Genomic DNA, 50,754 nt, shown 5'->3' with positions numbered 1-50,754 from the left:
AATACTATTCAAAGTGCAAAATGTCAACTGTTATTCCAAAAAAAGTTAAAGTTCGAATATTGTTCTAATTATTTTAAAATTTCCGAAAATTTTGACAATACTGTTTTCTGCATTGGTGCTGCTTTTTCCCGCATCTCTCAGGAACACTCGGCTCGTCGTCCTTGCAAAAAAGCACGGCTGACTCACCGAGTTCCGTTAAAGTCAGCCGCACTTGATGCTTTTTATAATTTTCACACGTATCTGCTGTTCAAAATATTTTGCACGTACTATTCCATATTTCCGGGAAATTTTGGTATTCCGTCAAACCCAGCCTGCAGCTCTTCATCTGTCGGAATATAATCTGACATGTCGCCATTATTAAACTTCTCATATGCATACATGTCAAAATATCCTGTTCCAGTAAGACCGAACAGAATTGTTTTCTCCTCTCCCGTCTCCTTACATTTCATCGCCTCATCAATAGCTACCCGAATCGCATGACTGCTCTCCGGCGCCGGCAGGATTCCCTCTACTCTTGCGAACTGCTCTGCAGCTTCGAATACAGAAGTCTGTTCAACAGAACATGCTTCCATGTATCCGTCTGCGTAAAGCTGTGACAGCACAGAACTCATTCCGTGATATCTTAAACCTCCCGCATGATTTGCAGACGGTATGAATCCGCTTCCCAGAGTGTACATTTTTGCCAGCGGGCAAACCATTCCCGTGTCGCAGAAGTCATACGCATAAACTCCTCTTGTCAGGCTCGGGCAGGATGCCGGCTCCACTGCAATAAAGCGATAATCTGCTTCCCCGCGCAGTTTTTCTCCCATGAACGGCGAGATCAGACCGCCGAGGTTCGATCCGCCGCCTGCACAGCCGATAATGATATCCGGTTTGATTCCATATTTGTCCATTGCGATCTTGGTTTCTACACCGATTATAGACTGATGCAGGAGCACCTGATTCAGCACACTTCCGAGCACGTATCTGTATCCTTCCGTATGTGTAGCAACTTCTACGGCTTCAGAAATTGCACATCCGAGACTTCCTGTTGTTCCCGGATGCTCAGCAAGGATCTTCCTGCCAACTTCTGTAGTATCGGACGGGGACGGCGTCACGCTGGCACCATATGTTCTCATCACTTCACGGCGGAACGGCTTCTGCTCATAAGAACATTTTACCATATACACTTTACAGTCAAGATCAAGGTACGCACATGCCATCGATAATGCTGTTCCCCACTGACCTGCCCCTGTCTCTGTCGTAACACCTTTGAGTCCCTGTTCTTTTGCATAATAAGCCTGCGCAATAGCCGAGTTCAATTTATGGCTTCCCGATGTATTGTTACCCTCAAATTTATAATAGATCTTTGCCGGTGTCTGGAGTTTCTCTTCAAGGCAGTATGCCCTTACAAGCGGCGCCGGACGATACATCTTGTAGAAATCACGGATTTTCTGCGGGATCTCGATATAGCGGTTGTCGTTGTCCAGTTCCTGTCTGACCAGTTCCTCGCAGAATACAACGCCAAGTTCTTCTGCCGTCATCGGCTTTAATGTGGCCGGATTCAGAAGCGGCGCCGGCTTATTTTTCATATCAGCACGGACATTGTACCAATCTTTCGGCATCTCGCTCTCTTCAAGATAGATTTTGTACGGAATTTTCTTTTCGCTCATGATTCTTTCTCCTTTCCTTTCGCATGCCATGTTTTCACGGCATCTCGGGCTGTCCCCGATGCACTTCGGGACTTGAAGCCGCTGTAAATTTTATATACAACAAAAAAACTCCCGTCCCACACAATCAAAATATTGCAGGGACAAGAGTTATTATACGTTCAAACTCCTGCGGTGCCACCCGGCTTGATGTAAATACATCCACTCATTGCATACTGACATATGCTCCTTTTGGTAACGAAGTGTATTCTCCGTCTCTCCTACTCGCCTGTATAAAGGTCTGTCTTAGGTCGGTTTTCAGATTGCCCTCGGAAGTCCATTCGCTTCATGTTAGTCTGCTGCGATCCCACCTTCCGCAACTCTCTGTGAGATTTACAATGAAGTTACTTACTCTTCTTCAACGGTTTAAAATACTTTATCACGTTACAGGATAGATGTCAACCTTTTTCGATTAATATCTGTTATGTACTTTTTCTGCAAAGCACATGAAGTCTTTTAGTTCTATAAACCTTCCGTCATCCAGCACGGCGCGCCCGCGCATCTTCCCGAATACCTGATGCTGATCGGATGATACGATAAATGCCGACATACTCGCCGTACGGTCGAGCACCGGCTCAAATTCCATCTCAAACCGTCCATCACTAGATGTAAATTTCCACGGCTTCATGTAATTCTCTTCCGGTATATGAAATATAACATCATCCAGCTTATGTCCTTTTCCGTCATAGAACAGGATATTTTCAGTCGCCGCCGTGGTATCTCCAAACCCGTATCCGATATTAAAGCCGAACGGCCTTCCGCCTACCGTGCCGTTTCCCGAGCCCCAGTACCATGTATTGTCATACGTCCACACCCCTCTTCCCCAGTCAAGGGTGCCATAATCCTTTTCCGGGCTGAACCAGTATGTCACATTGTCAAAAGACATATATCCCTCCGCCGGCATACAATTTATCTTCTGGTTATAATAAAACGCCTTTTTTCCGCTCCACGGTGTTGCAATAACCATCGTGTCCATCTTCGGCTGATCCAGTGCGATCTCACAGTAAAATGGTTTTCCCTGATAAAAATCCTTGAAGTCACAGGAAATCATGCGCCGGTCCGAATCAACCCTATACTCCAGTCTGAGTCTTCTATCCTTATAAATAATATCTCCTTTTGAAGAAGACGCCGGCATCTTCATCTTCCCCATCGGGAACGGTGTCAGTATTGTCTCCGTATGTTCCCATCTCTCTTTGAAATTGAGCAGAGAAACTGACTGCAGTCCGATATATCCGTCATCAGAAAGCGTAAACGCCGCTGCATAATCTTCATTCATCACAAGATAGTAATCCCACTCTTTGATCCGGAAAGCCGGTGACTGTATCTTTTCCCTGTCGTACTGCCACACCTGCTGTCGTGCCCATCCAGGTTCCGCGATTTTACCCGCTCCGTCGAGAAGCGGCTGTTCTTTCGTAACTTCATGATTTCTCATAATTGTTACACCCCGTTTCCGGTGAAAGGCTGCTTTCACCTCTGTTTATATTTCCCCCGCTGCACAGAAATCCTTTATCGCCCGACAAATTTCCGCGCATAAAATCAAGTAAAGCCCGAATCCCAACCGGGACCGGGCTTCTGTACTTATTTTACTACGCTACTTTCTCTTTTGCAAGTGCTGCAAGTGTTGCAAATCCTTCTTTGTCATTTACTGCAAGCTCTGCCAGCATCTTTCTGTTCATGTCAACGTTTGCCAGCTTCAGGCCATGCATAAATTTGCTGTAGGACAGACCGTTCATTCTTGCCGCAGCATTGATACGTGCGATCCAGAGCTGTCTCATCTGACGTTTGCGCTGCTTTCTTCCTGCATATGCAGATGTAAGAGCTCTCATGACAGACTGCTTAGCCACTCTGTACTGTTTGGAACGTGCTCCTCTGTATCCTTTTGCCAGTTTCAGTGTTCTGTTATGTTTCTTCTTAGCGTTCATTCCGCCTTTGATTCTTGCCATTTCTTAATCCTCCTATATCAAATAACCAATTGATCCGTAACTTGTCACACGTACTATCACCGTACGGCTTACAGGTACGGCAGAACTTTCTTCATGTTCTTTACATTTGTTGCATCTGTGATAGTAGACTGTCTGAGATTTCTTTTTCTCTTTGTAGACTTCTTTGTTAAGATATGGCTCTTGTAAGCTTTATTCCTTTTCAGTTTTCCTGTACCTGTCATTTTGAAGCGCTTTGCTGCTGCTCTGTTTGTTTTGATTTTTGGCATGATAATTTCCTCCTTTATTGTGCTGCCTGCCGGATCTTCATCCCGGACATATCCATTTTAACGTTTTTCAGTTAAAACCATGCTCATTGCTCTTCCTTCCATCTTGGCCGGTTTCTCCACGACCGCAACGTCTGCAAGAGTCTCTGCAAAATCATCAAGAATATGTTTGCTCTGCTGAACATGCGCCATCTCTCTACCGCGGAAACGCAGTGTGACCTTCACCTTATTCCCTTTAGAGATAAACTTCTTTGCATTGTTTATCTTTGTATTCAGGTCATTGGTGTCAATATTCGGTGACAGACGGACCTCTTTGATCTCGACCGTCTTCTGCTTCTTTCTCGCCTCTTTTTCTTTCCTTGTCTGCTCATACTTGTACTTGCCGTAGTCAATAATCTTGCAGACCGGCGGTTTCGCTGTCGGCGCGATCTTCACCAGATCGAGTTCTGCTTCCTGTGCGATTTTAAAAGCCTCGCGGGCTGACATGATACCTAACTGCTCTCCATTCTCGCTGATCAGGCGTACTTCTCTGTCTCTGATCTGCTCGTTAATCATTAAATCGCTAATTGTCGTATACCTCCGTCACATGAATTCCTTCAGGTTTCCTATGCGAAAACACAAAAAAACGAGTGAATATCATATCCACCCGACAATCAATAAAACGTCCCCAAATCCGGAACCGCTGCATCAATATCAGACCAATAGTCACCCGATTGTGCTATGGTGAGAGTGGATACTCTACTTTGTTTTTTGCTTCACGCAGAGTTTAATTTATCACATTCACTCTGCTTTGTCAACTATCTTTCATATTTTTTCTTCTTTGATTTTGCAACCATTCTATTCTTTTTTCCGCACACTCTGTCCGAACGTGTTATAATACTGCTGTTCCATCTGTCCGACAGTTTTTCGTTTTCTGTCGAGTACGCGGAATAAAATAATGAAAGAGAGAAATATCTATGAGTTCCAGAAACATAATATCAGAAGATAAATTTAATAACAAGTGGGGATTCATCATCTCCTGTATCGGAAGCTCTGTCGGCATGGCCAATATATGGATGTTCCCTTACCGCATCGGCGAATTCGGCGGCGCAGCATTTTTGATCCCGTATATTATCTTTGTCCTGCTCATCGGGTTTACCGGCGTGATCGGTGAGATGGCATTCGGCCGCGCCATGCACTCCGGACCACTGGGAGCCTTCAAAAAAGCATTTGATATGAAAAATCCACGGCATGACTCAAAACTCGGCACTGTCATCGGTCTGATCCCGGTCATTGGTTCCCTCGGAATTGCCATCGGCTATAGTGTGATCATCGGCTGGATCTTGAAGTTCCTTGCTGATTCCATCACCGGCATCATCATCAACGACGACGATCCTGTACAGGTATTTACTGCACTTTCCCGGAATTTCGGCAGCATCCCGTGGCATCTGCTGGGTCTTGTACTCACCCTTATCTGTATGTCCTTTGGGATTGCACGCGGCATTGAAAAAGTAAACAAGATCATGATGCCCGCATTTTTCGTCCTCTTCCTATTTCTCGCTGTAAGAGTATCATTCCTTGATGGCGCTGCCGAAGGATATTCCTATCTGTTCAAACCGGACTGGTCAGCTATGGCGGATCCTCAGACCTGGGTATATGCAATGGGGCAGGCCTTCTTCTCCCTCTCTGTTGCCGGCAGCGGGACAGTTGTATACGGAAGTTATTTAAAATCAGACGTAGATATCGTCAGCAGTGCAAAGTACGTGTCCTTTTTTGACACACTTGCCGCACTCCTATCTGGACTTGTCATCATCCCGGCAGTCTTTGCATACGGCATGGAACCGAACTCAGGTCCGGGGCTTCTCTTCATCACAATACCGGCAGTAATCCGGAGCATCCCGTTCGGCCAACTGTTTGCCATTATATTTTTCCTGGCAGTACTCTTCGCCGGAGTAACTTCACTTGTAAACCTGCTGGAAAGCCCGGTAGAGGCACTGCAGTCCAGATTCGGATGGTCCAGGCGCTCTGCCCTGCTCCTCATCGGAGGCATCACTGCAGCAGCCGGACTATTTGTAGAAGGTGACCTCTTAAGTCCGTGGATGGATACCATCTCCATTTATGTCATTCCGCTTGGAGCGCTGCTCGCAGGCATCACTATGTTCTGGATCTGCGGAAAGACGTTCGCCCGTAATGCCGTACAGCTCGGCCGCAAACGCACACTCGGCCGCTGGTTCGAACCAATGACAAGATACGTGTTCTGCGGAGTTGCACTGATCGTGTATGTACTGGGGATTTTCTTCGGGGGCATAGGGTAAATTCCGGATTTATCTGACTGAGAAAGAGTCCGCCGGGAGGTATGCATTGTTAGCGCACACGTTTTCACTCGGTCGCGGCGTAACGGTACATAAGAGCGCAGAAGACGCGCTCTAAGTGCCGACGCCGCTCCAACGGTGCGTACACAATACATATCTCCCGGCTGCTTTCTTTCCCATCCCGAAAATCGAATTTCTTACGGAAGGAACAAAGCCGAAGCTTTTTCGACTACGATTCCTTTTCTACTGATTTTATAGCTTTCAATTTGTCGGAATGACCGGCTGGTATGGATAAAGCAGAAAACGGACGGAGATGAGGCATAGAAAGACACAAAAAAGATGACCGACGTGTGAGGAAGGCGACTTCGGAGTAATTCGATGAAAAAGTTAAGGCTCCGGAAGATGATGTTAAGCCTGAAAATGGAGTGTCTGAGTCGCAGACGAGTTTTCCATTTTCAGGCTTTGTTTTTAATCAGCTTTCGGAGTCTTTAATTTTTCCCGAATTACGAAGCGGAGCCTGAAGCACATGCCGGTCATCTTAAAAAAGTATTTCAGTGCCTCATCTCCATCTGTTTTCGGCCGTTATACTTATCAGCGTTCAATCCGATAAATCCGGAATTTTACACTTTCTTCATACATGTCACAGCCATTGCCCCTGGTCCTATATGACACGCAACGCTTAAGGACAGCGGCCCTTCCAGAATCTCATATCCCGGGAACCGGTCCATGATCTCCTGTTTCCATTCCTGAGCATCTTCTTTCGAACAGGTATATGCCATTCCCAGGACCATCTGATCCTTCACATCGGCAAACCGTCCATTCAGATCTTTCTCTATGGCATTTAACATTGTTTTCTTCGCAGCTTTCCATCCGCGCACTTTCGCAAATGCATCCAGTTTCTCCCCCTGAATCTGGAGAACCGGTTTTAAGTTCAACACAGTTCCGATTGCAGCAGCAGCCGGTGTGATCCTGCCGCCTTTCTTAAGATATTTCAGAGTATCCACCGTGATATAAATGCTGGACTGAAACTTTTCGCGCTCCAGCACTTCTTTTATCTCTGATGCCGATCTTCCGAGATTACGAAGGTGAATCGCATCGTACACAGACTGTTCCTGTGTAACCGAGATTCTCTGGTTATTAACAACCTGTACCCTGCCGTTATACTCCGCAGCAATCGAGGTTGCTGTGGCGCAGGTACTGCTCAGCCCGCTCGACATAGGAATACAGACGATTTCATCGTATTCTTTAAGAATTTTCTCCCACAGTTCCATTACATTTCCCGGAGAGGGCTGCGAAGTAGAAATATCCGAATCAGCTCCCAGCTTTTCATAGAACTGCTCCTGTGTCAGTGTAATGTCTTCATAATAAATCTTTTCATCGATAAAAAACGGCATGGGAAGCACATAGATTCCCAGTTCTTTTCCTCTGTCCTGTGTGATTCCGCTGTTACTGTCAGTAACGATAGCAACTTTACTCATTTCTTCTCTCCTGATTCTGAATGCTCTTTCTGAATACTGTTTTTCAATCTGTTCTGTAAAACTAATTCTTAAAGCTGTGGATCGGAGCCGGTATACGTCCTTTCCTGTTGATAAAGGTATCGCATCCGAACTCGTTGACCGGCATGATCGGTGCATAGCCGAGAAGACCGCCGAACTGCGCCGTATCGCCCACATCTTTTCCGATCACCGGGATCAGACGTACTGCTGTCGTCTTCTGATTGACCATGCCGATCGCCATCTCATCTGCTATGATTCCTGAAATCGTGCTCGCAGAAGTCTTCCCCGGAATTGCGATCATATCAAGGCCTACCGAGCAGACACAGGTCATAGCCTCCAGTTTCTCCAGTGTCAGGGATCCGGCATGGACCGCATCGATCATCCCCTGATCTTCGCTGACCGGGATAAATGCACCGCTTAAGCCGCCCACATAGGAGGACGCCATCACACCGCCCTTTTTCACCTGATCATTGAGAAGAGCCAGAGCCGCTGTTGTTCCGGGCGCACCCACCCGCTCAAGTCCGATCTCTTCAAGGATCTCAGCCACGCTGTCGCCCACATCCGGCGTAGGTGCAAGAGAGAGATCCACGATTCCGAACGGAACGCCCAGACGCTCCGATGCCTCACCGGCCACAAGCTGACCTACGCGGGTCACTTTAAAAGCCGTCTTCTTAATCGTCTCGCAGAGTTCCTCAAATCCTTTGCCGCGCACTTTCTCCAGAGCTTTCTTCACTACTCCGGGACCGCTGACACCTACATTGATCACAGCGTCCGCCTCTGTAACGCCGAGGAACGCTCCCGCCATAAACGGGTTGTCGTCCGGGGCGTTGCAGAAAATAACCAGTTTGGCGCATCCCAGAGAATCCTTTTCTTTCGTAGCCTCTGCCGTAGCCTTTACGATTTCGCCGCTCAGACGCACGGCATCCATATTGATGCCGGTCTTCGTAGATCCCACATTGACCGAACTGCAGATGCGTTCAGTCACTGAAAGCGCCTGCGGAATCGACCGTATCAGATTCTCGTCACTCTTTGTCATTGCTTTCGAAACAAGTGCAGAATACCCGCCAATAAAATTAACGCCTACCACTTCTGCCGCCCGGTCCAGTGTCTTTGCAATCTCAACAAAATCTTCCGGCGTTTTGCACGCCGCCCCGCCTACCAGAGCGATCGGAGTGACAGAAATCCTCTTGTTTACGATCGGGATTCCAAATTCCTTTTCGATATCCTGACCGACGGAGACAAGATCCTTTGCAGTCGTCGTGATCTTTTCATATATCTTTCGGTTCAGTTCATTCAAGTCAGAGTCAATGCAGTCCAGAAGGCTGATTCCGAGAGTGATCGTCCTCACGTCCAGATTCTCGCTCTCGATCATCTTATTGGTCTCTGACACTTCATACATATTAATCATACAGCATTATCCTCGCCTTCTACAGTCTGTGCATTTTTTCAAATATCTCTTCTCTCTGGCAGTGGATTCTCACGCCGATCTCTTCACCGAGCTTTACCATCTCATCACAGATCACTGTAAAATCCTTGTCGAGCTCTGTCACATCAGCAATCACCATCATATTAAAATATCCCTGGATGATCGTCTGTGAAATATCCAAGATATTGATCCTGTTCTCTGCAAGATAAGTACACACCTTTGCAACAATTCCGACTGTGTCTTTCCCGAGCACTGTCACTATACATTTCTTCATTTTAAGCTCTCCTCCCTGATTATACCATTATGATATCCGAAACAGTATCACGGCTGGCGACAAACATATCCAAATCCTCTCCCCGGTAATCGTTGTCAGCAAGCGTGACTTCCAGTTTCACCGTCTCATATGCCAGTTTTGCATAATTGTTCTCTTTGCTCAGATGTCCAAGGACGATATGTTTCAGATTATCATGTAGTATATCACAAAGCAGACGCCCTGACAATTCATTTGAGAGATGACCTTTATCCCCTAAAATGCGCTGTTTTAAGTAGTACGGATAGCCCCCGACCTCCAGCATATGTATATCATGGTTTGCTTCCAGGAGCACCGCATCCAGATTCTTCAGATGCTCTACCGTATACGCATCATATTTTCCCAGATCTGTTGCTACTGCCACAGATTTTCCGCCGCATTCCAGACGGTATCCTGCCGGCTCCTTAGCATCATGGGATATAGCAAAAGGATTGACCGTGACATCCCCGAGCGCGAACGGCTCGTCTGTGTGAATCGGACGGAGCAGCCCCTCAGGCATACGCCCCAGCCCCGAATAGCTTAAAATCCCCTCTATGGTTCCCGGTGTTGCATAGACCGGGATCTCATATTTTCTGCTGAACACACCCAGGCCTTGTATATGGTCTGAATGTTCATGAGTGATAAGGATACCGTCAAGCTCGTCCCCTCTGATCTCCAGTTTCTTTAGTCCTTCCTCTATTCTCTTCTTGCTGATCCCTGTATCGACGAGAAGATGTGTGTCATCACTTCCCACATAGATACAGTTGCCGCTGCTTCCGCTGGCAATGCTGCACATTCTCATAGCTGCAAATTATCTCCTATCTGTTTCTTTGTATCTTCAAAATCTCCGCTGTTGTCAATCACTACGCTGCAGACCGAACGGAACCGTTCCTCCTCCGGCTGTGAGGCAATCATCTGAGATATCTTATTGTCCGTATATCCCCGCGCCGCTTTCAGCCGGTCTCTGCGAACATTTTCATCGGCATAAATATACCATATCTCGTCGCACAACTCTTTTCCAACATCCGGCAGGAGCGCCGCCTCCACTACATACAGACGCACTCCCTCAGCAGCCTTTTTGCGAATATCAAAATCCACCTCCCGGATTACTTCCGGATGAACGATCCCGTTCAGCTGTCTTAACTTTTCTGCACTGGCGAATACAATGCTCCCCAGAGCCGCACGGTCCAGTTCCCCCCGGCTGTCAAGTATTTCCGGGCCGAACACCTCCACGATCCGTTCGAAGCACCGGGTTCCTTTTCTCTGCAGATTTCTCGCCGTTTCGTCCATCTGGCAGACAAATGCACCGTACGCTTCTTCCAGATACTCAAGCACCATGCTCTTGCCGGATCCTACTCCGCCCGTGATACCGAGAACCTCCATTCCTCTCACCCTTTCCGCTTTATACACCCGGTCCGCGGCACTTCTGTCTGTGTCACACTTCCCGATTTTATTTTGCCTCATACCAGTTCTTCCCGGTATGCATATCCGCGATCAACGGAACGGAAAGATCTGCCGCATGTTCCATTTTATCCTTCAGGATCTCTTTTACTTCTTCGACCTCATTTTCATCCGCCTCGATCAGAAGTTCATCGTGCACCTGAAGGATCAGTCTGGACTTCATATTTCTCTTTCTGAGCTCCTCGTCCACGCCGATCATTGCAATCTTGATAATATCTGCCGCTGTCCCCTGGATCGGAGCGTTCATAGCAACTCTCTCTCCAAAGCTGCGCTGCATAAAATTACTGGACTTAAGCTCCGGCACCGGTCTTCTTCTGCCAAAGAGAGTCACGGCATATCCGTTTTCCTTTGCATGGGCTACCGAATCATCCAAAAATTTCTTAATTCCCGGATATGTCTCAAAGTAGTGCTCGATATACTGGGCTGCCTCTTTTCTCGTGATACTTAAGTCCTGGCTCAGTCCGAACGAACTGATTCCGTACACGATCCCGAAATTGACCGCCTTGGCGTTACGCCGCTGCAGATCCGTCACTTCATCAAATGGCGTGTGGAATACCTGGGACGCTGTCATCCTGTGGATATCCCTCGCATCTCTATAAGCCTGAATGAGCTGTTCATCCCCGGAGCAGTGGGCCAGGATCCGCAGTTCGATCTGGGAATAATCTGCATCTACAAACACACAGCCCTCCTTTGGCACAAATACTTTCCGTATCAGGCGGCCGAGCTCCATCCGGACAGGTATATTCTGAAGATTCGGCTCTGTACTGCTAAGCCGCCCTGTAGCTGTGACCGTCTGGTTAAATTTCCCGTGTATACGCCCGTCTGCCCCGATAAAGACCGCCAGACCGTCTGCATATGTTGATTTCAGTTTCGTGAGCTGTCTGTACTCCAGTATCTTCGCTACGATCGGATAATCAGGTGCAAGCTTGTCAAGCACATCTGCCGCTGTCGAATACCCGGTCTTCGTCTTCTTCGCATGGGGCATCCCCAGCTTCTCAAACAGGATAACACCGAGCTGCTTCGGTGAATTGATGTTGAACTCTTCGCCTGCAAGGTCATAAATCTCTTTCTCAAGTTCCACGATCCTTGTTCCGAGCTGATCGCCATATGCTTTCAGCTCCTCTGCCTCCACCTGCACTCCCGCCTGTTCCATATTATATAAGGTAAATACAAGCGGCATCTCAACCTCGCGGAAGAGACGGTCCATTCCTGTTTCCTGAAGTTTTTTCTCAAGGAGAGGCGCCGCTGCATATGCAGTATATGCCTCATAACAGGATTTTGCCGTATCGTCCAGCTTCTCATCGATCAGAAGGCCGAGCTGTTCTCTTGCCACATCCTCATAGTTATAATCACTTTTCAGCGGATTGAGCAGATATGCCGCCACGATCACGTCAAAGCTGCTGCCGCTGTCTGCTTCCGGAAGATATGCCAGAAACTCTTTCAGTCCGCACATGGAAAAGCACTTCACTTTTCCCGCCAGGCACGACAGACGCTCTGTCAGTTTCCCGAAATCCATATCCATATCGCAGGGAATCGACACGATCTTATCCTTGCCCCATGCCAGAGAGATTCTTCCATATCCCGACGGGTGCGCGAAAAGCGGCAGTACATTTCCCGGATCTCTGGAAAATGCAGCTCCCACACACTCCGCCTGCTCTGCTTCAGCAAACACGGCGTCTATTTCCTGTTTATCCGTCACTTCCCTGAATGAGTCTTCCACATCATTAGATACGGTATCTACATCAAAACGGCTGAGCATATTTTTAAACTGGAGCTTCTGGAACATCTCATGGGCAGCGCTTGTATACGGATTCCCGTGGCGCGCCTTCTCCAGATCAAAATCAATGTCCGCATGGATATCGATCGTCGCCAGTACCTTGCTCATCTTCGCCTGTTCCCAGTATTCCTTCAAATTTTTGCTTGCTCGCGGGGGCTTGAGCTCGTCCGCATGCTCGTATGCATTTTCAATTGTTTTATACTGCTGTATAATCTTCGTGGCAGTCTTCTCTCCCACACCCGGTACTCCCGGTATATTATCGGAAGCGTCTCCCATCAGAGCTTTTACATCGATAAACTCTTTTGGTGTAACACCATAGTGCTCCTCCACGTCAGAAGCATTATAATCTTCTACCTCGGTCCTTCCCTGCTTCGTCTTCGGTATCCGGATCTTCACATGTTCCGTCGCAAGCTGAAGCGTATCCCGGTCTCCGGAAATGATGGACACGTCCATCCCTTTCTCCTCGCACAGATGCGAGATCGTACCGAGCAGGTCATCCGCCTCAAGTCCTTCCTTCTCTATGATCTCGATGTCCATCGCTTTGAGCACTTCCTTGATCACAGGAACCTGCTGCCGCAGCTCCTCCGCCATCGGTTTGCGCGTTCCTTTATAATCTGCGTACATCTTATGCCGGAAAGTGGGCGCGTGTACATCAAAAGTCACGGTCAGATACTCCGGCTTCTCTTCATCCAGTATCTTGAACATGATATTTAAAAATCCGTAGACAGCATTCGTGTGGAGCCCCTCGGAATTCGTAAGGTCCGGCACCCCGTAAAATGCCCGGTTCAGTATGCTGTGTCCGTCTATCAGTACGATTTTATCTCTCATCAGATCCGCCTCCGTCTGTGATTCGGCAGGGTATCAGCCTAAGCTTCCCATAGCCATTAATCCAGTATACACTATAAATCTTCTTTTTTAAAGGCTGTTTTTGTGGTATCATGGGAGACACAGTTGTTACTTTGTGAACATTCAATACCCAGCAAAAGGAGAATATAAGAATGGACAGTATCATTTTTGATGTAGACGGCACCATATGGGATTCCACGCAATCTGTAGCCGACTCATGGAATAAAGCAATCCGTGAACATTCCGATCTGGATCTTACTCTCGATCCCGTGTCTCTAAGCAGAGTATTCGGCAAAACAATGACGGAAATTGCCGATGCGCTCTTTCCGGCATTAGACACAGAAGCGAGAATGAAGCTTCTCGACGCATGCTACGCTGAAGAGAACCGTTACCTGGAAGATCACCCCGGTCTCCTCTATGACGGAGTCGCCGGGACAATCCGCAATCTTTCACTGAGGTATCCTCTCTATATCGTCAGCAACTGCCAGTGCGGATACATCGAAGTCATGCTTAAGACAAGCGGGCTGGCTCCTTACATCAAAGATCACCTTTGCTTCGGTGAGACCCTTCGGCCGAAAGGAGAGACGATCCGCATGCTGATGGAGAAAAACGGTCTGAAATCTCCAGTCTATGTTGGCGATACTCAAGGTGATGCGGACGCCTGCAAGACAGCCGGAATCCCATTTATCTTTGCAGAATACGGTTTCGGTGACGTACCCGATGCCGCAACACGCATCCAGAGATTTTCCGATCTTGAAAAGATATGCTTGTAACAATCGTCCGCAATAATATTATGAAAGGACCAGAACCACAATTTTCATGAGGTTCCGGTCCTTTTATGTATCACTTATCTATTTTTCATATAATCCGCCGTCTATCGCGGCGTCAGTCTGTTATCTGTTTCTATCTCACAGCTCTCTTCTTAAAGATCGCTGCCGCTCCCAATACGATCGCCATTCCCATCAGGGCGATCCATATACCCGGTTCTGCCGTATCCCCGGTCTGTGGAGCCTTGTTTTCTATACTTCTGCTTGAGTTGGCATCGTCCAGTGCTATGACATACGGGGAAAATCCTTTTACACTGATCGTGACCTGCCCATTTTCCACTGCTGCCTTATACGTTTCATAACTTCCGTCGTCCGCGTAATGCAGAATGATCACGTTTCTGCCATTATACTCTGTACCGACCCGGAAAGTGAGCTGTGCCTCTCCCTCGAGAGTTCCTGTCAATGTAATATCATATACCCCAAGGACCACTTTGCCCTTCACCGGATCCGCAGTTACATATGTTGCGTATTGATCCGTATTCGGTTCAACAGCCTGTACATTTAATGCAGCGTCTTCTGAAAACCTGCCGCTCACACTGACCCCATGGTCTATGTCTGCCAGTTGTCTGTCTGCCGGTGTATCAGCAGGCTTCTTATCTGCTCCAGAGTTACTGCTCTCATCGGACGGGGTGTCTGTGTCGACCGGTTTATTTGTATCAATCGGCTCATTCGTATCTGCCGGATCGTTCGCGTCTGATGGCTCGTTCGCGTCCGTCGGATCTTCTGCTTCTGATCCATTTTCCTCATCAACACCGCCGTCTGTTTCGGAGTCGTTTTCCTCTTCGGACGGGGTGCCTGTATCTGACGGCTCATTCGTGTCTGTCGGATCGTTCGTATCTGACGGCTCATTCGTGTCTGTCGGATCGTTCGTATCTGATGGCTCATTCGCGTCTGTCGGATCGTTCGTATCTGATGGCTCATTCGCGTCCGTCGGATTTTCTGTCTCTGACCCGTTTCCCGTATCAACACTGCTATCTGCTTCAGAGTCGCTATCCTCTTCGGACGGGTCGTCTGTATCAGAATCGTTGTCCGCAGCGGATGAGTCATTTGCATCATCCGTTCCTCCTGCATCTGATGGCGGCATATTGTCCTCAGACGGTGTATCTGTATTATCTTCTGAGCTCTCGTTGCCGCTGCCGGAGCTTATACCGAGATAATCGTGGCTGCCGCCTGCAGCATCCAGCTCCCATGCAATTGCTGCCGCTTTTTCACCCCAATACGGATCAGATGCATAACTTACGTTGATGCCTTCGCCCTTGTTTCCTAAAAGTTCACCATGATTTCTCCAGTCACTCGAACTCAGGTAACCGTCTGCCATCCACTCAGACATGAATTCACGTATACAATCCTCTACGCTTGCAAAATAATTTGCGCTCTGTCCCGGGGAGGTATCTACCGCATTCAACCCGAACAGATTATTCTTGTCCATGCAGATCGAGCTTGTCCCCCAGGCGCTTTCGTTTACTGCAATCCCCAGAGAGAGAAGAGCATTAACACTGTACTTATTCTGATACTTGACAAATAGAGTACCTGTGCCAAGAAGTTTGGAACTGGAGGAAGAAATTTTTGAACTCAGAATACTGTCCAGCTCATCCCCGCTGTAGTTCGTGGAACTGTTCATATCAAGAAACTGAAAATAGTTATAAAACGCATTTCCACAGTTTACGGCAGAAGCTCCGTTTGACCCGCTCTGATAATCGTTCAGCATGGTCTTATAATCCTCATAAAAATAGTGCCCGTCATAGCTGAAATACTTGACTCCCTCACTCAGATAAGACGGAGCCGGTCCGTTATTGATCGATGAACTCGGACCTTCATTCAGATTGTATGAGATATAATGGATCAGTTGTCCTCCTGAAACCTCATAATAACTGACATTATCTGCCACACTGCTGTAATCAACCACTTCAACTTCAGATTTTTTTACTGTTCCGGTCACGCCCGCCAGCATAAAGCGGATATCCCCGCTGCCGTCAGTTCCAAGATATGCCGCATCGGCGCCGTAATCACCGTTCGTATATCCGCTCCCCCCTGAATAGGTAAAATCTGTCGTAGCATTACTTTTCGTATTGAAGTTCACAACCTTCATACTTACTGCAGCCGAACGTGCAGAAAATAAAGAAATACCGCTTTCCGCGTCTGTTCCCTCTTCACTGCCGTCTTCCGCAGCACTCTCGCCGACCGTTCCGTCGGAATCACCGACTTCATAAATATTGCCGTTTTCATCCATAGCGGTGACAGTCTCAAGACGCTGACCGTTCTCATCCTGAAGATCTGTTTGTGCGGCACTCTCCCCCGTTTCTCCTGCCGCATAGCTTTCCATGCCGGGTAATGCGGTCAGAATCAGCGACATGAAAAGCGCACATATCAGTAATTTACTTTTTCTCATCTTTTATGTATACTTCCCTCCTTGCACCTTACTAATTATTTATGAATATAGATACTGATACAAATTCAGCTTAACACTGTTTTTTATCCGATGCAAGCTAATTTTATCCTTTATCACATACTTGTATACAATATTGGAAATGTATGGAAATTATGATATCTTCAGCCTTTACTGACAAGTTCAGGCCACAACAAAAAGCTCTCCGGACAAACCGAAGAGCTTTTATATGCCGATGGCCGGACTCGAACCGGCACGGATTGCTCCGCTTGATTTTGAGTCAAGTGCGTCTGCCAATTCCGCCACATCGGCTTATGATCCGGCTTCTCGAAGAAGCCAGATATGATTATATCATTTTTAAATATCAATTGCAATATGCAAATTAGACTCCGATGCTATTATTATTTTATCAGCTTTTTTCCTATCTCAAAGCAGTCAAATGTCGCAAAATAATCCGCCGGTGTCTCTGCTCTTCTTATAAGCTGAACGCTGCCGTCCTCTTTCAGAAGAAGCTCTGCTGATTTGAGTTTACCGTTGTAATTGTAACCCATAGAAAATCCGTGGGCGCCGGTATCATGGATCACAAGATAATCACCTCTGTCTATTTCCGGCAGCATCCGGTCAATAGCAAACTTATCATTGTTCTCGCACAGCGAACCTGTCACATCATACATGTGATCACATGGGGCGTCCTCTTTTCCAAGTACTGTGATATGATGATATGCTCCGTACATTGCCGGTCTCATCAGATTGACCGCACATGCGTCCACCCCGATGTATTCCTTATGCGTGTGTTTCTCATGGATTGCTTTCGTTACAAGGCATCCGTATGGTCCCATCATATAACGTCCGAGTTCTGTGTAGATTGCTACATCTCCCATACCTGCAGGAACAAGAACTTCCTCGTAGACTTTACGCACGCCTTCTCCGATGGCACGGATATCATTCGGCTCCTGATCCGGTCTGTACGGAATTCCGATTCCACCTGACAGATTGATAAACTTAATATGCACGCCTGCCTCTTTCGAGAGTCTTACCGCCTGCTCAAACAGAACCTTCGCCAGCATCGGATAATAATCATTTGTCACTGTATTGCTCGCCAGAAACGCGTGAAGCCCGAATTCTTTTGCTCCTTTTGCTTTCAGTATTTTGTATGCCTCGAGAATCTGGTCTGTTGTCATTCCGTATTTTGCATCTCCGGGATTATCCATGATGTCGTTGCTGATCTTAAACAGTCCGCCCGGGTTATAGCGGCAGCTTATTGTCTCCGGAATATGTCCGATCGCCTTTTCCAGGAATTCAATATGAGTAATATCATCCAGATTGATGATCGCGCCCAGCTTATCCGCCAGAACAAAATCTTCCTCCGGAGTGTCATTTGAAGAAAACATGATATCTTCGCCTGTAATATCCAGAGCCTCTGAGAGCATGAGCTCAGTAAAGGAGGAGCAGTCGCAGCCGCAGCCATACTCCTTTAAAATGTCGATCAGGAACGGATTAGGCGTCGCCTTCACCGCAAAATACTCTTTGTATCCCGGATTCCACGAAAACGCTTCCTTCAGCGCCTTTACATTCTCCCTGATTCCTTTTTCATCATAGAGATGGAACGGGGTCGGGTATGTCTTCGTGATTTCCTCTACCTGCTGTTTTGTTACAAATGGTCTCTTAGTCATTCTCTTTTTCTCCTTTTCGTATTTTAATCAGTTCAATCTCATTTGCCAGCGCCGTCTTAAACAGCATGACGAAATTTTTCTGTCCGGAATACAGGCATGTATTCATACTATCCTGTCCGAATTCTCCTGACAGAACATATCTGGAATCCGCGATCAGGCCGATCTGGCTGCCTTTATCCTCTGTCACATATACAAGTGCGCCCTCCATTTGATACGGGCGGTCTGTAATGAGAACAAGTTTTTTTCCGTACTTTACAAGCCTGTCCAGCTCTTCTCTCAGGCTGTCCAGACAGACGGAAGAACAAGAGAGATACACTCTCTCCTCCGCCTTCTCCAGAAGATTCAGAACCCTGTCAAGGATATGTTCCGCCCCCTCGATCGTAATATAGCCCTCTTCCTCTGCTGTCTCGCAGGTGAGATTTTCTACAAGCCACTTCTTCTCCTTCTCCATCCGCCGGATTCTGTTCCCGCAGAATTCTTCCGGACAGACCGGAATATATTTTTTTGCGTTCTCCTCCACAAGATAAGCCGCGCCTTTCTCCACAAGAGCCGCGAGAGACGTATAAGCATTGGAGCGTGAAATTCCTGTGTCTCTGGCTATTTCATAGCCGGTCTGCTTTCCCCGTGCAAGAAGCTGTTCATAGATCAGTGCCTCCTGCCTCGACAGACCGAAATGCAAAAGATATTCGATTAATCTGCTTTCTTCCATATTGCCTATATCTGCCTTATCACTTTCTCAGTCATTATATTAGTAGTATTTTTCAGGAACACTATAGTACAACTCCATTATTCTGTCAACATATTTTGCTTTTTTTCCATAAAAAATCATAACAGTCCAGTCCAGGCCATTCATAAAGCCGCACTGTTATTAAAAAATCCCGCGGGGTGCCGATAAGGCTGCTCCCGCAGGATATATTTCTAAATCTTATTCTACTGTAGCAATGCGCATCATGTTGCTCGTTGTCGTGTGCTCCTGACTGATATTCTGAGACGGAATACCAGCTGTCAGCACGACTACGTCCCCCGGCTCAATATACTGCTTTACAGTTGCAAGCTCAATTGCTCCGTTGCAGATGTCATCTGTTGTTTTAAACTGGATTGTTTTCAACGGGCGGACTCCCCAGTAAATGGACATTCTTCTTAAAGTCCTCTCATTAGGAGTCACACCGAGGATGTCCTGTTTTGGTCTTAAATTCGAGACTACTCTTGTGGTTGCCCCGCTCACAGACGGAGTAATGATACATTTCGCATTCAGATTTGCCGCTGCCAGCACGGAAGAATAACCAATCGCACTGGAAAGACCGCTCTTGAGCTGCTCACCGGTCTTATTGAGCTTTGTCTCATAATCCAGATGCTGCTCCGTATTCTCAATGATATGAACCATCATCTGAAGCGCCTCCAGAGGGTATTTACCCTGTGCGGTCTCTCCTGAGAGCATAACCGCATCTGTTCCGTCGTAAACAGCATTCGCCACATCAGTAACCTCTGCTCGTGTCGGGCGCGGATTACGGATCATAGAGTCAAGCATCTGTGTCGCCGTAATAACCGTCTTAAAGTTGTTGTTGCACTTCTGGATCATCATTTTCTGAAGGTACGGAACTTCTTCCGCAGGAATCTCCACGCCCAGATCGCCTCTTGCTACCATGATACCATCCGCCGCACGGATGATCTCATCGATATTACGGATTCCTTCCGCATTTTCAATCTTCGCGATGATCGGTGTGTACGGAGCATTCAGTTCTTTAAGATACGCCTTGATCTCAAGAACGCACTCCGCATTTCTCACAAAAGATGCCGCAATAAAATCAATCCCCTGCTCTACACCGAAACGGATATCATCTTTATCTTTTTCTGTAATGGCAGGCAGGCGCACAGACACATTCGGAACATTTACGCCTTTCTTTTCGCCCAGCTCTCCGCCGTTTACCACCTCACAGCGAATTTCAGTCTCTGTTTTACCGATGACAGTCAGACCGATCAGGCCGTCATCGATGAGGATCGTGCTGCCTTTGTCGACATCATCCGGCAGTCCTGCATATGAAATTGATACTTTCTGTGCATCGCCGACGATATCTTCTGTAGTCAGGGTAAATACCGCTCCGTTTTCCAATATTACTTTTTTTCCGTCCTTCAGCTTGCCTGTACGGATCTCCGGTCCTTTTGTATCCAGAAGGATCGCCGTATTTGCGTTAAGCTCTTCCCGGAGCTGTTTGAGCATATCCATCCTGCCCTTCTGTTCTTCATGATCGCCATGTGAAAAATTGAAACGGGCCACATCCATACCATTTAAGATCAGATTTCTCATCAGCTCTCTGTCATTTGTATTTGGTCCCATTGTACAAACCACTTTAGTTTTTTTCATAAAATAATACTCTCCTTATCTCGTAATACTTTGCTGTCACTTGACATGTTCATGTGTGAACAGATGATCCTGACAGTACTCGTAGTTTCCATTACATTTAGAACAGAAACGGAACTCCAGACACGGATCATCCAGTTCGGTCCGCCCGCAGACTGCACAGCGGTGTTTTGCCCCGTTTGTGTACTTCATATGCGGGGCTGACTGGCGTTTAAACCTTGCTTTTCTGGCCCGCTCTTTCGGACCGAATCTTCTCATATTCCGGCTCGAAAAAAAGAAAATAATAAAATTAAGAAGCGACGCTCCAATCGCCACACGCGTTCCCACTCCGCCGCGAATAAAATAATATGCAGCCATTACAACATATACAACCGCCATCCATTTCATTTTAATCGGCAGTATGAAATAGAGCAAAACTTCCATATCCGGATAGATTGCAGCAAATGCCAGGAATATAGACATCGTAATATAGTTTGTGCTGATCAGGCTCACGCTCGACAGCATCACTTCCACTCCATGTGCAAAATAGTAATAGACATACATACCGAAGACCGCAAGCACAGTAAATAAAATTCCGGAAAAGATATAGATATTATACCGGAAACTCCCCCAGGTCCTCTCAAGGGCTGTCCCGAGAGAATAGTACAGCAGCACAAGAAATACAAGTGAAATCAGATTTGTTGTCGGAGGAATCAGCACCCATGATATAATTCGCCATATCTGACCTCGCAGAATCAGCGCCGGTTCCAGTGTCAGATAACCGAGCATCTCCGGCATAAGAAACATGATGCCAAATCCGATCACATATCCCACAAGCAGATACACAGTCAGATTCGGAATCGCAAAACGTCCAAACTTTCTCTCTAATTTATCAAGCCAGTTCAAGAATGATTTCTCCTCACTTTCAAAAATGTGTTTTTCTCGCTAATCCTATACAATTGTACCTTCCGCCATACTGTTTGTCAAACGGTTGTTATTCCTTTTCATGAGTTTAACATGATCTTTATATAATTTATCCATAAGCGCAGGAATTATTTTGAAATACCTCATAATAATAACAATTGTCTTTTTAAAAATTCTGTCGTATAATGTATGTTGCTGTAAAATGTGGAAACACATTAAATAGGAAATAATACATATAAATTATACAGAAGATTGGAGAATCTATTAATGAATCCGAAAGAATTACATACTCTTGGAATCGATATCGGTTCCACAACAGTCAAGATTGCGATTCTGGACGAAGAAAATGAGGTACTCTTCTCCGACTATGAAAGGCATTATGCGAACATTCAGGAGACTCTGTCAGACCTTCTGGGGCGTGCCCTCTACAAACTGGGCCCGATCCACGTATCCCCCGTCATAACGGGAAGCGGCGGTCTGACCCTGGCCAAGAATCTTGACGTACCTTTTGTCCAGGAAGTTATTGCTGTTTCCACGGCACTTCAGGACTATGCTCCCCAGACTGATGTTGCTATCGAGCTGGGTGGCGAGGACGCCAAGATCATCTATTTTGAAGGCGGTAATGTAGAGCAGCGTATGAACGGCGTCTGTGCCGGCGGTACAGGCTCTTTTATCGACCAGATGGCATCGCTTCTTCAGACAGACGCTGCCGGCCTGAATGAATATGCAAAAAATTATCAGGCACTCTATTCCATCGCGGCCCGCTGTGGTGTGTTTGCCAAATCCGATATTCAGCCGCTCATCAACGACGGCGCGTCAAGGGAAGATCTGGCTGCGTCTATTTTCCAGGCCGTCGTAAACCAGACAATCAGCGGCCTTGCCTGCGGAAAACCTATCCGCGGACATGTGGCCTTCCTGGGAGGGCCTCTCCACTTCCTCTCTGAGCTTCGTGCCGCCTTTATCCGCACGCTGAAGCTTGATGACGAACATATCATCGCGCCGAATCATTCTCATCTGTTCGCAGCCATCGGTTCTGCACTGAATTCTAAAAAAGATACCGTGGTCGCTCTGCGGGAACTCCAGAACAGACTGGAGCGCAAGGTAAAGATGGAGATCGAGGTTGAGCGTCTTGAACCTTTGTTTGCCACGAATGCGGAATATGAAGAATTCACGGCCCGCCATGCCAAACACCAGGTACCCGTAAAAGATCTGGCTTCCTACAAAGGAAAAGCATTCCTTGGTATCGACGCCGGCTCTACTACGACAAAGGCGGCACTGGTAGGAGAAGACGGAACGCTCCTCTACTCCTTCTACCATAACAACGACGGAGATCCGCTGGGAACAACCATCAGCGCGATCAAGGATATCTACGAACAGCTTCCGGAAGGCGTGGAAATTGTTCATTCCTGCTCCACCGGTTACGGCGAAGCGCTGATCAAAGCTGCCCTCATGCTGGACGAAGGCGAGGTAGAAACTGTCGCCCACTACTACGCAGCTGCGTTTTTTGAGCCTGATGTAGACTGTATTCTGGATATCGGTGGACAGGATATGAAATGCATCAAGATCAAAAACCAGACAGTCGACAGCGTACAGCTCAACGAGGCATGTTCCTCAGGATGCGGTTCATTCATCGAGACTTTTGCAAAGTCTCTGAACTATACCGTCGAAGACTTTGCACACGAAGCTCTCTACGCGCAGAATCCGATCGACCTTGGAACACGCTGTACTGTATTCATGAACTCTAAAGTAAAACAGGCACAGAAAGAAGGGGCGTCCGTCGCAGATATCTCTGCCGGACTGGCTTACTCTGTCATCAAGAACGCGCTCTTTAAGGTTATCAAAGTATCCAGCGCCTCAGAGCTCGGAAACCATATTGTTGTGCAAGGTGGTACATTTTACAACAATGCGGTATTAAGAAGCTTTGAAAAGATTGCAGACTGCGAGGCAATCCGCCCGGATATCGCAGGTATCATGGGTGCGTTTGGAGCTGCCCTCCTCGCCCGCGAAAGGTACACGGACTGCGAAGGCACAACTATGCTCTCCATCGACGACATTAAGTCCATGGAGTATTCCACGACAATGACAAAATGCCGTGGATGTACAAATACCTGCCGTCTGACCATCAACCACTTCAGCGGCGGTCGAAAATTCATCACAGGTAACCGCTGTGAGCGAGGTCTTGGCAAGGAAAAATCAAAGAACACCATGCCGAACCTGTTCGACTATAAACTGCACCGCTATTTTGATTATGAACCCCTCTCCAAAGAGGATGCAAAGCGCGGCGAAATCGGTATTCCGCGCGTGCTGAACATGTACGAAAACTACCCGTTCTGGTTTACATTTTTCACAAAACTCGGCTTCCGTGTAGTGCTCTCTCCGACTTCTACAAGAAAAATCTACGAGCTGGGCATCGAGTCTATCCCGAGTGAATCCGAGTGTTATCCGGCGAAGCTTGCCCACGGGCATGTGCAGTGGCTGATCAATAAAGGTGTAAAACACATCTTCTATCCGTCCGTCCCGTATGAGCGTAACGAATTCGAGGAGGCGAACAACCACTATAACTGTCCGATTGTAACCTCCTACCCGGAAAATATAAAGAACAATATGGATCCGATCGTAAACGGAGACGTGGATTTCATCCATCCGTTCATTTCATTCCAGAGCGAGGAGACACTGTCCTATCGCCTGATCGACGAGCTTGGTGAAAAGTTTGCTTTAAATGAAAGTGAAATCAGATCCGCTGTTCGCGATGCATGGACGGAACTTGCCGCATGCCGCGAGGATATGCGCAAAAAAGGCGAAGAGACGATCAAGTTCTTAAATGAGACAGGGAACCGTGGTATCGTGCTTGCCGGACGCCCGTACCACATTGATCCGGAAGTCAACCACGGCCTGCCGGAGATGATCACCTCCTATAACATCGCCGTATTGACTGAAGATTCTATCTCCCACCTGCATCAGGTGGAACGACCGCTCAATGTTATGGACCAGTGGATGTATCATTCCCGTCTGTACGCTGCAGCCAACTATGTGAAGACAACCGAAAATCTGGATCTGATCCAGCTCAATTCTTTCGGATGCGGTCTTGATGCCGTAACAACAGATCAGGTGGCAGATATCCTGACCGGTTCCGACAAGATTTATACAACACTGAAGATTGACGAGGTTAACAACCTTGGCGCAGCCCGTATCCGCGTACGTTCCTTGCTTGCCGCCATCCGCGTGCGTGAGCAGAAGAACGCCGAGCGTACCATCCGCCCGTCTTCTATTGAGAAAGTACCGTTTACAAAAGAAATGCGTAAGACTCATACAATCCTCTGCCCGCAGATGTCTCCTATCCATTTTGAACTTCTGGAGCCTGCTTTCAAAGCTGCGGGCTACAAGATCGAAGTTCTCCCGAACGACAACCGTCAGGCAGTGGATATGGGGCTTAAATATGTAAATAACGATGCATGCTACCCTTCGCTCATTGTAGTGGGACAGATTATGGATGCCATCCTCTCCGGCAATTACGATACCGACCATCTGGCAGTCATCATCAGCCAGACCGGAGGCGGCTGCCGTGCATCCAACTACATTGGTTTTATTCGTCGTGCGCTGAAAAAAGCCGGATACGGACACATCCCGGTCATCTCCATCAACTTAAGCGGTCTGGAAGCAAACCCGGGATTCAAGATCACACTGCCGCTCGCCGTCCGTATTGCATATGCAGCCGTCTTCGGAGATATCTTCATGAAATGTGTCTACAGGATGCGCCCGTATGAGGCTGTCCCTGGCACAACTAACGCAATCCACCGTAAGTGGGTCAAAGTCGTCCAGAAATTTGTATCTGAAGGATATCCGTCACGAAGGAAGTTTAAAAAACTCTGCCGCGATATTATCAACGATTTCGACAACATTGAGATCCTTGATATTAAAAAACCCCGCGTAGGCGTAGTCGGTGAAATCCTTGTAAAATTCCTGCCGGCTGCCAACAATCACCTGGTAGACCTCTTAGAAGCGGAAGGAGCCGAGGCGGTCGTTCCTGATCTGATCGACTTCATGCAGTACTGCTTCTACAACCAGAACTTCAAAGTATCCCATCTGGGATTCAAGAAGTCCAAAGCACTGATCGGAAATTTGGGAATTGCAGCCGTAGAATGGCTGCGCTCACCCGCAACCAAGGCATTTGCTTCCAGCAGGCACTTTGATCCGCCGGCACACATCGAAGATCTGGCAAAAATGGCATCCGAGATCGTTTCCATCGGAAACCAGACCGGCGAGGGATGGTTCCTGACCGGAGAAATGCTTGAGCTCATCCACAGCGGAGCTGGCAATATCGTATGTACACAGCCATTTGCCTGCCTGCCGAATCATGTAGTGGGTAAGGGAGTTATCAAAGAACTGAGAAGACGCCATCCGGAATCCAATATCGTGGCCATCGACTTCGATCCGGGTGCAAGCGAAGTAAACCAGCTGAACAGGATCAAACTGATGCTGTCCACGGCATTCAAAAATCTTGAGAAAGAAAAATAAATATTTCTTCAAGAGATAAACGTTCGTTCCGCCGGGGAATGCTATAGCACAAAACCGTTCCGCTCTACCTCAAAGATTTGAATGGATGTAACGCCGGAATCAAATGTTCGTCCAACGGGACTCCATTTGACACCGCCTAACATCCAGAACAAATGCTTTTCGGAACGCTCCCACTTAATGTTTTGTTCTATAGCATTCCCCGGCGGAACTGATTTTATCTCTCTCAGACAGTTGAGAATAAAAGGGTACAGTATTCCTTTTATTTGGAAAGAATGGCTGAAGAAGTGCATATAACTTTCCGACAGCCCCTTTTATAATAGATATAGTATTGCGGCTACAGCGAGCATATGCTGACCACGATTTTAAGCAACCATGAATTTCCCAAAATACCAAGAAGGAGAATTGCGGACATTACTAAAATTTTATTCTTTATAAGGCGCTGAAAGATTTGTAAGACAATGACCAATATGATATTTTCAATTATTTTGCAGGCGAGCCGGAGAAAAAGCATCGCTGCCAGTGATATTTCAGCAGTCATGCCGGAATATTCTGGGAGATTATATACAAATACATCTATTGCCGGAAGATCGGAGAGCAGCCCGGCAGCGATAATATCAATCATTTCGTATAGTAAAATACAAACCGAGGTGGCAAGCGAACCGAGAAGGATTTTATTGCGCCGCACGTCAGCATATCCGGACAGACGGTTAATGATAGCATACATACCCGTAGTTTCTTCAAGAAAGAAATAAGGTATCAGCAGGATCAGAAACATAAAAACATATACATAATCTATCTGCCGAGCGGATAAAAGCTTTTCCCAGGCAGTCTCATAGAAAAAGGAATGAGCCTGTTTGCTGGAAACTTCGTACCGGAGCGCGTTATCATGCAAATGCGTCCAAGCGTTGAGGTAAGTGCTGATATACTTATACTCTTCCTGCTGTTCCTGAAAGCTTTCCTTATCGAGCTTACCCTCTGCATATTGTATTTGGATATTGGGGAAATCCGACAGTAATTTTGTGTACTGCTCATATCTCTCTTTTATTTCAGCAATCACAGCCTGTTCAGCGCCACCCTCATAATCGGTTACAACTTCTTTGTACAGCTTATCCTCGTTGGATTCCCTGAATTCAAAATAAGCTGCTGCAATCCTTATAGGAATCAAGAGAATAATGAGGAAAATTGCAAGGTGTGTGAAACATTTCTTACATTCATATTGAAAAAGGATATAACGGCGTTTATTCATATGTCCCCCACTTCCAGACCTTATAAAATAATATAAGCATAAAAATGAATATAGTTCCCCATATGGTAGCGAAGATCAAACGGGTTTGTGAAGCGGCGCCAGCTACTTCTATTATGTCAGACCTTAGAAAATTTTGAAAATGTAAAATGCTCATAGGATTGGCCAACCATTGCGTTCCGGTACTGTCAGAAGAGGAGAGCTGATACAGCCGCCAGTACATTCCGACGGATAACCCGATAGCTCCTATGAGCAAAAGTATATACTGTTTCAGGACTCGTACAAACAGCAGCACAAACAGAATGATCCCTATGCTGAGAAAGGCTTTAAGCAAAATATCAAGAAGGATCAGCGAAAGGATACTCATATTGATCTCACTTAACGCATACGACGGGATATTACATATATCGCTGAGCCAGTGACTCATGTCGAAATGTCCATACCAGTTAAGATAAGCGATGTACAGTCCGTTTAAAATAATTTGCAGGGCGACGCCGTAAACAAATATCGAAGCGAGCTTTGCGGCGTACAGCATTCCGTTCCGCCCGTACCGAGCGGGAAAGAGATAAGCGCCGGTATGATATTCGCGGTCTTTGAGAAATACGAGCAGTCCGGCAGAAACAATGATCAGTATATGTATGACGGAACAAAAATTATTAGGCTGCATACTGGAAATCGTTAAAAAATATATTTGCCATCCGGAAAAATCATATAGCCTGAACTCAGGTTCTTCTTCATATGCCTTTTCGAGGACAGACATTTTCTGCAGATCAAAATTCGTTCCGTTATTAGAGGACAGCGCTTCCTTTTCCGCTTTTACCTCTGTGTAGACCGCGTGTCTTTGCTGTCTGGTATTTTCAATATCCTGTAACTTGTGCGCGATCGTCAATGCGTCGCGCATCGTCATATTTTTCTCAAGATCGGGAACTGATATTTTGGCCGAAAGCTCCTGCTGCGTGAGCCCAAGGTCATATTTAGGGTGCGTTTCGGCTAATTCCAGAAAAAAATCCTTCTGTTCTCCTTCGGGATAGGAAGAAAGAGAATAAAAGATTTCAGGATCGACCGAGGAAGGCGCCTGATATACTAATACGCCCGACAAGACGATCGCCGCGCAAAAAAATACCAGTAAAAATTTCTGCCTGATCAAAAACTTTAATTCATAAAAAATAAGTCCGATCCCTTTATTTAATCCCATGTTTCGTCTCTCCTGATGGAATATTTTCCGCATAATACCGCATATATAGGTTCTCATAATCTGCGCTTTCTTCCAGCGCAGCGTCCCTTGATTTATCCAAGACGACACGCCCTTTTTTCAGAAATATAAGGTGGTCTGCAAGCTCCTGAACGTCCGACATGATATGAGTAGAAACAATAATAATTTTCTGGGAACTATATTTTTTCAAAAGATTTTTAAAATAAATACGCTGCATCGGATCTAATCCGGCAGTCGGTTCGTCCATAATAAGGATTCTGGGATTCCCAATAAGCGCCTGAGCTATACCCAGACGCTGTTTCATACCGCCCGAGTATTTACCAGTCATGGCGTCCGCTTTGTCGGAAAGCTCAAGCATATTTAAAAGCTGCTTTGCCTGCGCCCTTATCTTTTTTATATTGTCTTTGCTTTTGAGCAGTCCGATATAACATAACATTTCGTATCCGGTAAATTCCTTGTAGAACCCGAAAGTCTGTGGGAGATAGCCGATGTACCGTTTATATTTTTCATCCAGTTTAAAAATATCTTTTCCATTCCAGAAAATGTTTCCGGAAGTAGGGCGCAGTTCTCCAGCCAGCAGCCTCATCAGCGTGCTTTTTCCTGCGCCGTTCGGTCCGATCAGACCGTATATACCATTATGGAGTTCCAGATCAATATGATCTAGCGCGGTTAGATTGTGGTATTTTTTTGTGATGCCGACAATTTTTAGTTTCATTGCGTCAACTCCTGTTCGACTTTAAGGGGATGATCATAGTCGATCGTATTTGTTTCGGTATCTAATATGTAGTAAGTATAATAATCTTCGCTTAAATTGACCAGCAGATCGTCATATTCAGGAAAGCTCCAAATTAACAGATCAAGACCTTTGAATAATTGCACCGCCTCATTTTCACCGGAAGATTCATAAAGCGGACGATAATAGAAATCTCTGTCAGGCCACGTAGTATAGTAAAGAGTATCTCCCTTTATATTGTAATAAAATACATTATCTTCTACCACAGTTTTACTATCTTCTCCCTCTGAATAGCGGATCAACTGATTGTCGCCCGTCTGCTGATCTACCTGTATATAATAAATAAAATCTTCGTATACGCTGGCTCGGGTGACGCCGATTTCTTCGACCACGCGCTTCTCTCCGGCTTTGATATCCAGACGTACTAATTCAAGATCCTCTGTTATATACCATAGAGCGCCTTTATAATAAAAATTCCCCTGAGTATAAGGAACGACATCTTCAAAACGCTGTACGATATTTCCGCTCTCTATATTTTCGACGATAATGCTCTCTTCCTCTGGGTAGGCAATATAACCGCCGAACATAATTTTAGAGTTTGAAGTTCCGTAGTGTCCTTTTCCGATTTCTTCCTTTTGATTGCGGCTGATCTTGTAAATCTGATTTCCTAACAGGTAGACTTCATCATTTTCCCGTCTGATGCCGGATATATCCCGCTCTGCATAGGCGGTGCATGAATCGCTGTCGTGACTGCAGACAGGATTGTTGCAATTAATAGTCGCCTCTTTTGTACTCAGATCAAACCGGTAAACCATACCGGTTGGAGAATCGATAAAAAAGATATCCTTTCCGTCAGAGGCAAATCTTGTCGGCAGCATATAGTTTATTTCCTCACGTTCAATAGAGTCCAGACCGTCAAAAGAAATTTCGGAAAGATTTTCTGTTTTTTGAGAAGAACATCCATTCAGAACAATCATAACAATAGCAGTTAAAGCAAAAAATTTTTTATATTGCATAGGCAGCCTCTTTCTTTATTTCATTATAGATTATAAGGAACAGCATGTGTGATAAATTTTAAAGTGTTGCAGTCATTCTCTGAGACGCATTTCCAAAAGCGATGGAATAGGCGTTCATCTGAGAATATCCACCGTGCATAGGTTTATCACCAGACTTTGAGTACGAGCTATTACTGGTGGAGAAATTATATGTTTTATAGTCCGAAAAGGTAATAGTTCCTTTCTGGTAATATGAATCCATCCATTTCCCAGATTCGGGCGTCATGCTCGAAGTCCACGAATACTTAGTGCTGTATGATACCAATACGCAAGTTGCCCGAAATGATATAGTGATGCGCCCATTTGTTCCGCCATCGGTATATACTGTTTTTGCGTTTGTTGCATATGGAACGATTGAAGGCTCGTTTTCTGCCGCCGAGGCTGGCAGGACTAAAGAGAGACTGAGTATTCCGGTTAATAATAGTGATAATAATTTTCTTTTCATGATTATTTCCCTCCGTTAAGTACATGCTGTTCCTTATATCTGCTTATTTTTGAGATTTAATTATGAGATTTAATTATCTGGAAAATAGTTCCTTTTTTGTTGAAAAAATGTTAAACTATAACAGTGTGTATTGGATCAGTCCTTTCTCAAACGAGGTAAATTATGATAGGAAACAATTTAAAAAAAATACGCGAATCAAAAAATATGTCGCAGGAATATGTCGCAAAAGCGCTGAATATTTCCAGACAGTCTATTTCTAAGTGGGAAAATGACCGCGTGTGTCCGGATATCAATAATCTGAAATCTTTGTCCATGCTCTATAAGGTTTCCATAGATGAACTGGTCGGAAACTCGATAGAGGAAGAGCGGCAACCTGACCATACCGAGAAAGTATCTAAAGAACTGGTAGAAATGCTTCTGGCGGTGGCAGTCATGCTGGCGTCTACCCTAATACCTCCTATAGGAATTGCGGCAGCAGCAGTCATTTTTGTTAAAACCAGAAAAAATTCCTACCCTAAAATTTTTTATATACTTTGTCTGATATGCTTTTTGGTTAATATATATAATTGCTATATTATAATGGATAGCTTATTCTTTAAGTTTGGGATTGTTACTATCCAGTAGTCCTTATAATCTGCTGACCTTTAATTTATTGTCTGCAATGTTAGTACGGACTCCGCCGCGGGTGCTTATGCCGAGAACCGTATGAGTAAAACGTAACGTAGCCTGTTTTGAGGAATCCTTTTTTAAAGCAGCAGAAGAAATCTTTCCGGTATAACATTTGTAGTGCGGCGAATTTACAGAAGAAATAAGGTTATTTCGGATTACGACGTTGTATCCTGCAGTCCATGAAAGGGGAGCAGTTAAGGAGATGCTATAACTCTTATTCTCTAAAGCGCGTGTTTGAAGAGAATTTTCTAAAATAGTTATATATATTTCTTTTCCCTTTGAATCTTCAAGAACAAAATTTTGAGTACCGCCTATATTCATATCGTATACTGCCTCAGAATCATACTCAGCGGCTAGTACAGAAGTGCTGCTGGAAAGAATAATACTGAATAGAACAAAAAGCATAGAAACAAATTTTGATAAAGTCTTCATTTCAATTTCCCCCTCTTATAATGATTATTTTTGTTGTAATATTAAACAAAAAGACGAGGTTCCACAAGTGCTTTTTCGTTTACATGCTGTAAATAGTGGGTTACAGACAGCATATTTTCCTTGAAAAAGAACTATATTTATAATAAATTCAGGGGCAGGTGTGATTCGCGCGAGTCACACCTGCCCCTGTTTGGAACTATCTATTTCCCGACAGCCCCATATTTTATATGCAGAATATCTCGCGAAATACGTCTCTGCTGCATCGCAGTGCCCGCTTCACTCTACCTCATCCCCCAGAATCCATGTAACGAAAAAAGGAAATACTCGTTCATTGGAACTCGCATTTCCCTTTTTCTAACATGGAGAACCGGGTGTATTCGGAACGTTCCGCTTAAATGCACTGCTCACGCAGCAGAGACGTATTTCCCGTAGGCTCATCCACTATAAAATTTTCTGTCAGCTCCGGCAGGCGACTCTGTTCAACTAAGTATGTCGCCGTCGGAAAGTTATATACACTTCTTCAGCCATTCTTTCCAAATAAAAGGAATACTGTGCCCTTTTATTCTCAACTGTCTGAGAGAGATAAAATCAGTTCCGCCGGGGAATGCTATAGAACAAAACATTAAGTGGGAGCGTTCCGAAAAGCATTTGTTCTGGATGTTAGGCGGTGTCAAATGGAGTCCCGTTGGACGAACATTTGATTCCGGCGTTACATCCATTCAAATCTTTGAGGTAGAGCGGAACGGTTTTGTGCTATAGCATTCCCCGGCGGAACGAACGTTTATCTCTTGAAGAAATATTTATTTTAGAGATCGATCCTATAGAGGAACAGGCATCCTCCAAATAATCCCAATATCAATCCTGCATATCCGCCGGCGCAGATCAGATCTGCCAGAGCTGAGCTGATATCGGTACTGGTAAAGGCACACACAAGGAGTCCTGCAGCGACGCCTGCTATCGTCCATCCGATAATCATTAACGGAAGAAATACAGATACCGCATGACTGTTGTCTGTGTGTTTTGTTATAAAATTCCATAATCCTCTGTACATTTTTCATCCCCCATTTGCTGTCATATACAATATATGCATATGGTAGTGTAAGAGTAACTTCCTCTCCTGTTACTGTTTTATTATAAGCAGGGGATGTAAAAACTATTCTTCTGGCAATGCAAAGTTTCTGTAAAACCGATATTGGATATCCCGCAAATTATTCAAAATTATTTTGACTATTTCAAAAGGATTTGAGATATATCTCCTGGCTCAGCGGCGACCATCTCTGCTCCTGCCTTTTCCAGTTCCTCCAGGCTTCCATATCCGTAGAGGACTCCCATACTGTGTATCTCTGCTTTTGCAGCCCCTATGATATCATGACGGCGATCTCCTATCATAACGGCTGCGTCTCTGGAAACACCGCAGGTCTCTATCACATACTCAATGACTTCATGTTTGTCCGTTCTTCTCCCGTCCATACATGCGCCGCCAATGAAGTCAAAATATTGGGAGAAACCGAAATGTTCCGCAATCCGTTTCGCATATTTTTCCGGCTTTGATGTAGCCATCAGAATCCTGACACCCGCTGATTTCAGCCTCTCAAACGTCTCCGGTACACCGTCGTAAACCCGATTCTCGAATATACCTTTGTCACTGTAATATTCCCGATAGGTCGTGACCATGACCGTTCCCTCTTCTTCCGACAATCCGAAGACAGACTGAAACTGTTCTTTCAATGGAGGTCCGATAAAGGAACGCAGAACTTCCTCCGGCACTTCCGGAAGTCCGCGCTTTTTTACTGCGTAGCGGATCGCATTCATAATCCCCGGACCGGAATCCGTAATTGTTCCATCCAGGTCGAAAATAGCGGTTGTGTACCTCATATTTTTTCTTCCTTTCTTTATTATTCATCAAAAGGCATATTTAATAGCTTCTGATCTGATCTCCGTCTTCACTCGCTGTCTTGATCACTTTGCGTATCACCACATAATAGCCATAATCATCATTGACTTTCACGTAAACCCGATCGCCCTCTTTGTGTCCCAGCAGAGCCTTCCCGATCGGAGACTCTATACTGACCAGTCCGTTCAGGGAACTTCCTCGTACAGATGTGACAATACGATAGGTTTCCACTTCCTCGTCGTCTTCACAGTAAATCTCCACTGTATTGTTCAGCCCGACCTCATCCGCTTTGGAGTGATCCTCGACGATAATAGCCGTCTTTAACATTCTCTCAAGGTAACGGATACGGCTTTCATTTCTGTTCTTTTCCTTCTTAGCTGCATGATACTCGAAATTTTCGCTGAGATCGCCATGGGAACGAGCTTCTTTTACCGCTTCGATAAGCTCTTTCCGCTCCACAAGCTTACGGTGTTCAATCTCTGCCTCAATTTTTTGGACATCGCTTTTTGTAAGCTTCTCACGCATAATTTAAAATCCTTCTTTCTGTCAATACGTTATTTTATGTCATCTATCTCCGGTCAGCAATTGCAGACATACAGACAGAGGCGCGGCTCTGTCTGCCGTGCCCCTGTGAATTTCTGATTACTTTATTCAATATTTTCCGTTTCAGCTGACATCAGATCCGATTAGGAGACTGTGGTCATGCTGGTTACATATTATTTAACAAGCAGTGATGTGCCGGACATCTCTTTCGGCTGCTCCATGCCCATCATCTCGATCAGCGTCGGAGCGATATCCGCAAGGCATCCGCCCTCTCTCAGTTTGTAAGACGGATCTGCATTTACAAGGATAAAAGGAACCTGATTGGTCGTATGCGCTGTGAACGGCTCTCCTGTCTCCTCGTCGATAAGCTGCTCTGCATTTCCGTGATCCGCACAGATGAACATCTGTCCGTCCACCTCTTTGATGGCGTCAACTGCTTTTCCTACACACTCATCAACCGCCTCGATCGCCTTGATGGCAGCATTTTCAACACCTGTATGTCCTACCATATCCGGGTTCGCAAAGTTGATGATGATCACATCATACTTATCTGATCTGATTGCCTCGCACAGTTTATCGCACACTTCGTATGCGCTCATCTCCGGTTTCAGATCGTATGTCGCTACTTTCGGTGATTTCACGAGGATACGGTCCTCGCCCGGATTCGGCTCCTCAACACCGCCATTGAAGAAGAATGTCACATGAGCATACTTCTCTGTCTCAGCGATACGTGCCTGCTTCAGTCCGTTTGCAGCAAGGAACTCACCGAATGTATTTGTGATCTCTTCCTTCACAAACGCAACCTGCTTATTCGGGATCGTCACGTCATATTCTGTAAAGCATACATATGTCGTCTTTACTCTCTCGCCTCTGTCAAATCCTGTGAAATCATCATCACAGAATGTCCTTGTGATCTCTCTTGCACGGTCCGGACGGAAATTGAAGAAGATGATGGAATCTCCATCTTTCACTGTCGCCGTCGGAGCTCCGTCCTTCATAACTACCATCGGCACAACGAACTCATCTGTCACGTCTTTATCATAGGAAGCCTGGATTCCTTCTGTCGCGGAAACAGCCTGGTCTCCCTCGCCTTTTACAAGGGCCCTGTAAGCTTTCTCCACACGGTCCCAGCGGTTGTCTCTGTCCATTGCATAGTAGCGTCCTGCCACTGTAGCAACCTCGCCGACGCCAATCTCTTTCATCTTTGCTTCCAGCTCTTCCACATACTCTTTTCCGGATGCCGGCGGTGTGTCACGACCATCCAGGAAGCAGTGCACATAAACTTTCTCAATCCCCTGTCTCTTTGCCAGCTCCAGAAGACCATAGATATGTGTATTGTGGCTGTGTACTCCTCCGTCAGAGACAAGTCCCATCAGGTGAAGCGCAGAATCATTCTTCTTCACATTCTCGCACGCTGCCACGAGCGCTTTATTTTCAAAGAAATCTCCGTCCTGGATGGACTTTGTGATCTTCGTCAGGTCCTGGTATACGATGCGTCCCGCACCCATGTTCAGATGTCCGACCTCAGAGTTTCCCATCTGTCCGTCCGGCAGTCCCACTGCCATACCGCTGGCATTTCCTCTCACGAACGGGCACTCAGCCATCAGCTTGTCCATGACCGGAGTAGCGGCCTCAGCCACTGCGTTTCCATGCTTGTCATCTCTCAAGCCGTAGCCGTCTAATATCATCAATACGGTTGGTTTCTTGCTCATATCCATATCTCCTTTATCTGTACATTTGGGTATTTATCCCGTAAACTATTGTACCCGCTTTCTCCATAATTTTCAAGACAGGCATCCTAATATTTTATCGTTACAGATAATATGTTACTGTTAACAGTAACGATAATATAGCTGCTCAGACAGAGTATCTAGATCAGTCCCAGATAGGAAAACGCCTTCCGCAGTCCGTCACATTCCACGTCGTCCGTCACATAATCCGCCATCGCCCGGATCACCTGCTGATACCAGGTCAATGCATCCCCACGGCGTATACCCCATCAGGTCTGCGCCCTCATCCACAGCCTCCTTCATCTGCTCGATGTGTTTTCTGAGATAATCGATACGGTAATCGTCGTTGATCGTCCCGTCCTCTTCGATCACATCCTTTGCTCCCAGTCCGTTTTCTACCACCATAAGAGGCAGGCGGTATCTGTCGCTCAGGTCATTCAGCGCATACTTAAGCCCCTTGGGATCGATCTGCCATCCCCAGTCGGAGGTTTCCTGACCAATATTTTATGTCTATTGTCATATCAGCTAAATTAGGGAACTTAATTTTAGTAAATTTACACAATAACTATACACTCATTTTCTGCATTTTTCAGTAAGACAGTCACAGCCCGGAAGGACATATTCCCTCCGGGCTGTGCTCCTTACTCCATCTTATGACAGAAATCATTGTATTATTTGTAATTTACAATCTTGCCGAAATCAGCCTTCAGAGAAGCGCCACCTACAAGACCGCCGTCGATGTCAGCCTGTGCGAACAGCTCTGCAGCATTTCCTGCGTTTACGGATCCGCCGTACTGGATACGGATAGCTTCTGCTGTAGCCTCGTCGTATACTTCAGCAACGCACTCACGGATGCCCTTGCATACTTCCTCAGCCTGCTCTGTTGTAGCTGTCTTGCCTGTTCCGATTGCCCAGATCGGCTCGTAAGCGATGACCATTGCCTTAGCCTGATCAGCAGTTACGTTCTGAAGACCAACTTTCACCTGCTGACGGATGAAGTCCATTGTCACACCCTGCTCTCTCTGCTCCAGAGTCTCGCCGCAGCACATGATCGGTGTGATACCGTGCTCGAATGCTTTGAGGACTTTCTTATTTACATCCTCATCTGTCTCTCCGAAGTAATCTCTTCTCTCAGAATGTCCGAGAACTACGTATTTCACGCCTGCATCTACGAGCATAGCCGGGGAGATCTCGCCTGTGTAAGCTCCGCTCTCCTCGAAATACATATTCTCAGCTCCGACCTGGATGTTTGTTCCCTTTGTTGCCTCAACAACCGGAACAATATCGATAGCCGGTACGCAGAATACTACGTCAACTTCCTCATTTGCTACTAACGGTTTCAGTTCTTCTACAAGAGCAACTGCCTCGCTCGGAGTTTTGTTCATCTTCCAGTTGCCTGCAATGATTTTCTTTCTTGCCATTTTACTATTTCTCCTTGATCTTACTTATCGTTTGCTGCTGCTACGCCCGGCAGTTCCTTTCCTTCGAGGAACTCAAGGGAAGCGCCGCCGCCTGTTGAGATGTGTGTCATCTTATCGCCGTAACCGAGCTGGTTTACTGCTGCTGCGGAATCACCGCCGCCGATGATCGTTACCGCGTCTGTGTTTGCAAGAGCTTCTGCGACTGTCTTTGTTCCGTCTGCGAACTTCGGCATCTCGAAGCATCCCATCGGTCCGTTCCATACGACTGTCTTAGCTGATTTTACAGCCTCTGCATACATTTTTGCAGTCTCAGGTCCGATGTCAAGTCCCATCCATCCGTCCGGGATCTCATTCTGTGCAACTACTTTTGTATTTGCATCGTTGGAGAAAGCATCTGCTGCAACAGCATCAACAGGAAGAAGAAGTTTAACGCCTTTCTCCTCTGCTTTCTTGATCATATCAAGTGAATACTGAAGGTAATCTTCCTCAAGAAGAGAATTTCCTACATTTCCGCCCTGAGCTTTTGTGAATGTATAGCACATTCCTCCGCCGATGATGAGCGTATCAACTTTCTCAAGCAGGTTGTTGATAACAGAAATCTTGCTGGAAACTTTGGATCCGCCAAGGATAGCCACGAACGGTCTCTCCGGGTTCTCTACTGCATTTCCGAGGAAATCGATCTCTTTCTGCATCAGGTATCCCACAACTGCTGTGTCAACATACTGTGTAACACCTACGTTTGAGCAGTGAGCTCTGTGAGCTGTACCAAATGCGTCGTTTACAAATACATCGCAGAGAGATGCAAGCTCTTTGGAGAATGCTTCGCCATTCTTTGTCTCTTCTGCTCTGTAGCGTGTGTTCTCAAGAAGTACAACATCTCCGTCGTTCATAGCCTCTACAGCGGCTTTTGCGTTCGGGCCTACAACTTCAGGATCAGCTGCAAATTTAACTTCCTGTCCAAGCAGCTCGGAAAGTCTTACTGCAACCGGTGCAAGAGAAAGTTCGGGTTTTGGCTCTCCCTTCGGTTTTCCGAGGTGTGAGCAGAGGATTACTTTTCCTCCGTCAGCGATCAGTTTCTTGATCGTCGGGAGCGCTGCCACGATACGGTTCTCGTCTGTGATCTTTCCGTCCTGAAGCGGTACGTTGAAGTCGCATCTTACAAGGACTCTTTTTCCCTTTACATTGATATCATCTACTGATTTTTTGTTAAGTGCTGCCATTTTGTATAGCCTCCTGATACTTTTTAAACCAATTGTGCCGGAAATATCTTCCACACACATTTACACTAAATAAGGTCCGGTCCTACAACAAGACCGGACCCCATTGTGAGTCAATTATTCAGAATTATCTTCCGAGTGCTTGTCCTCATCTTTAGAATGAATTAAGCCTCAAGCAGTTTTCCGAAGTATTTGATTGTTCTTACCATCTGGCTTGTGTAAGAGTTCTCGTTGTCATACCATGAAACAACCTGAACCTCTGTATTTCCATCGCCTGTCGGCAGAGCCATTGTCTGTGTAGCATCGAACAGAGAACCATATGTCATACCTACGATATCGCTGGATACGATCTCGTCTGTGTTGTATCCGTAGGACTCGTTAGCTGCTGCTTTCATAGCTGCGTTAATCTGATCAACTGTAACTTCTCCCTCAACAACTGCTGTCAGGATTGTTGTAGATCCTGTCGGAGTCGGAACACGCTGAGCAGATCCGATCAGTTTACCGTTCAGTTCCGGGATAACAAGGCCGATAGCCTTAGCAGCGCCTGTGCTGTTCGGTACGATATTAACAGCTGCTGCACGTGATCTTCTCAGATCGCCTTTTCTCTGCGGTCCGTCAAGTGTCATCTGATCGCCTGTGTAAGCGTGGATTGTGCACATAATACCAGATTTGATCGGTGCAAGGTCGTTCAGTGCTTTTGCCATCGGAGCGAGGCAGTTTGTTGTACAGGATGCAGCAGAAATGATGTTGTCATCCTTTGTAAGGCTCTCGTGGTTTACATTGTAAACGATTGTCGGAAGGTCATTTCCTGCCGGAGCGGAGATAACAACTTTCTTAGCGCCAGCATCGATATGAGCCTGTGCTTTTGCTTTGGATGTGTAGAATCCTGTACACTCCAGAACAACGTCAACGCCGATTTCTCCCCACGGAAGCTCTGCTGCGTTAGCCATTGCGTAGATTTTGATCTCTTTTCCGTCAACAATGATGGAATCCTCTCCTGCCTCAACTTTATCAGCCAGTGCGTATTTGCCCTGTGTTGAGTCATATTTCAGTAAGTGAGCCAGCATTTTCGGAGATGTAAGGTCGTTGATTGCTACGATCTCAAATCCTTCTGCTCCAAACATCTGTCTGAAAGCGAGACGTCCGATACGTCCAAATCCATTAATCGCTACTTTTACTGCCATGATTAATTCCTCCTAAAAGTTTAAAAAATATTTGACTGTAAGACAGTCATGGCAATGAATCCTTACAAAATCATGATTGTTAAGGATTCATCAACTAAAATAATTGTACTAAAACAGAAACAAAAATTCAAGACCTAAATGTATTTTTATTCAAACAGTTCCATGAACCGAGCGCCAGTATATAGGAAAAAACAGCTCCGCGGACGAAGCAGGTGTGTCAGTACGGTTTTCAAACAGCGCGGACTGCGCGGGCACACACAGTACGTCCTGCCACCGCTGTCAGGGGATTTTCTTAAATACAGGCCTCCGTTCCCTAAACTCTGCATAATAATGAAATCCACAGGATTTCAGGATCTCCCCTGCCTCCTCAAAATCATAGGCTACATGCTCCGGTCTGTGGGCATCCGCTCCGACTGTCACTATTTCACCGCCGAGTTCACGGTAACGTTTCAGGACATCCGGATGTGGGTTGGTAAATCCGAGACCGTACTTGATCCCTCCCATGTTCATCTCCAGTCCTTTTTCTCCCGAGATCACTTTTTTCAGTATTTCGTCGATCTCATCAGAAAATTCTCTGTAAGAATACTCCTGGGCTTTATTCCTTCCGTACCGCACCACATAGTCCAGATGTCCCAGCACATCAAATGAGGAGACTGACTCCAGACAGCGCAGAGTCTCACAGAATGCATCTCTGTATACTTCACCATCCGTTCTTCCCTCAAAGACTTTGCCGTAATAGGGGTCCATCCCGTGCACGAGATGAAGAGAGCCAATCACGAAATCAAAGGGGTACTCTCTGACAAGTTCCTCATACGTTCTGCCGAGATGAGGCTGAAGCCCCAGCTCCACACCGATACGCACATCAAGTCTTCCCCGGTATTCCTCCCTGATCTGTGTCAGCACAGCAAAATATTCTTTCAGATCAAACTGAAACGGCTCGGATCCCAGTTCCTCGTCCGGAGGGTAATCCAGATCCAGATGGTCCGTAATGCATACAGTCTGAATTCCCCTGTCCACAGAGGCGTCCAGCATACTTCGGACAGATGCATCACTATCAGTGGAAAATTCTGTATGCATATGAAAATCACCCTGTATCATTGTACTGTCAAGTCTCATAAAATCGTCCCTCCTCCAAGCACGTACTCTCTGTCGTATAATACGACCGCCTGACCGGGAGTCACTGCTCTCTGCGGTTCCTCAAAACGACATACGATCTCATCCTCTCCCGTCTTCTCAACTGTGCACCACGCACCTTTATGATTGTAACGTATCTTGGCAAATACACGTCTCGGCTCTGTCAGATCTTCCACTGACATAAAATTGATCCTGTCCGCACGGACCGTATGTGTCAGAGACTCCTCATATGTGCCAATGACAACTTCATTCGTATCAGGCCGTATCTCCAACACAAATGCCGGATAGCCGAGGGCCAGCCCAAGGCCTTTTCTCTGACCTACAGTATAGTGTATGATTCCCTTGTGTCTTCCGAGTATTTTTCCATCCGGCGTCACGAAATTTCCTTCCGGGATCTCCCTGCCTGTGTTTTCCCGGATAAACGAAGCGTAATCCCCGTCCGGGACGAAACAGATATCCTGACTGTCCGGCTTGTCCGCCACAAGCAGGCCGATCTTCTCAGCGATAGAACGGATTTCATCCTTTGCATATGCTCCAACCGGCATCAGCGTATGCGCAAGCTGCTCCTGGGTCAGATTGTATAGGGCATACGTCTGATCTTTTGCAAGCGTTGCGGAACGTCGGAGTGTATATCTTCCGTTTGCGAGCCGCTCTATCCTTGCATAGTGCCCGGTGGCGATATATTCCGCCCCGATAGCCATACTGCGGTTTAACAGAGCCTCCCACTTCACATACCTATTACATGCGATACATGGATTCGGCGTACGACCGCTCAGATATTCATCTGTGAAATAGTCGATCACATTCTCCCTGAATTCTTTTTTGAAATTCATCACATAGTAAGGGATTTCAAGGGCTGAAGCAACTCTCCTTGCATCCTCCACGGCACTCAGGCCGCAGCACCCGCCGTTTTCTTCCACAGAACAGGCATCTTCCTCCTGCCAGATCTGCATAGTGACACCGATCACGTCATATCCCTGTTCTTTTAGGAGATATGCCGCCACGGAAGAATCTACTCCTCCCGACATCCCGACAACTACCTTGCTCATCAATATTCCTCTTCTTCCTCTTCCTCGCCCTCATGGATATCGGATTTCGGTTTTTCAAGTCCCTCGATCTTTATTCCGTTCTTCTCGGCATAATCCCACAGCGCTGCATGGATCGCTTCCTCCGCAAGGAGAGAGCAATGTACTTTCACCGGCGGAAGTCCGTCCAGAGCTTCCATGACCGCCTTATTTGTCACCTGCATTGCCTCCTGGATGTTTTTGCCTTTGACAAGTTCTGTCGCCATACTGCTTGTAGCTACTGCAGCTCCGCAGCCAAATGTTTTAAACTTCACATCGCGGATGATCTGATTCTCATCAATATCGAGATAAATCCTCATGATATCTCCACACTTTGCATTTCCTACAGTGCCCACACCGCTGGCATTCTCAATTTCTCCTACATTTCTGGGATTCTGAAAATGATCCATTACTTTCTCTGTATACATAATAAATTCCTCCTGATATTTCTCTTGTTTTTACTGCGTATACCGCCTTTGACCAGACGCCATTCCTTTTACACTTCACTTTTTCACGCCTGTTTCTTCACAAAATCCTCATACAGCGGCGACATGCTGCGAAGCTGCGCTACAATCTCTTTTAAGTTGTCTACAACATAATCCACATCTTCCCGCGTTGTCTCCTCATCAAGCGTCATACGGAGTGATCCGTGTGCGATCTCATGAGGCAGCCCGATAGCAAGGAGTACGTGCGACGGATCCAGCGAACCGGATGTGCACGCAGATCCGCTTGATGCACAGATTCCCTTCATGTCCAGCATGATCAGGAGCGACTCTCCCTCGATGAATCGGAAACTGAAATTCACATTGTTCGGAAGACGCTTTTTACGGTCTCCGTTCAGTCTGCAGTACGGAATTTCTTTCTCAATCCGGTCGATGAGATAATCTCTGAGTTCAATTTCATAATCCATCCGCTCTTGCATAGATGCAGCCGCAAGCTCCACCGCTTTGCCCAGACCCACGATTCCCGGCACGTTTTCCGTACCTGCGCGGCGTTTTCTCTCCTGTGCGCCGCCGTGGATAAAGGAGCGGATCTTCACACCCTTCCTGATATAGAGGAAACCGATTCCCTTCGGACCGTTCAGTTTATGTCCGCTGGCACTGAGCATATCGATATTGCACTCGTCCACATTAATCGGCACATGTGCAAAAGCCTGCACTGCATCCGTGTGGAAGAGCACGCCGTGTTCATGTGCGATCCGCCCAATCTCAGCGATCGGTTCGATCGTACCTATCTCGTTATTTGCGAACATGACGGAGATCAGGATCGTATCCGGGCGGATGGCAGCCTCCACAGCCTTCGGGTCGACCAGTCCGTTCTCGTCTACATCGAGGTATGTCACTTCATATCCTCTTTTCTCCAGATACTCGCATGTATGAAGGATCGCGTGATGCTCGATCTTGCTTGTGATAATGTGTTTTCCCTTTGCAGCATAAGCCTCAGCGGTCGCTGTCAGTGCCCAGTTGTCGGACTCTGTTCCTCCTGCCGTAAAATAGATCTCATTTGATTTAGCACCGAGGACTCCGGCAATAATTTCCCGCTGCTTTGTGATGACCTCTTTATTCGCTGCAGCAAATCCGTAAACACTGGACGGATTCCCGTAGTGTTCTGTAAAATAAGGCAGCATCGCGCTGACAACCTCCGGGGATGTCTTTGTCGTGGCTGCATTGTCCAGATAAATCAATTTTTTCATATATTACCTCCGTGGTATTTAGTTTTTGCATATGCGCTGCCCGGTATCACCGCAGCATTTTTTTCTGCTCTCTTCTACAAGCTGATCCAGCATGATCTCATCCACTGTCCGATTAATACTGTCATTGATCCGCTTCCAGACATATTTTGTCACGCAGCTGTCGGCCGCCTTGCATTCTCCGTCCGGCTCAAGCCCCTGACATTCTACCGGCTCCAGGCTTCCTTCCAGCGCTCTCAATATATCCCCGACCGAGATTTCCCTCATGTCTTTTGCCAGAACGTAACCTCCGCCCGCGCCCCTGATACTGCTGACAAGGCCGGCTTTCTTCAGCATGGCCATCAACTGTTCAAGATAACGTTCAGAAATGTCCTGACGCGCGGAAATACTTGTAATGGAGACCGGAGCCTCGCTACTGTACTGAGCAAGATCGATCAGCGCGCGGAGCCCGTATCTTCCCTTTGTAGACAGTTTCAAGTTCTCCACCTTCCCTGTTTTCTATATTTCCGGATTTTAATTCCCGGTGTTTTATACCCTATCTTTTTACTAGGATTTCCTTCTGTAGGATATCATTCCGCGCCGGTTCTGTCAAGCTGTGAATTCACATATGTTATAAAAAGTCGTTACAGTTCCCGTGTTTTCTAAACTGTAAAGAAATCCAGAGGTGACAGATATGTCAGCAAAACATAAACTTTTCGAGGGCGCCATTATTCTCACGGGCGCCGGTCTTATAAGCCGTATCATGGGCTTTTTCTTCCGTATCTTCTTAAGTCATGCATTCGGCGAGGAGAGCGTTGGTCTCTACCAGCTTGTATTCCCGGTGTACGCGCTCTGCCTTTCCCTGAGCACAGCCGGAATACAGACCGCCCTCTCCAGAATGACGGCGGAAAAAGCAGCTCTCGGAAGAGCATCCGAAGCCAGGAGCATATTGGGGATCTCTCTTACTATCACATTGTTTATTTCGTTCGCAGAGATTCTTGTCGTTCAAAAAAATGCATCTTTCATCGCCATATCATTTCTTGGAGATGAAAGATGCACTGATCTGCTCATGATCATTTCTTATGCGCTGCCATGTGCTGCTGTCCACAGCTGTATCTGCGGCTATTATTTCGGGCTCCAGAACACCAGGCTGCCTGCAGTCAGTCAGTTGATCGAGCAGGCCGTACGGATTGTCTCTGTTCTGCTCCTTTTCTTTTTCACACAGAACAGCGGGAGAACTCCGTCCATCCGTCTGGCAGCCGCCGGAATCGCAGTGGGCGAATTCGTCTCTGCTCTTTTTGCCGCGCATGCGCTTTCCCGCCAGGGGAGCCTGATTCGGACATTCTCAACAAAAAATATAACACGGAATATCCGTGAGCTGCTTGGTCTTTCTCTCCCTCTGACGGCAAACAGGACAGTTGTTACGCTTCTCCAGAGTGTGGAAGCCGCTTCTATCCCCGTCTGTCTGAAGCTGTATGGACTTAACACTTCCGCAGCGCTCAGTCTGTATGGCGTTCTCACGGGCATGGCTCTGCCCTGTATCCAATTTCCTTCCGCCATCACAAATTCCGTGGGAACGGTCCTTATGCCGGCGGTCAGTGCCACGAGCACTTCCGGGAACCGCCCTGCAGTTATCCGTCTGCTAAAAAAAGCTGTGGGGAGCTGCTTCATACTCGGGCTTGCCTGCTGTCTGTTCTTTTTGATCTTCGGCAGACTTATCGGAACAGTTCTGTTCCACAGCAGCACTGCAGGGAAATTTATTCTTACCCTGGCCTGGATTTGTCCTTTTCTGTACACAAATACCTCGCTTTTCAGTGCGATCAACGGTTACGGCAAAACGACATCCACTTTCCTCATCAATGCCTGCGGACTTATCATCCGTATTGGCAGCGTGTTCTTTATCATTCCGCATTTCGGGATACAGGGATATCTCTGGGGACTACTCGCAAGCCAATTGACCGTGTCGGTTCTCGCATTTATTGTTCTCGCCGTACACGTTTCTAAAGAGTAGAAAGAAATACCTTCACGATAACCGGATTTATGTATAATTCTGTGATAAGCCCCAGCGACATTGTCAGGGTAACAAAAATTGTCTTCTGCCTGTTCCAATGATTCTGCGGCGCCGTATAGCAATACCAGAGCATCACGATAAAGGCTGGAATGTAGAACATGAACTGCGGAAAAAGTGCAGTCACACAGAGAAGGCATCCCTTGATCCCCAGATCGGCTGCCGCCGCGGAAATCAGAATTCCGCCGGAGACACCCGCCCACACAAGAAACAGAACAGCCGCCGCTCTGCGTATTCTGGTAAATGAAAGAGCTGCCAGTGCAATAAACGGAACAACTCGCAAACGAAGCAGATACCAGAGATATTCACTAACATCAATTTGTACATTTACAAACTGATTCAAAAAGAACTCACTGAATATTCCCGGTTCTGCCATATATTTCCTTGCTATAAAATTTACATAGATAATTCCGAGCAAAAACCCCGGCATAAAAAAAGCAAGGAATTGTTTCCTCGAATGAAATAGTCTCATACTGCCTCCTGCACTTCAGCAGTGCTTGTATACTTCTTTGATATTTCATTATATGCCGGGGTCATATGATTATTCTTGATACTTTACCGCGTAGGCCATCAAAGACGCTACTGTCTTCGCATCCTCGATCTCACCTGCAAAAATCTTCTCCTTTAATTCCTCCAGTGAATATGCTTTCAGGTCGATGAACTCATCTTCATCAAGATGCTGTCTGGACGGGATCAGATTCTTTGCAACATATACTTCAATCCTCTCATTACAGAATGCAACAGTTGTGCGAAGAGTGATCAGCCACTCCAGATTCTCACTTCTGTACCCCGTCTCCTCCTCCAGTTCACGGGAAGCACAGGCAAGTCCGGGCTCATCTTCCGCATCCAGCGCCCCTGCCGGAATCTCAAGCGTATAACGGTCTAGTGCGTTGCGGTACTGCCTGACCATAAGTATCTTTCCATCCTCTGTCACAGGAACGACCGCAGCCGCTCCTTTATGCTTGATAAAATCCCAGATAACCGTATGATCTCCGTCAACCTCGATCGTATCCTGGTAGAAATCAATGATCTTTCCTTTGAATTTCAGTTCTCTGTTCAATCGTTTAATGTGCTCGCCCATAGTATAGTTTCCTCCTCATTCTTTTTGCCCGTTATTTCATTTCCAGATATTATTTATACCGTTTTTCTTTTAAAAAAGAAAGCCCTCGTCTTTCGACAAGGGCCGGTCTTATTATCTGTTATGATCCTTATTATTTCGCGTAATCTGTTGCCCGCGACTCTCGGATGACATTTACTTTGATCTGTCCGGGATATTCCAGCTCAAATTCGATCTGTTTTGCTATATCCCTGGCCAGAAGCACCATATCATCATCAGATACCTGCTCCGGAACTACCATAACACGAATCTCTCTACCCGCCTGGATGGCAAAAGATTTATCCACACCTTTAAACTGGTTGGTAATATCTTCTAACTGTTTTAATCTGTTTGTATATGTTTCGATGGTCTCTCGCCTTGCGCCCGGTCTTGCCGCTGAAATAGTATCGGCAGCCTGGACTACACATGCGACCAAAGTCTGTGGTTCTACATCTCCGTGATGTGCTTCCACTGCATTAATAACCGTTGCAGACTCTTTGTATTTTCTACAGAGATCCACACCGATCTGAATATGTGACCCTTCCACGTCATGGTCAATCGATTTTCCTATATCATGAAGAAGTCCGGCACGCTTCGCCATTCTCACATCGATTCCAATTTCACCTGCAAGCAGACCTGCAAGCTGGGCGACCTCAATCGAATGTTTCAGCGCATTCTGTCCGTAACTTGTTCTGAACTTCATACGTCCGAGAAGCCGGATCAGTTCCGGATGGACACCTGTCACTCCAACCTCCAGTGCCGCAGCCTCTCCTTCTTCCCTGATCATGGTATCGACTTCTTTCTGTGCCTTCTCCACCATTTCCTCAATTCTTGCCGGATGAATTCGTCCGTCTACAATCAGTCTCTCAAGGGCAATCCTTGCGACTTCACGACGGATCGGATCAAACCCTGACAATACCACCGCTTCCGGTGTATCGTCAATGATCAGTTCCACTCCCGTAAGTGTCTCGAGCGTACGGATATTTCTGCCTTCCCGCCCGATAATACGTCCTTTCATCTCATCACTCGGCAGCTGGACGACGGAAATCGTCGTCTCTGCAACATGGTCAGCAGCGCATCTCTGAATGGCGTTGACAACATATTCTTTTGCTTTCTTGTCAGCCTCATCCTTTGCCTGAGCTTCCAGCTCCCTGACCATCTTCGCAGTGTCATGCTTGACATCTTCTTCAACAGTTTTCAACAGATATTCTTTTGCCTGTTCGGAGGTAAGTCCTGAGATTCGTTCCAGTTCCTGTACACGTTTCTGACTCAGCTCTTCTACCTTGGCTTCTCGCTGGCGAAGTTGTTCTTCCTTCGACGAAAGCTTAGATTCCCGATGTTCCAGAGCATCGGAACGCTTCTCAACCGCCTCTTCTTTTGCAAGCACCCGCTTTTCATAGCGCTGCAGTTCTGCTCTTCTCTCTTTTGTCTCCTTCTCAAGATCATTTTTTGTCTTGATAGATTCTTCTTTTACTTCCAGAAGAGCTTCTTTTTTCGTCGTCTCAGCAGTTTTCACGGCATCGTCGATAATCTCTCTTGCTTTTGCTTCTGCATTTCCAATCTTGCTCTCAGCATTCCTTTTCAAATTGGATATCGTTGCAAAATGAGAGATAATCCCAACTATCAACGCGAGGGCCACGGCAATTACTATACATAAGCCTAAACTTAATTGCACAGGAGCACCTCCTTATTTAATTTTCATTGTACATATTACTTAAATACAACAGTTAAATTTTATACTGTTTTCACAACAATGTCAAGCATCGTCCTCACAATTTTGTATTACTTGACGGACGGTCTCATAACGGAATCCTTTTCTGGCCAGATATCCGTAAATCCGCTGCTTTTCCCGGTCGTCTGCACTGCCCGGATCAAATCTTTTCTTCCGGAGTATGCCTCGGATTGCCGCCTCTTCACCGTCTTCTTCATAGCAGATTTCAAAAGCCCTGTCTATAAGGCCGGCTGATACTCCTTTCTGCTGAAGCGCCGCCCGAATTTCCTTTCTGCTCTTCGCCCGCTGACGGCTCCTGACAAAGTTCTCCGCATAGCGTGCATCATTGAGATAACCGAAAGATTTTACGTACTCAACAGCTCTGTCGATCATATTTTCTGTATACAATCCCTGCTTTAGTTTTTCCCGCAGAGCCGCTTCCGTGCGGTCCATATCTTCCAAAAGGTGCATTGCCCGCAACTTAACTCTTTTTAGAATCACCTCTTTTTGGATCTTTTCCACAATGTCTGCCGATATCTCTTCATCTTTTCGGACTCCATAACGGGAAAGTTCGCCTTTGTACAATACAAAGGCAAACTCCCCGTTTAAATATACTTTAAATTTTGTTTTTGTTAACGGTTCAACACCGGTGACGGTCATTCTTACTTACCACCTTTAAGCGAAAGATCACTCTCTGTTCCGGCTTTTTTGGCATCAGCTTTCTTATCTGCTGCTTTCTGTCCTGCGACATCTCCTGCATTTTCTGCATCCTCACCGGCTCCGTCCAGATGATAATGGGCTCTAACCTTCCGCTCCAGCTCTTCCATCACTTCAGGATGATTCTCCAGATAGGTCTTTGCATTCTCTCTTCCCTGACCGATCTTCTCGCCTTCGTATGCATACCAGGCGCCGCTCTTCTTCACCACATCAATACCTGCTGCAAGATCAAGGATATCGCCCGCTCTGGATATTCCTTTTCCGAACATAATATCAAATTCTGCTTCCTTGAACGGCGGTGCAATTTTATTCTTCACTATCTTAATACGTGTCCTGTTTCCAACCATCTCTCCACTCTGCTTGAGTGTCTCGATCCTTCTCACATCCATACGGACCGAAGCGTAGAATTTCAGTGCACGTCCACCTGTCGTTGTTTCCGGATTTCCGAACATCACGCCAACCTTCTCACGGAGCTGATTGATAAATATAACGATACAGTTTGACTTACTGATCACCGGAGTCAGCTTGCGGAGAGCCTGGGACATCAGACGTGCCTGCAGGCCCACATGACTGTCTCCCATATCGCCCTCAATCTCCTGTTTTGGCACCAGAGCGGCCACCGAGTCAACAACAATAATATCTATTGCACCGGAACGTACCATCGTCTCCGCGATTTCCAGCGCCTGATCACCACTGTCCGGCTGTGATATATAAAGCTCGTCGATATCTACACCGATATTTTTCGCATACACTGGATCCATCGCATGCTCTGCGTCTATAAATCCCGCAATACCGCCTCTCTTCTGTACCTCGGCGATCATATGAAGCGCAACCGTCGTCTTACCACTGGACTCCGGTCCGTATATCTCAATGACACGTCCTTTCGGGACTCCTCCGAGTCCCAGCGCAAGATCAAGACTTAAACACCCTGTCGGCACTGTTTCCACAGCCACATGAGCACTGGAGTCTCCCAGCCGCATCACAGCACCTTTTCCAAAATCTTTCTCCAGCTTTGCAATGGCCGCGTCCAAAGCTTTTTTCTTTTCTTCATTTATTGCCATAGATCAATTCTCCTTTTCCTATCGAACAGTTGTTCGTGTCTGCTATTATAGTATTACACTCATTGTAAAATGTCAACAACATTTTAGTTTTCTTATTCGAGAACCATACGCAGACCTCCTTCCTTCCGGATACTCTGTTTAATATTCGTCAAAAAGTTACTTATTCATCGTCGGGTATGTATTCCGATACAGAACCAGCCGAAAATGAGATGCCTTTGGGCAATGAAGATACAGCAGCAAGAACACCGCCGATATCAGTAAAGTGAGAATAGCATAAAAAAGGCTAAATATCAATATATATTTTGTTCAATC

44 protein-coding genes, 1 tRNA gene and 1 pseudogene are annotated in these 50,754 nt (G+C 46.4%); 5 read left to right on the top strand and 41 right to left on the bottom strand.

The features are described 5' to 3' along the window. Window positions 1-266 precede the first annotated feature (266 nt). The 5 genes from FNY66_RS12155 to infC all read right to left on the bottom strand — a co-directional run bounded on the left by FNY66_RS12155 (window position 267) and on the right by infC (window position 4,449). Window positions 267-1,652, bottom strand: coding sequence for a TrpB-like pyridoxal phosphate-dependent enzyme (locus FNY66_RS12155; RefSeq protein WP_087151891.1), 1,386 nt, complete (start codon window positions 1,650-1,652; stop codon window positions 267-269). A gap of 448 nt (window positions 1,653-2,100) precedes the next feature. Beyond that, window positions 2,101-3,120 carry a DUF2804 domain-containing protein gene (locus FNY66_RS12150; protein WP_150311311.1) on the bottom strand — a complete coding sequence of 340 codons (1,020 nt, stop codon included), beginning with the start codon at window positions 3,118-3,120 and terminating at the stop codon, window positions 2,101-2,103. 154 nt (window positions 3,121-3,274) lie between these two features. Then, window positions 3,275-3,631, bottom strand: coding sequence for a 50S ribosomal protein L20 (rplT, locus tag FNY66_RS12145; protein WP_087151889.1), 357 nt, complete (start codon window positions 3,629-3,631; stop codon window positions 3,275-3,277). Window positions 3,632-3,699: 68 nt separating this feature from the next. Beyond that, entirely contained in the window at window positions 3,700-3,897 is a 198-nt protein-coding gene (gene rpmI, locus FNY66_RS12140; protein ID WP_087151888.1) for a 50S ribosomal protein L35, read from the bottom strand. Between the two features lie 57 nt (window positions 3,898-3,954). Continuing rightward, window positions 3,955-4,449 carry a translation initiation factor IF-3 gene (infC, locus tag FNY66_RS12135; RefSeq protein WP_087151887.1) on the bottom strand — a complete coding sequence of 165 codons (495 nt, stop codon included), beginning with the start codon at window positions 4,447-4,449 and terminating at the stop codon, window positions 3,955-3,957. A gap of 401 nt (window positions 4,450-4,850) precedes the next feature. Here infC and FNY66_RS12130 point away from each other — a divergent pair, with 401 nt between their 5' ends. Further along, window positions 4,851-6,188 carry a sodium-dependent transporter gene (locus FNY66_RS12130; RefSeq protein ID WP_150311310.1) on the top strand — a complete coding sequence of 446 codons (1,338 nt, stop codon included), beginning with the start codon at window positions 4,851-4,853 and terminating at the stop codon, window positions 6,186-6,188. A 617-nt stretch (window positions 6,189-6,805) separates the two neighbouring features. On the opposite strand, the gene FNY66_RS12125 is transcribed toward FNY66_RS12130, so the two are convergent. From FNY66_RS12125 to polA, 6 genes are all read right to left on the bottom strand, one after another. Further along, window positions 6,806-7,663: a DegV family protein gene (locus FNY66_RS12125; RefSeq protein ID WP_087152067.1), complete on the bottom strand. Its 858-nt coding sequence runs from the start codon at window positions 7,661-7,663 to the stop codon at window positions 6,806-6,808. Between the two features lie 61 nt (window positions 7,664-7,724). Further along, complete coding sequence (locus FNY66_RS12120; RefSeq protein WP_087152066.1) at window positions 7,725-9,089, bottom strand: PFL family protein; 1,365 nt, start codon at window positions 9,087-9,089, stop codon at window positions 7,725-7,727. A gap of 19 nt (window positions 9,090-9,108) precedes the next feature. Next, on the bottom strand, window positions 9,109-9,381 hold the full coding sequence (locus FNY66_RS12115) for an ACT domain-containing protein (protein ID WP_087152065.1): 273 nt from the start codon (window positions 9,379-9,381) through the stop codon (window positions 9,109-9,111). Between the two features lie 19 nt (window positions 9,382-9,400). Beyond that, the gene (locus FNY66_RS12110; protein WP_150311309.1) at window positions 9,401-10,198 is read right to left on the bottom strand and encodes an MBL fold metallo-hydrolase; all 798 of its coding nucleotides are present in this window, start codon (window positions 10,196-10,198) and stop codon (window positions 9,401-9,403) included. Then, the gene (coaE, locus tag FNY66_RS12105) at window positions 10,195-10,779 is read right to left on the bottom strand and encodes a dephospho-CoA kinase (RefSeq protein WP_087152068.1); all 585 of its coding nucleotides are present in this window, start codon (window positions 10,777-10,779) and stop codon (window positions 10,195-10,197) included. The genes FNY66_RS12110 and coaE overlap by 4 nt, the downstream gene beginning before the upstream one ends. A 67-nt stretch (window positions 10,780-10,846) precedes the next feature. Next, window positions 10,847-13,462, bottom strand: coding sequence for a DNA polymerase I (polA, locus tag FNY66_RS12100; protein ID WP_150311308.1), 2,616 nt, complete (start codon window positions 13,460-13,462; stop codon window positions 10,847-10,849). A 170-nt stretch (window positions 13,463-13,632) separates the two neighbouring features. Here polA and FNY66_RS12095 point away from each other — a divergent pair, with 170 nt between their 5' ends. Then, window positions 13,633-14,253 carry an HAD family hydrolase gene (locus FNY66_RS12095; protein ID WP_150311307.1) on the top strand — a complete coding sequence of 207 codons (621 nt, stop codon included), beginning with the start codon at window positions 13,633-13,635 and terminating at the stop codon, window positions 14,251-14,253. 130 nt (window positions 14,254-14,383) lie between these two features. Here the strand turns inward: FNY66_RS12095 and FNY66_RS12090 are convergent, their stop codons facing one another. The 6 genes from FNY66_RS12090 to FNY66_RS12065 all read right to left on the bottom strand — a co-directional run bounded on the left by FNY66_RS12090 (window position 14,384) and on the right by FNY66_RS12065 (window position 21,610). Next, on the bottom strand, window positions 14,384-16,696 hold the full coding sequence (locus tag FNY66_RS12090; protein ID WP_150311306.1) for a glucosaminidase domain-containing protein: 2,313 nt from the start codon (window positions 16,694-16,696) through the stop codon (window positions 14,384-14,386). Between the two features lie 227 nt (window positions 16,697-16,923). Continuing rightward, window positions 16,924-17,005 (bottom strand) — tRNA-Leu (locus FNY66_RS12085). Window positions 17,006-17,094: 89 nt separating this feature from the next. After that, window positions 17,095-18,366 (bottom strand): diaminopimelate decarboxylase, encoded by a 1,272-nt coding sequence (locus FNY66_RS12080; RefSeq protein WP_150311305.1) that lies wholly within the window; start codon window positions 18,364-18,366, stop codon window positions 17,095-17,097. Next, complete coding sequence (locus FNY66_RS12075; RefSeq protein ID WP_150311304.1) at window positions 18,359-19,075, bottom strand: TrmB family transcriptional regulator; 717 nt, start codon at window positions 19,073-19,075, stop codon at window positions 18,359-18,361. The genes FNY66_RS12080 and FNY66_RS12075 overlap by 8 nt, the downstream gene beginning before the upstream one ends. Window positions 19,076-19,291: 216 nt before the next feature. Further along, a complete protein-coding gene (gene pyk, locus FNY66_RS12070; protein WP_087152058.1) occupies window positions 19,292-20,728 on the bottom strand; it encodes a pyruvate kinase in 1,437 nt (478 codons plus the stop codon). Between the two features lie 36 nt (window positions 20,729-20,764). After that, window positions 20,765-21,610: a rhomboid family intramembrane serine protease gene (locus FNY66_RS12065; RefSeq protein WP_150311303.1), complete on the bottom strand. Its 846-nt coding sequence runs from the start codon at window positions 21,608-21,610 to the stop codon at window positions 20,765-20,767. A 285-nt stretch (window positions 21,611-21,895) separates the two neighbouring features. Here FNY66_RS12065 and FNY66_RS12060 point away from each other — a divergent pair, with 285 nt between their 5' ends. Further along, complete coding sequence (locus FNY66_RS12060; protein ID WP_150311302.1) at window positions 21,896-26,143, top strand: 2-hydroxyacyl-CoA dehydratase; 4,248 nt, start codon at window positions 21,896-21,898, stop codon at window positions 26,141-26,143. A 334-nt stretch (window positions 26,144-26,477) separates the two neighbouring features. On the opposite strand, the gene FNY66_RS12055 is transcribed toward FNY66_RS12060, so the two are convergent. The 5 genes from FNY66_RS12055 to FNY66_RS12035 form a co-directional block, all read right to left on the bottom strand. Beyond that, window positions 26,478-27,389: a hypothetical protein gene (locus FNY66_RS12055; RefSeq protein WP_087152054.1), complete on the bottom strand. Its 912-nt coding sequence runs from the start codon at window positions 27,387-27,389 to the stop codon at window positions 26,478-26,480. Next, window positions 27,382-28,581: a hypothetical protein gene (locus FNY66_RS12050; RefSeq protein WP_087152053.1), complete on the bottom strand. Its 1,200-nt coding sequence runs from the start codon at window positions 28,579-28,581 to the stop codon at window positions 27,382-27,384. Before FNY66_RS12050 ends, FNY66_RS12055 begins: the two co-directional genes overlap by 8 nt. Then, window positions 28,568-29,314 (bottom strand): ABC transporter ATP-binding protein, encoded by a 747-nt coding sequence (locus tag FNY66_RS12045; protein ID WP_087152052.1) that lies wholly within the window; start codon window positions 29,312-29,314, stop codon window positions 28,568-28,570. The genes FNY66_RS12050 and FNY66_RS12045 overlap by 14 nt, the downstream gene beginning before the upstream one ends. Further along, a complete protein-coding gene (locus tag FNY66_RS12040) occupies window positions 29,311-30,210 on the bottom strand; it encodes a DUF5050 domain-containing protein (protein ID WP_190324836.1) in 900 nt (299 codons plus the stop codon). Before FNY66_RS12040 ends, FNY66_RS12045 begins: the two co-directional genes overlap by 4 nt. Window positions 30,211-30,406: 196 nt before the next feature. Beyond that, window positions 30,407-30,832 (bottom strand): hypothetical protein, encoded by a 426-nt coding sequence (locus FNY66_RS12035; protein ID WP_150311301.1) that lies wholly within the window; start codon window positions 30,830-30,832, stop codon window positions 30,407-30,409. A 162-nt stretch (window positions 30,833-30,994) separates the two neighbouring features. On the opposite strand from FNY66_RS12035, the gene FNY66_RS12030 reads away from it, so the two are divergent. Beyond that, the gene (locus tag FNY66_RS12030; protein ID WP_087152050.1) at window positions 30,995-31,456 is read left to right on the top strand and encodes a helix-turn-helix domain-containing protein; all 462 of its coding nucleotides are present in this window, start codon (window positions 30,995-30,997) and stop codon (window positions 31,454-31,456) included. Window positions 31,457-31,459: 3 nt separating this feature from the next. Here FNY66_RS12030 and FNY66_RS12025 read toward each other — a convergent pair whose 3' ends face one another. The 14 genes and pseudogenes from FNY66_RS12025 to FNY66_RS11960 all read right to left on the bottom strand — a co-directional run bounded on the left by FNY66_RS12025 (window position 31,460) and on the right by FNY66_RS11960 (window position 44,287). Further along, on the bottom strand, window positions 31,460-31,933 hold the full coding sequence (locus FNY66_RS12025; protein ID WP_087152049.1) for a DUF5626 family protein: 474 nt from the start codon (window positions 31,931-31,933) through the stop codon (window positions 31,460-31,462). Between the two features lie 805 nt (window positions 31,934-32,738). Beyond that, entirely contained in the window at window positions 32,739-32,984 is a 246-nt protein-coding gene (locus FNY66_RS12020) for a hypothetical protein (protein WP_087152380.1), read from the bottom strand. Window positions 32,985-33,160: 176 nt separating this feature from the next. Further along, the gene (locus tag FNY66_RS12015; protein ID WP_087152379.1) at window positions 33,161-33,808 is read right to left on the bottom strand and encodes an HAD family hydrolase; all 648 of its coding nucleotides are present in this window, start codon (window positions 33,806-33,808) and stop codon (window positions 33,161-33,163) included. 40 nt (window positions 33,809-33,848) lie between these two features. After that, on the bottom strand, window positions 33,849-34,352 hold the full coding sequence (locus tag FNY66_RS12010; RefSeq protein ID WP_087152378.1) for a GreA/GreB family elongation factor: 504 nt from the start codon (window positions 34,350-34,352) through the stop codon (window positions 33,849-33,851). A 191-nt stretch (window positions 34,353-34,543) separates the two neighbouring features. Then, window positions 34,544-36,082 (bottom strand): 2,3-bisphosphoglycerate-independent phosphoglycerate mutase, encoded by a 1,539-nt coding sequence (gene gpmI, locus FNY66_RS12005; RefSeq protein WP_087152377.1) that lies wholly within the window; start codon window positions 36,080-36,082, stop codon window positions 34,544-34,546. Between the two features lie 246 nt (window positions 36,083-36,328). Continuing rightward, window positions 36,329-36,592: pseudogene (locus tag FNY66_RS12000) on the bottom strand (family 1 glycosylhydrolase); the annotation flags it as partial. Window positions 36,593-36,771: 179 nt separating this feature from the next. Further along, the gene (tpiA, locus tag FNY66_RS11995) at window positions 36,772-37,521 is read right to left on the bottom strand and encodes a triose-phosphate isomerase (protein WP_150311300.1); all 750 of its coding nucleotides are present in this window, start codon (window positions 37,519-37,521) and stop codon (window positions 36,772-36,774) included. Between the two features lie 20 nt (window positions 37,522-37,541). Continuing rightward, a complete protein-coding gene (locus FNY66_RS11990; RefSeq protein ID WP_087152374.1) occupies window positions 37,542-38,741 on the bottom strand; it encodes a phosphoglycerate kinase in 1,200 nt (399 codons plus the stop codon). Window positions 38,742-38,902: 161 nt separating this feature from the next. After that, window positions 38,903-39,922 (bottom strand): type I glyceraldehyde-3-phosphate dehydrogenase, encoded by a 1,020-nt coding sequence (gene gap, locus FNY66_RS11985; protein WP_087152373.1) that lies wholly within the window; start codon window positions 39,920-39,922, stop codon window positions 38,903-38,905. Between the two features lie 279 nt (window positions 39,923-40,201). Beyond that, a complete protein-coding gene (locus FNY66_RS11980) occupies window positions 40,202-41,020 on the bottom strand; it encodes a histidinol-phosphatase HisJ family protein (RefSeq protein WP_164488327.1) in 819 nt (272 codons plus the stop codon). Between the two features lie 14 nt (window positions 41,021-41,034). Beyond that, window positions 41,035-42,105 (bottom strand): tRNA 2-thiouridine(34) synthase MnmA, encoded by a 1,071-nt coding sequence (gene mnmA, locus FNY66_RS11975; protein ID WP_087152371.1) that lies wholly within the window; start codon window positions 42,103-42,105, stop codon window positions 41,035-41,037. Further along, window positions 42,105-42,548 carry a Fe-S cluster assembly scaffold protein NifU gene (nifU, locus tag FNY66_RS11970; RefSeq protein WP_087152370.1) on the bottom strand — a complete coding sequence of 148 codons (444 nt, stop codon included), beginning with the start codon at window positions 42,546-42,548 and terminating at the stop codon, window positions 42,105-42,107. Before nifU ends, mnmA begins: the two co-directional genes overlap by 1 nt. 83 nt (window positions 42,549-42,631) lie before the next feature. Beyond that, window positions 42,632-43,813 carry a cysteine desulfurase NifS gene (gene nifS, locus FNY66_RS11965; RefSeq protein ID WP_150311299.1) on the bottom strand — a complete coding sequence of 394 codons (1,182 nt, stop codon included), beginning with the start codon at window positions 43,811-43,813 and terminating at the stop codon, window positions 42,632-42,634. Between the two features lie 18 nt (window positions 43,814-43,831). Continuing rightward, on the bottom strand, window positions 43,832-44,287 hold the full coding sequence (locus FNY66_RS11960; protein WP_150311298.1) for an RrF2 family transcriptional regulator: 456 nt from the start codon (window positions 44,285-44,287) through the stop codon (window positions 43,832-43,834). A gap of 196 nt (window positions 44,288-44,483) precedes the next feature. Here FNY66_RS11960 and FNY66_RS11955 point away from each other — a divergent pair, with 196 nt between their 5' ends. Then, a complete protein-coding gene (locus FNY66_RS11955) occupies window positions 44,484-45,800 on the top strand; it encodes a polysaccharide biosynthesis protein (RefSeq protein ID WP_150311297.1) in 1,317 nt (438 codons plus the stop codon). Here FNY66_RS11955 and FNY66_RS11950 read toward each other — a convergent pair. From FNY66_RS11950 to recA, 5 genes are all read right to left on the bottom strand, one after another. After that, window positions 45,790-46,329 carry a stage II sporulation protein M gene (locus FNY66_RS11950; RefSeq protein ID WP_150311296.1) on the bottom strand — a complete coding sequence of 180 codons (540 nt, stop codon included), beginning with the start codon at window positions 46,327-46,329 and terminating at the stop codon, window positions 45,790-45,792. The genes FNY66_RS11955 and FNY66_RS11950 overlap by 11 nt on opposite strands. A gap of 69 nt (window positions 46,330-46,398) precedes the next feature. Beyond that, window positions 46,399-46,938 (bottom strand): NUDIX hydrolase, encoded by a 540-nt coding sequence (locus tag FNY66_RS11945; protein WP_087152365.1) that lies wholly within the window; start codon window positions 46,936-46,938, stop codon window positions 46,399-46,401. 130 nt (window positions 46,939-47,068) lie between these two features. Next, the gene (rny, locus tag FNY66_RS11940) at window positions 47,069-48,628 is read right to left on the bottom strand and encodes a ribonuclease Y (RefSeq protein ID WP_150311295.1); all 1,560 of its coding nucleotides are present in this window, start codon (window positions 48,626-48,628) and stop codon (window positions 47,069-47,071) included. Between the two features lie 81 nt (window positions 48,629-48,709). Then, entirely contained in the window at window positions 48,710-49,324 is a 615-nt protein-coding gene (locus FNY66_RS11935; protein ID WP_087152363.1) for a regulatory protein RecX, read from the bottom strand. A gap of 2 nt (window positions 49,325-49,326) precedes the next feature. Beyond that, complete coding sequence (recA, locus tag FNY66_RS11930; RefSeq protein ID WP_087152362.1) at window positions 49,327-50,442, bottom strand: recombinase RecA; 1,116 nt, start codon at window positions 50,440-50,442, stop codon at window positions 49,327-49,329. Window positions 50,443-50,754: the final 312 nt, after the last annotated feature.

It is taken from the genome of Mediterraneibacter catenae (genome assembly GCF_008691045.1).
In the GTDB taxonomy this organism is placed as follows: Bacteria; Bacillota; Clostridia; order Lachnospirales; family Lachnospiraceae; genus Mediterraneibacter; species Mediterraneibacter ornithocaccae.
Note: the sequence above shows the minus strand (reverse complement) of the source record. Positions and strands in the feature narration are given on the sequence as shown.

Bases quoted from the DNA above. Each gene is read 5' to 3' on its own strand.
- FNY66_RS12155 (WP_087151891.1), bottom strand. From the start codon at position 1,652: ATGAGCGAAAAGAAAATTCCGTACAAAATCTATCTTGAAGAGAGCGAG.
- FNY66_RS12150 (WP_150311311.1), bottom strand. From the start codon at position 3,120: ATGAGAAATCATGAAGTTACGAAAGAACAGCCGCTTCTCGACGGAGCG.
- rplT (WP_087151889.1), bottom strand. From the start codon at position 3,631: ATGGCAAGAATCAAAGGCGGAATGAACGCTAAGAAGAAACATAACAGA.
- rpmI (WP_087151888.1), bottom strand. From the start codon at position 3,897: ATGCCAAAAATCAAAACAAACAGAGCAGCAGCAAAGCGCTTCAAAATG.
- infC (WP_087151887.1), bottom strand. From the start codon at position 4,449: ATGATTAACGAGCAGATCAGAGACAGAGAAGTACGCCTGATCAGCGAG.
- FNY66_RS12130 (WP_150311310.1), top strand. From the start codon at position 4,851: ATGAGTTCCAGAAACATAATATCAGAAGATAAATTTAATAACAAGTGG.
- FNY66_RS12125 (WP_087152067.1), bottom strand. From the start codon at position 7,663: ATGAGTAAAGTTGCTATCGTTACTGACAGTAACAGCGGAATCACACAG.
- FNY66_RS12120 (WP_087152066.1), bottom strand. From the start codon at position 9,089: ATGATTAATATGTATGAAGTGTCAGAGACCAATAAGATGATCGAGAGC.
- FNY66_RS12115 (WP_087152065.1), bottom strand. From the start codon at position 9,381: ATGAAGAAATGTATAGTGACAGTGCTCGGGAAAGACACAGTCGGAATT.
- FNY66_RS12110 (WP_150311309.1), bottom strand. From the start codon at position 10,198: ATGAGAATGTGCAGCATTGCCAGCGGAAGCAGCGGCAACTGTATCTAT.
- coaE (WP_087152068.1), bottom strand. From the start codon at position 10,779: ATGGAGGTTCTCGGTATCACGGGCGGAGTAGGATCCGGCAAGAGCATG.
- polA (WP_150311308.1), bottom strand. From the start codon at position 13,462: ATGAGAGATAAAATCGTACTGATAGACGGACACAGCATACTGAACCGG.
- FNY66_RS12095 (WP_150311307.1), top strand. From the start codon at position 13,633: ATGGACAGTATCATTTTTGATGTAGACGGCACCATATGGGATTCCACG.
- FNY66_RS12090 (WP_150311306.1), bottom strand. From the start codon at position 16,696: ATGAGAAAAAGTAAATTACTGATATGTGCGCTTTTCATGTCGCTGATT.
- FNY66_RS12080 (WP_150311305.1), bottom strand. From the start codon at position 18,366: ATGACTAAGAGACCATTTGTAACAAAACAGCAGGTAGAGGAAATCACG.
- FNY66_RS12075 (WP_150311304.1), bottom strand. From the start codon at position 19,075: ATGGAAGAAAGCAGATTAATCGAATATCTTTTGCATTTCGGTCTGTCG.
- pyk (WP_087152058.1), bottom strand. From the start codon at position 20,728: ATGAAAAAAACTAAAGTGGTTTGTACAATGGGACCAAATACAAATGAC.
- FNY66_RS12060 (WP_150311302.1), top strand. From the start codon at position 21,896: ATGAATCCGAAAGAATTACATACTCTTGGAATCGATATCGGTTCCACA.
- FNY66_RS12055 (WP_087152054.1), bottom strand. From the start codon at position 27,389: ATGAATAAACGCCGTTATATCCTTTTTCAATATGAATGTAAGAAATGT.
- FNY66_RS12050 (WP_087152053.1), bottom strand. From the start codon at position 28,581: ATGGGATTAAATAAAGGGATCGGACTTATTTTTTATGAATTAAAGTTT.
- FNY66_RS12045 (WP_087152052.1), bottom strand. From the start codon at position 29,314: ATGAAACTAAAAATTGTCGGCATCACAAAAAAATACCACAATCTAACC.
- FNY66_RS12040 (WP_190324836.1), bottom strand. From the start codon at position 30,210: ATGCTGCCGACAAGATTTGCCTCTGACGGAAAGGATATCTTTTTTATC.
- FNY66_RS12035 (WP_150311301.1), bottom strand. From the start codon at position 30,832: ATGAAAAGAAAATTATTATCACTATTATTAACCGGAATACTCAGTCTC.
- FNY66_RS12030 (WP_087152050.1), top strand. From the start codon at position 30,995: ATGATAGGAAACAATTTAAAAAAAATACGCGAATCAAAAAATATGTCG.
- FNY66_RS12025 (WP_087152049.1), bottom strand. From the start codon at position 31,933: ATGAAGACTTTATCAAAATTTGTTTCTATGCTTTTTGTTCTATTCAGT.
- FNY66_RS12020 (WP_087152380.1), bottom strand. From the start codon at position 32,984: ATGTACAGAGGATTATGGAATTTTATAACAAAACACACAGACAACAGT.
- FNY66_RS12015 (WP_087152379.1), bottom strand. From the start codon at position 33,808: ATGAGGTACACAACCGCTATTTTCGACCTGGATGGAACAATTACGGAT.
- FNY66_RS12010 (WP_087152378.1), bottom strand. From the start codon at position 34,352: ATGCGTGAGAAGCTTACAAAAAGCGATGTCCAAAAAATTGAGGCAGAG.
- gpmI (WP_087152377.1), bottom strand. From the start codon at position 36,082: ATGAGCAAGAAACCAACCGTATTGATGATATTAGACGGCTACGGCTTG.
- tpiA (WP_150311300.1), bottom strand. From the start codon at position 37,521: ATGGCAAGAAAGAAAATCATTGCAGGCAACTGGAAGATGAACAAAACT.
- FNY66_RS11990 (WP_087152374.1), bottom strand. From the start codon at position 38,741: ATGGCAGCACTTAACAAAAAATCAGTAGATGATATCAATGTAAAGGGA.
- gap (WP_087152373.1), bottom strand. From the start codon at position 39,922: ATGGCAGTAAAAGTAGCGATTAATGGATTTGGACGTATCGGACGTCTC.
- FNY66_RS11980 (WP_164488327.1), bottom strand. From the start codon at position 41,020: ATGATACAGGGTGATTTTCATATGCATACAGAATTTTCCACTGATAGT.
- mnmA (WP_087152371.1), bottom strand. From the start codon at position 42,105: ATGAGCAAGGTAGTTGTCGGGATGTCGGGAGGAGTAGATTCTTCCGTG.
- nifU (WP_087152370.1), bottom strand. From the start codon at position 42,548: ATGTATACAGAGAAAGTAATGGATCATTTTCAGAATCCCAGAAATGTA.
- nifS (WP_150311299.1), bottom strand. From the start codon at position 43,813: ATGAAAAAATTGATTTATCTGGACAATGCAGCCACGACAAAGACATCC.
- FNY66_RS11955 (WP_150311297.1), top strand. From the start codon at position 44,484: ATGTCAGCAAAACATAAACTTTTCGAGGGCGCCATTATTCTCACGGGC.
- FNY66_RS11950 (WP_150311296.1), bottom strand. From the start codon at position 46,329: ATGAGACTATTTCATTCGAGGAAACAATTCCTTGCTTTTTTTATGCCG.
- FNY66_RS11945 (WP_087152365.1), bottom strand. From the start codon at position 46,938: ATGGGCGAGCACATTAAACGATTGAACAGAGAACTGAAATTCAAAGGA.
- FNY66_RS11935 (WP_087152363.1), bottom strand. From the start codon at position 49,324: ATGACCGTCACCGGTGTTGAACCGTTAACAAAAACAAAATTTAAAGTA.
- recA (WP_087152362.1), bottom strand. From the start codon at position 50,442: ATGGCAATAAATGAAGAAAAGAAAAAAGCTTTGGACGCGGCCATTGCA.